The following is a 57,354-nucleotide window of genomic DNA, read 5'->3' as shown; positions in this document are numbered from 1 at the left end:
CGGGCAGTCTCCGGATGGGCCGCAGCCAGCAGCTCCCGTTGGCCCGGGAAATACCGGTACGCAGTACTCCGGGCGACACCGGCCACCAGCGCGGCCTCATCCACCGTGGGCGTTGCCCCGGACGCGACGAGTTGGCGTGCGGCAGCAACCAGGGCTTCAAGGGTGCGGTGCTTCTGACCGGTGCGCCCGACGTCTGCATAAGGTCTTGACATGTCCTTCATGGTACCCGAGTCTTGTTATGGGACAACAGTCCCATAAGTCTTCCGACCAGCATCGAGGCGACCACCATGGAGACGAAGAAAGTTGTATCAGCCGTAGTACTGCAACCCGGTGAGGGAGCCCGCCGCTGGTTCTTCGGCGGCGGGGTACAGACCTGGAAAGCCACGGAAGAAGACACAGCCGGCGCGTTCCTGCTCTTCGAGGATGAAATGGCCCTCAATAAGGTCACTCCGCTTCATACCCATCCCGACTCGGACGAGACCATGTACATCCTGGCCGGCGAAATCCTGATGAACATGGACGGCACTGAGCACCGGGTCGCCGCGGGCGGACTGGTCATCGCGCCGAGGGGTGTACCGCATGCGTTCAAAGTCACCCAGGCGGGGACCCGCGTGCTCTGCCTGCACACACCTGGCGGCGCGCAGGCCTTCTACTTTGGCGCCAGCGAGCCCGTCGACGCCGATGATGACGGTGCCCGGGTGGTGGACTTTGACCGGATCCGCGAATCCGGGCGTGTGAACGGCGGCATTGAGATCATCGGGCCGCCTCCGTTTGATTAGGTCCGCCGTTTGATGAGGTCTGTGACGCCAGGGCAGCCCCGGCGTCCGCAGCGGTCAGAGGCCGGCGAGGTAGAGGCCGCGCTCCACGATCAACCGTTCCAGGTACCGGTGCAGCACCAGCTTCTCCACGATCCGGCCCAGCAGACCGAACGGCGCCGTGAACTCGACCCGGTCCGTCATGACGCTTCCGCTGGCTGTGGCTTCGAACTCGTGGACGTGGCGGAAGGCCTTGAACGGCCCGCGGACCTGCTCGTCCACAAACCTCTCGGGGAACTCCATTGAGGTGATGCGGCTGGTCATGCGGATCGGCACGCCGAAGTGCCGCGCCCGCCACGTGACCTCCTGCCCGGCACCGATCAGGCCCATCGTCACGCCAGCCACTGCCTGCTCCCCCGTGTCGGCCTGGGAGTCGAGGTGCGCATCGATGCTCCGGGCGAGGTTGAACAGCCGGTCCGGGGGCAGTACGGATTCGGTGCGGCACACGAAGCTGACGGTCATGGCGCCAGTCTGCCAGACTCCGCCCCGCGCGGCCGGGGCACCTCATCCAGACAGAACGGCAGAGCCCGACGGCGGGACTCGCCGTCGGGCTCTGCTCTTTGGTTCTGCTCCTGGCCCGGAGGCCCTAGCGGGTGCTGCCGGCGAGGAGGCCGCGGCGGCGCAGGAGGCGCTTTTCAATCGGCGCGAAGACCAGCAGTTCGATCAGGATGCCTACGGCGAGGATCAGCAGGATGGCCGACATCACGATCGTCATGTCCGCCAAGTCGCGGCCCTGGTTCAGCATGGAACCGAGGCCGAAGCCGATGGTGCCGCCCACTGCGATGATTTCGGCGGCCATGAGCGACCGCCAGGAGAATGCCCAGCCCTGCTTCAGTCCGCTCAGGTAGCCCGGCAACGCCGCCGGAAGGACGATCTGGAGGGCCATCTGCACACGGTTGGCGCCCAGCACCGTTCCCACGCTGCGGTACTGCGGCGGGATCTGGTCCACGCCGGAGATCAGGCCGTTGATGATGGACGGGATGGCGCCCATGAACACCACGAAGTACACCGTGGCGTCCGTGAGGCCGAACCAGATGATGGCCGCAGGCACCCAGGCCACGGAGGGCAGCACCTGCAGGCCGGAGATGAGCGGGCCGAACGCGCGGCGCAGCGGGGCCACCTGGGCCAGCAGGAGTCCGATCGGCGTCGCAATGACCACGCTGATCAGGAACCCGACGATGCCGCGCTGCAACGAGGTCCAGACGGCTTCCTGCAGTGAACCGTCGGCCCACAGGGTGCCGAACTGGCCAAGCACGTCGAGCGGTCCGGGTACCAGGTCGCGCCGCTTGAAGCCAAGGGACACGTAGAACTGCCAGGCCAGGACCAGCACCACGAGCGCCGCCACCGGGAGCAGGATACGGCTCCAGTCGATGCGCGCCGCGCGGGCTGCGTCCGACTGCAGCGAGTCAAGGCCGGATTCGAGCTCGCGCAGGTCTTCGTTGCCGGTGGAGGACCGGGTCAGGGCCGCGTGGACCTTCCGGCTCTCGGGCTCAGCGGTGTTTGACCCTGCCTGGCCGGAGATTGAGCTTGTCGAAATCGGGCTCTCGACGGGCTCGGCCAAGGGCGTTGGGTTATTTGGCATGGCGGCGGATCTCCTCTCGCAGCCGGGCGGTGATGACCCCGGTCAGCTGTCCGGCAAGACCGGCGTCGGTTCGGTGTTCCTCGGTGACGTTCCATTCCTGGACCACGCGGCCGGGGCGTGAGGACAGCAACAGCACACGCTGGCCCAGCCGGACGGCTTCGCGGACGTTGTGCGTCACAAAAACGATGGTGCGGCCGGTTTCCTTCCAGATCCGTTCCAGCTCGTCGTGGAGGAGGTCGCGGGTGATGGCGTCCAGCGCGGCGAAGGGCTCGTCCATGAGCAGCAACTGCCGGTCCTGGGCCAGGGACCGGGCCAGCGAGACGCGCTGGCGCATGCCGCCGGAGAGCTCGTGCGGGCGCTTGTCCCCGGCGCCGCCAAGGTGGACCAGGTCCAGGAGTTCGTTGGCCTTCGTGCGCCGTTCGGACTTGCCCACGCCGCGCAGCTTGAGGGCGAGCTCGATGTTTTCCCGGGCCGTCAGCCACGGGAAAAGGGCGGCGTCCTGGAACATGAAGGCTGCGCCGTCGCTGGGGACTTCAAGGGCGCCCGACGTCGGGAGTTCCAGTCCCGCCATGATGTTCAGCAGGGTGGATTTGCCGCAGCCGGAAGCACCCAGGAGCGCGACGAACTCGCCTTGGGCGATGCTGGCGTTGACGTCGTCCAGCACCGGGGCGCCGTCGCCGAAGCGTTTACCCAGGTTTTCCAGTACGACTGGCATGGTCCTGTCCTTACGTTGTTGGGGCTGGAGTTGATGCTGTGGGGGTGGTTCTGCTGCGTGCCGCTTAATCGTTGCCGAGTCCGGCGGCGCTGACCTTGCTGCCGCCGGTTTCGGCGGTGACGCTGTTCAGTGCCGTGAGGTCGAAGATGCCGCTGATGTCGGCTTCCTTGGTGGTGCCGGCGTCCACGCCGTCCTCGAGCAGCTTCTTGTAGGCTCCGGCGAGCGGATCCACGGTGAACACGATGTTCTTCAGCGACCGCTCGATAACGTCGGCAGGGAGTTCGGCTCCGCCGGACTCCTTCAGCGCGGTGTTCAACACGCTCGCCTTTTCCGCACCGGGGGTGTCATTGAGCCATTGGACCGATTCGGCGTGGCCCTTGAGCAGTGCTTTGACGGTCTCGGGGTGGTCGGTGGCGAACTTCTTGTTCACGATCAGGATGGTGGTTGGGAACTCGCCCGGCTTCCCGGTCAGGGACCCGTCCCACAGGTCCTTTTCGTCCACCAGCACCTTGGCGCCGGCCTGCAGCACCAGCCGGGAGGCCCACGGCTCGGGCAGCCACGCGCCGTCGAGCTTGCCGTCCTGGAACAGCTTCAGGGTCTGGGCGTTCTCGGTTGGGTTGATGGCCACGTCGCCGCTGCCGTCGGTGTTGGTCTTGTAGCCCTGCGCGGCCAGCCAGGCCCGCAGCGCCACGTCCTGGGTCCCGCCCAGCTGCGGCGTGGACAGGGTCTTGCCCTTCAAATCCGCCGCGGCGGCAATCTCCGGTTTCACCACCAGCTGCGCGCCGCCCGCCGCGGCACCGGCGATGATGCTCACGGACTCGCCCTTGCTCTTCACGAACGAGTTGATCGCCGGGTTCGGGCCGATGTAGGTGGCATCGATCGCACCGGCGTTGAGGGCTTCGATCGCGGCCGGACCGGCGTTGAACACCTGCGTGCTGAGCTTGGTCTCGCCCAGGCTCCTGGCAAGGAAGCCCTGCTTGACGCCCACCAGCGCCGGGGCGTGGGTGACGTTGCCGAAATAGCCCAGCTTCAATTCAGCGGCGGGCGTCGGAACGGGGGCCGCTGCCTGGGCTGAGGAATCACGGGAAAGGGTTGACGCCACCACGGCACCGGCGGCAATGAGCAGCACCAGGCCGAGGGCAACCAGGACCTCCACGGCGCGCTTGCGCTTCGGGTTGTTGCTCTCTCCTGCCACGATGCGGATCATTCCGGGCTGGGGACTTGTCATTGTTTCACCATAGGGAGTGACATAAACCCGTTCAATGAAGCGGAAACGGGGGGTCACGCGGGTTCATCTAGCGTCACATTCGGACGCCCGCCGGCAGCATCCCTAGGCGACGTAGGCGTCGGCTGCGGCTAGGGCGTCATCAAGAATGGCAAGGCCGGCGGCGGCGTCGGAGCGGTCCACGTTGAGCGGAGGGGCCACGTGGACACGGTTGCCCAGGACCAGCGGCAAAAGGCCCCGTTCCCGGCAGGCCTTGACGACGGAGACCATCGGTGCGTTCGCCGTACCCGTGGCTCCGGCCGGCACCAGGGGCTCCTTGCTCTGCCGGTCGCGGACCAGTTCGAGGGACCAGAGACCGCCGATGCCGCGAACGTCCCCGACGGACGCGTGCTTGTCGGCGAGCGCTCTGAGCCCGGGCCCCAGGACATCCGCGCCGAGGCGGGCAGCTGCCGCGACCGTGCCTTCCTCGTGCATGGCATTGATGGCGCCGACGGCGGCGGCGCAGGCGAGCGGGTGGCCGCTGTAGGTCAGGCCCGCCGGGTAGGGCCGTTTGGTGAACATCTCATAGATCGCCTCCCCCACGAGCACACCGCCCAGCGGCACATACCCGGAGTTCACGCCCTTCGCGAACGCCATCAGGTCTGGTGCCACGCCGTCGTGGTCAACACCGAACCAGGCTCCCGTGCGGCCGAAGCCGACCATCACCTCGTCCGCGATATAGACGATGCCGTGGCGGTCACACAGTTCGCGGACTCCTCGCAGGTAGCCGGCGGGCGGCACGATGACGCCCGAGCTGCCGATCACAGATTCCAGGACCAGGCCGGCGATCGTCGACGGGCCTTCCAGGAGGATGACCTGTTCAAGGTGGGCGAGTGCCCGCTCCGACTCCTCCTCCGGGGTGCTCGACCCGAACGCCGACCGGTACAGGAAGGGTCCGAAGAAGTGGACGGCGCCCTGCGAGCCCGTGTCCGAGGCCCAGCGGCGCGGGTCGCCGGTGAGGTGGATGGAGGCCGCCGTCGAGCCGTGGTACGAGCGGTAGGCGGCGAGGACCTTGGGCCGTCCGGTGTACAGCCGCGCCATCCTGACCGCATGCTCGATGGCTTCTGTCCCGCCGGTGGTGAACAGCACATGCCCGAGGCCCTTCGGTGCCACCTCCACAATCAGCCGCGCCGCCTCGCCCCGGACATCGGACGCGTGGCCGGGTGCGAGCGTGCACAGGCGGTCGGCCTGCTCCTTGATCGCAGCCACGATGCGCGGATGCTGGTGGCCGAGGTTGGTGAACACCAGCTGCGAGCCGAAGTCCAGGTAGCGCCGTCCGGCGTCGTCGACCACGTAGCTCCCGGAACCGCCGACCAGGGTGGGCACGTCGCGCGGCCCCTGCACGGCCCAGGGGTGGAAGACCAGGTCGTCGAGATTCATGACATCCTCCGTTTCATTTCTGTGGGCTGCCCGGGTTCAGTCGCCCTTGACGTTGACGAGCTGCCGGAGCCGGTGGCCGATCCTCACCAGGTCCTCCGCATCGCGCATTACGACGTCGATGGGTTTGTACGCCGCCGGAATCTCGTCGATGAAGGCTTCGGTGACACGGAATTCAATCCCCTGCATGGCCTTTTTCAGCTCGGCCAGGGAGAACGCCTTGCGCGCCGCCGTCCGCGAGTACTCGCGGCCCGCACCGTGCGGCGAGGAATTCAGGGCCACGCGGTTCCCGAGCCCGGCCACCACGTACGACGCCGTTCCCATGGACCCCGGAATGAGTCCGGGATCGCCGCGCTCGGCTTTGATGGCCCCCTTCCGGGACACCCACACGGATTTGCCGTAGTGCGTCTCCTGCCGGGTGAAGTTGTGGTGGCAGTTGATCCGTTCCCGTTCCAGTACTTTTCCGCCCGTCCAGTTGCCGAACTGGCTGATCACGCGGTCCATCATTTCCTCACGGTTCAGCAGGGCGAACTGCTGGGCCCAGTGCAGCTCCTCGATGTACCGCCTGAACTCTGCCGTGCCCTCTTCCAGGTAGGCGAGGTCGGCGTCGGGAAGCGCGATCCGTTTCTCCCGCGTCACGCGCCGGGCGACGCTGATGTGGTGCTGCGCGATCTTGTTGCCGACACCGCGGGAACCGGAATGCAGGAACAGCCAGATGGCATCCCTCTCGTCGGCGCAGACCTCGATGAAATGGTTGCCTGATCCCAGCGAGCCAAGCTGGAGCTCCCACTTCGGGACGTACTGGCCGGGATCAAACCTGGCCTTGGCAGCCCGCCGCCTCAGCTCGGCGATGCGCGGTTCGGCCGTGGCCAGGACCCTGCGGTTGTTGTGTCCGGCCGAAAGCGGGATGACGTGCTCGATGGACTCCCGCAGCCGTTTCCGGTCCGGCGGGAGGTCCTTGAGGAAGTACTGCGTCCGGACGGCAATCATGCCGCAGCCGATGTCCACTCCCACGGCCGCCGGAATCACGGCGCCCAGGGTGGGAATCACGGAGCCCACCGTGGCGCCCTTGCCCAGGTGGGCGTCCGGCATCAGCGCCAGATGCGGATAGATGAAGGGCAGCCGGGACGTTCTCACTGCCTGCTCCCGCGTCTGTGCGTCCAGGATGGAAGCCCAGTTGATGAGCCGGCTGTTGATGCGTTCCACGATCTTCCCTCCCGGCGGGATAGGGCGAAAGTAAGGCCGCGGCCCGGCAGTGTCAACACCCCGCGGCTCTAGTCCTGCATGCGCTCCAGCCGGTACGTCAGCTTCGCTTCCCGTTTGGGGTCGTCCCCCACGGATTTGGTGCGGGCAATGTAGTCCACGCCCCAGGTCTTCAGCAGGAAGTCGTCGGCAATCCGCACATGGCCGGCGGGGAACTTGTAGTCCATTCTCTTGGCCACACCGGACCAGTCTGCGGCACCGAAGAGCTCCTCGGCGTCGGCCACCGTCCGCACGCCGTTGGCGGCCAGCAGGTCCCCCAGCCAGCCGTACTGCCGGGCCTGGCTCCTGGGGTGTTCGGAGAGCAAGCGGCCCAGCATGTCCTGGAGGATGTCCCCGGTGAGCTCGGTAGCGGCGGGGTTGGCGGCGAACTCGGCCGTACTTTCGGCCTGACGGCGTTTGACGATGTCGTTGATCGCCGAGAACTGGGCGTCCGCGAGTTCGATGAGGGTTGACGCCATTGTGAACGCGCGGTCCACTTCCGCGTTGGCCTCCGCGAGGCTCTTGTAGCGGATGTCATGCTCGAAGGCGGCCCACGCATGCTGCAGCACGGTGCGGATCTGGACTTCGAAGCGCTCCCCGATGAACGGCTGGCAGCCCACGGGAACGTTTTCGTCGGGGACTTCCAGGATCAGGTGCCGGCCGGCGTAGCCGATCTGGCCGTTGCGCCGCTGGGAGCTTGTCTTGTCATCGTCCTCGCGGCAGTTGAATTGCCCCTTGAGTGCCGTTGCAACGTCGGCAATGTCGGGTTCGAGGAACATGATCACCCGGACCCCGATGAGGTCGTCGAGCTGCTCGAGCCCGTGTTCATACTTGAATCTGCCGTCCGCAGTGAGCCGGTCCAGCTTTCCCTTCACCGAACCGGGGTCCTTTACCCGCGCCTGCACGGTGTGGTGGTTGAGGCCGTCGTCGCGGAGCCGGGCGCGGATCGCATGCCCGATGGCATCCGACGCCGCATTCAGCCGGGGCAGCAGCGCACTGTAATGCTCCAGGGAGCTGGCAACAACCGAATCATGATCTTCCAACCGGTCCCCCTCAGATCAGCGCGCAGCGCATCTACCAAGCAGGGTATCCAAGGCCGCGGGTTTCAGCTACTGCCGGGCTTCCAGGTCCCCCGGAAAAACAGCGGCTTGTTCGCAGAACCCGTCCTTGAAGATCAGGTTTTGCGAACAAGCCGCTGTTCAGCGATATCAGATCGAGTAGCGCTCGTCCTCGTGGTCACCCGGGTGGTCGTTGACCAGGCCGGCGGCCAGGGTGTTGCCGTCCAGCGGATCAATCACCAGGAAGGCGCCGGTGCGGCGGTGGTGCAGGTAGTTTTCCAGCGGCAGCGGGGCGGCGAGCCGGAGCTGCGCGTGGCCGATGTCGTTGAGTTCGAGGCTGGACGCGCCCTCGAGCTTGAACGTGGCGAGGTCCAGTTTGCCGCTGACACTCCGGACCAGGGCCTGCACCGTGCGGGTGCCGTGCTTGACCAGCACCTTGGCGCCCTCGCGGAGCGGCTTCGGGGACAGCCAGCACAGCGCGGCGTACAGGTCGGCGGAGGCTTCGCGGACGGTGCCGGCAGCGGCAATCGTGTCACCGCGGGCGACGTCGAACTCGTCTGCAAGGCGGATCGCCACGGACTGCGGTGCAACAGCTTCGGTGAGCGAGGCGCCCGCGAAGTCGATGCCCGTCACCGCGGTGGTGCGCGGGGCCTGGCCGGGGGTCAGCACGCTGACCTTGTCCCCCACCTTCACCGAGCCTTCGGTGATCTGCCCTGCGTACGCACGGTAGTCGCGGTATGCCTCGACGTCCAGTCCGCCGGCGACAGCGTCGGGAGCCAGCGCGCCCTGCGGCCGGATGACCAGCTGCACGGGGAAGCGGAAGCTTTCGAGGTGGCTTTCCAGTTCGTCTGCGGCGGGCAGGGTCTCAAGCACCTCGAGCAGCGCGGGTCCGGTGTACCAGGGGGTGCGCTCCGAGCGCTCCACCACGTTGTCGCCGTCGAGGGCGGATACCGGAACCACCAGCAGGTCGGTTATCCCATCGGAACCAAGGCCGAGCTCGCGGCCCACCTGCTGCACGTCGGCTTCGATCTCGCGGAACACGGACTCGCTGAAGTCCACGAGGTCGATCTTGTTCACGGCCACGATCACGTGGGCCACGCGCAGCAGCTGCAGCACGGACAGGTGCCGGCGGGTCTGCTCCAGGACGCCCTTGCGGGCATCAATGAGTACGACGACGGCATCCGCGGTGGACGCGCCGGTCACCGTGTTCTTGGTGTACTGCACGTGCCCGGGGCAGTCCGCCAGGATGAAGCTGCGGCGGTCGGTGGCGAAGTAGCGGTACGCGACGTCGATGGTGATGCCCTGCTCGCGCTCGGCACGCAGGCCGTCGGTCAGGAGGGCCAGGTCGATGCCGCCGGCCGAGCCGCCGAAGCCGCGGTCCGCGGAAGTGCGGGCAACGGCGTCCAGCTGGTCGGCAAGGATCGCCTTGGAGTCGTGCAGGAGCCGGCCCACCAGGGTGGACTTGCCGTCGTCGACCGATCCGGCGGTGGCGAAGCGGAACAGCGAGGCATGCGCCAGCGGTGCCTCGTCAAGAAGGGCAGCCGCGCGGGCTGTATCGATTTCGGTGCTCATTAGAAATAGCCATCCTTCTTGCGGTCTTCCATGGCGGCCTCGGAGATGCGGTCATCCGCACGGGTGGCGCCACGTTCAGTGATGGTGGAGGCGGCAACTTCAATGACGACGTCGCGCACCGTGGCGGCGGCTGACTCAACAGCGCCGGTGCAGGACATGTCGCCGACCGTCCGGTAGCGGACGGTCTTGGTGATGACTTCCTCATCCGGGCGCGGCTGCGAGACCTCGCCCACTGCGCGCCACATGCCGTCGCGGGCAAAGACTTCGCGGTCGTGGGCGTAGTACAGGCCGGGCAGCTCGATGTTTTCGCGCTCGATGTAGCGCCACACGTCCAGCTCGGTCCAGTTGCTGATGGGGAATGCGCGCACGTGCTGGCCCACGGTGTGGCGGCCGTTGTACAGGTTCCACAGCTCGGGGCGCTGGTTGCGCGGATCCCACTGGCCGAATTCGTCGCGGAGGCTCAGGATGCGCTCCTTGGCGCGGGCCTTGTCCTCGTCGCGGCGGCCGCCGCCGAAGACGGCGTCGAACTTGTTGCGCTGGATCGCGTCCAGCAGCGGGACGGTCTGCAGCGGGTTGCGGGTGCCGTCGGCACGCTCGGCCAGTTCGCCGGAATCGATGAACTCCTGCACGGAGCCGACAACCAGCTTCAGGCCCAGGCGCTCCACGGTGCGGTCGCGGAAGTCGATGACCTCCGGGAAGTTGTGGCCGGTGTCCACGTGCAGCACGGGGAAAGGAACCTTGCCCGGCCAGAACGCCTTGGTGGCGAGGTGCAGCATGACCACGGAGTCCTTGCCGCCGGAGAACAGCAGCGCAGGCTTCTCGAACTCGGCCACGACTTCGCGGATGATGTGGATGGCCTCTGACTCGAGGGTGTCCAGGCTGGAGAGGCGCGTGGAAACGGCAGCGTCAGTCACCTGGGTGGGCTCCTCAGTTAGGTAAGTGCTCATACGTGTAGTCCGCATTCTGTCTTGTCGGTTCCTGCCCAGCGGCCGGCGCGGGGGTCATCGCCGGGCGCTACCTTGCGGGTGCAGGGCTGGCAGCCAATGGACGGGTAGCCCTGTGAAAGCAGCGGGTTGACGGGAAGGAGGTTGTCGTCGGAGTACTGCACCAGCTGGTCGAAGCTCCACGCTGCCACCGGGTTGACCTTGACCAGGCCGTTGGTTTCGTCCCAGGTGATCAGCGGGGTGTTGGTGCGGGTGGGGGCTTCGTCGCGGCGCACACCGGTGAACCACAGTTCGTAACCGGCGAGGGTGCGGCGCAGCGGGGCCACCTTGCGGAGGGCGCAGCACTGGGCGGCGTCCCGTGCAAAGAGGTCCTTGCCGAGGAGCCGGTCCTGCTGCTCCACGGTGTTTTCCGGGAGCACATCCACCACGTTGACGCGGAGGTTTGCGGCCACCTCGTCGCGCGTGGCGTAGGTTTCCGGGAAGTGGTAGCCGGTCTCCAGGAACAGGACGTCGACGCCGGGAAGCTGGTCGGCAACGAGGGCCGGCAGGACGGCGTCGGCCATGGAGCAGGCCACGGCAACGGCGGGCAGGTCGAAGTTCCGGGCAACCCAGGCGATGACGTCGCGGGCCGGGGCGTCCCAGCCGAGCTCGGCAGCGCCGGCCTCGGCCAGGGCCTTGAGCTCGTCGTGCGAACGGAGTACGGGATCTACCCCCAGGGCGTGCTTGCTCACTGAAGTGCCTCCTCATCTGCTGCGTGGGCCCACTCGGCGAAGGTCTGGCCTTCGGCGTGCTCGGCCACGAACTTCCGGACGACGCGCTCGACGTAGTCGGGCAGGTCCTCGACGTAGACCTTCAGTCCGCGGACGGTGCGGCCGAGGCCGGCCTCTTCGCGGGTGGAGGAAGCCAGCCCGCCGCCCAGGTGGACCTGGAAGCCGGGGCTGGGATCGCCGTCGGGCGTTGGCAGCATCATGCCCTTGAGTCCGATATCCGCGGTCTGGATGCGGGCGCAGGAGTTGGGGCAGCCGTTGATGTGCAGGGACAGGGCGTGCGGCAGCTGGCCGCTCTCGGCGAGGTCGGCGAGGCGGCGTTCCAGCTCGGCCACGGCGGTTGCCGCAGTGACCTTGGTTTCCACGATGGCCAGCTTGCAGTATTCGATGCCGGTGCAGGCGATGGTGCCGCGGCGGAACACGGACGGCCGGGCGGAGAGGCCCAGGGCGTCGAGCTCGGCCACGAGCGGTTCAACCTCGTCCTTGGGCACATCCAGCACCACGAGCTTCTGGTGCGGGGTGGTGCGCAGGCGGTAGGAGCCGCGGGCCTCGAGGGTGTCCGCGAGCTTGACCAGCTGGGCGCCGGAGAGCCGGCCGGCAATGGGGGTGGCGCCGATGAAGAACTTGCCGTCCTTCTGTTCGTGCACGCCCACGTGGTCGCCCGGGGTCGAGGGCTTGGGTGCCGCGGGACCGTCAGCGAGCTTGTAGCCGAGGTATTCGTCCTCGAGGATCTGGCGGAACTTCTCCGGACCCCAGTCGGCCATCAGGAACTTCAGGCGTGCCTTGGTGCGCATGCGGCGGTAACCGTAGTCGCGGAAGATGCTGGTGACGCCGAGCCACACGTCGGCCGCCTGCTCGGGCGTGACGAAGGCGCCGAGGCGCTTGCCCAGCATGGGGTTGGTGGACAGCGCGCCGCCGGCCCAGAGGTCGTAGCCGATGCCGAGTTCGGGGTGCTTGACGCCGACGAGGGCGAAGTCGTTGATCTCGTGCACCACGTCCTGGCTGGGGTGGCCGGTGATGGCGGTCTTGTACTTGCGCGGCAGGTTGGACAGCAGCGGGTTGCCGATGAAGCGCTCCCCCAGCTCGTGGATGAGCGGGGTGGGGTCGATGATCTCGTCCTTGGCGATGCCGGCCACGGGCGAGCCCAGGATGACGCGGGGAACGTCGCCGCAGGCTTCGGTGGTGGACAGGCCGTTGCTTTCGAGGCGGCGCCAGATCTCGGGGATGTCCTCCACGCGGATCCAGTGCAGCTGGATGTTCTGGCGGTCGGTGAGGTCCGCGGAGTCCCGGGCGAAGTCGACGGAGATCTGGCCGATGACGCGCAGCTGCTCGGTGGTGAGCGCACCGCCGTCGATCCGGACGCGGAGCATGAAGTACTTGTCTTCGAGCTCGTGCGGCTCCAGCGTGGCGGTCTTGCCGCCGTCGATCCCGGGCTTGCGCTGCGTGTACAGGCCCCACCAGCGGAAGCGGCCGTGCAGGTCCTGGCCCGGAATGGAGTCGAAGCCGTCCTTGGAGTAGATGGACTCGATACGCTCGCGGACGTTGAGGCCGTCGTCCTCCTGCTTCCAGGTTTCGTTGGCGTTGAGCGGCGTGGTGCCGTCCACCTTCCACTGGCCGTGCGGCTTCGCTGCCGGTCGGTTGGCGCGTGCGGGTCGCTTTGCGGCAGCGGAGTCCGCGGACGCTCCGGCTAGAGCTGTATCAGTCATGCCTCGACTGTAGGTCCCACCGGAAAGCCGTCACAAAGGGTCAGAAACGCGAGGTCACCTAGGGAAACATTTCGTCATGAATCGCCGAAAAGCCTTGAAGAAGCCCGGTGCCTGTGCATGGTCCGGGGGGCTTTTAACCGCCCGCTGCGACGGCCGCGTCCGCAGCAGCGACGGCCGCGTCATAACGGTCCAGCGCAATCTGGGCCATGAGCTTGGAAGGCAGCAGCGGCTCCGTGACGATGTCCGCTTCAGCCTTGGCCAGCTGGTCGTGGAAGAAGCCGTGTGCCAACAGGTAGGAGGCGATGATGACCCGTCCCTGGCCCTCCCCGCCGGGGTATTCGGCACGGAGGGAGGCGACGGCGTCGGGCACCGACGGCTTGGCGGCCGCACCGTAGGCGGGAACAATCCTGTTGCCCCGCAGCGCCCGGAGGTGTTCGGCGAGCTCTTCGACGCTAACCGATGCTTTGGGGTTGGTGGATCCGGCGGCCGCCAGCACCACGGCGTCGTGCTCCGTGGCCCCGGCCTCCCGCAGCCGCTGGTCGAGGATCTCCGCCAGCCGCGGGTCCGGTCCCAGCGGCTCCGAGGCACTGGACCCTTCCCTGCTGCGCGCCGCCTTCGCGATGTCCACCTTGGTGTGGAAGCCCACGCTGAGCAGCAGCGGCACGATGACGGCTGCTTCCCCTTCCGGCAGCCCGGCCATGACGTCCACCAGGTCGGGGTCCTGGACATCCACATAGGCTTCCCGGACATCCAGGCCGGGGCGCAGCGAGCTGATGTCGACACGGAGGCCGTTGACCTCGGCGCCGCCCAGCGGGCTGGACGTTCCGTGGGCACAGGCGATCATGATGGGGCTATTCATAGGGGCTAGCGTAACGTTGGAGCAGCCCCATCCGCCCCTTCCACACTGACCGGGACGACCATTGACCATCTCATTCGACGCCGTTCAGGTCTGGCTGGATCTGGCCGGTGTCTTCTTCTTCGCGGTCTCCGGATCCCTGCTGGCGGCGCGGAAGCAGTTCGACATCCTCGGGTCCCTGCTGCTCGCCTCCCTGGTGTCCCTGGGCGGCGGCGTGATCCGCGACATTATCCTCAACAGCGGCCCTCCCGCGGCGTTCACCAACCCGGCCTACCTGGCTCCCCCGCTGCTGGCCACCGTGCTGGTGTACTTCCTGTTTTCCAGCGTCCAGCGCTACACGTCGCTGCTCATCTTGTTCGACGCCGGCGGGCTGGCACTGTTCTGCATCACCGGCACGCTGAAGGCGCTGTCCGCCGGGATGAACCCGGTAGCGGCCGTGCTGCTGGGGGTCACGACGGCGGTGGGCGGCGGCCTGCTGCGCGACATCACTGCCAATGAGGTGCCCCAGCTCTTCGACCCCAAGGACCTCTATGCGCTCCCCGCGTTCACCGGGGCTGCCCTCACCACCATCCTGTGGGTTTCGGGATCCTTCAACGCGCTCACGGCAGGCGCCGTTGCCGCCGTCGTATTCGCCTTCCGGGTGACGGCGTGGCGCCGTTCCTGGTACGTTCCGCTGGCCGTCCGGGGGTGGCACCGGCTGGGCCTGGGGGCGGCGGAAAAGGGCGGCCGCGATTAGCTAGGATAAGAACCATGACTGACATGTTCCTCGAGAAGTTCCGCGCGCTTGTTCCGAAGTATCTCGAAGACGAATGGCAGGAAGAGGACGGGCTGTCCCCCGAAGAACTCGACGAGGCCCTGTCCGAGCACCAGTTCCAGGTCCCCTTGGTCCTGCGGGAGTTCTACCTGGCAGTGGGCGGCTGCGAGGACCTCATGGAGGCGTATCACTACTTCTGGGACCCCGAGGAACTCGAAGTTGATGACGAAGGCTTCCTGATGTTCCTCGAGGATGAGGAAGAACAGTTCACCTGGGGCTTCCGTGTGGGCGACCTCGGCGTCCCGGACCCCATCGTGTACCGCCGCAACAACGCCCGCGGCCAGTGGAAGAGCGAAGAAGGCACGTTCTCCGAGTTCGTGTTCGACATGTTCGAGTGGGCGTTCGAGGGCGAAGAGGACTAGGGTCCGGCCGCCGCCTTCCGCGTTTCTCCTTCCGCCGTCGTGACCCTGTTTCAGCCCCAAGGCCCCGCGACACGCCCCTGCTCCGGCGTGTCTGGCCACGGCCCGGCCGAAAAGGGTCACGACGGCGACGCGAGGCACTGTGGCTGGCTCACCACGCGGGGGCGAACCTGCCTTCCCTGTAGAGCCGCAGTATGGCCAGAACCTCCTCCACCATGGCCTCGGGGTTGTGCACCACATCGCCGTAGTAGTAGCGAAGTGTCAGCCTTCCCCCGAGCATACTGACCCTGCTCCGGCGGTGGTCCTTCTTGATCTGCCGGGGTTCGAAATGGGTCGAGCCGTCCAATTCAACCACCAGGCATTCCTCCACCAGGCAGTCCACTTCGCCCACGCCCGGCAGTTCCACGTGCATTCGAACTCTGAGGCCTGCACGGACGAAATGAGTGTGGGCCAGTATCTCCAGCGGCGAGTCAGCACGTCGAATCAAGAGGTCCAATACGGAAAGGGCCCTGCCGTTCCGCCTCCCCGGCAGCTGCGTCCTGAGGAACTCGGGCGATATCAGCCCGCGGCCCACTGCTGACTGCACCATCACCAGCGCTTCGAGTTCGGGCAGGCACCTCAGTGCGTGGATCAGCACGTCAGCCAGGCCGGCCGCAGGCAGTGACGGATGCCCCGGGTGGGTGCAAGGTGCGTGGTCCACGACTCCCGGCCTCGGGATTCCGTTCCCGCAGCTCAAATGCACATTCCGCGGCTGGTGCAGAGCCCAGAGATGGTAGAGCGGGGCCGCGGAAATACACGTGAGCCTGCCGTTCGCCCGAAAGGCGGCCAGGACGGCGTCGTCCGCGGCTGCTGTCGCGTAGATGCCCCTCAACGGGCGGATCAGCAGGCCGCCTGCCACCGCGGCCTCAAGCTCCGCCCGCTGAAAGCCGCCGGCCAGCAACTGGCTTCGTTTTGCCGCTCCGCCCCGATGCCGGAGAAATCCAAGGAGGTCCATCCCGCCATGGTGCTTCCGCGATTCAGGCTGCAACAGCACGCGGCGAGGCTATGTGGACAAACTTCAGCCGCCGTGCCGACCCTGTTTCTAAGCCAACTACCTGCGACAAGCCGTGTCCGCCGCGATTTAGTGTATGCAGCCAGCAAAACAGGGTCACGACGGACGCGGCCGGCACCCCAAGAACTGTGACACGCTGATTAACATCATGGTTCGCATTTGTGACAAAGCTGTCATAGACTAATTCACGGATCCACTAAATGCCTCCGGTGGATCTGATGCGAACGGAGAAATGGCCCCGGTTCGACGCAGCGTATGACTCGTATTGCTGCAGAGAACCGGGGCCATACCGTTTAAGCCTGACATCGCCCCGCACGCGGCAGGGCCCGAGGGACACCAACCGGCGGACCAGGACCCGGCTACACGTCCCCGAGGTCTTGGCGGTCCAGGCGCTCTTCCATCCGCCGCAGGGCTGCCGCAGCAACGTCAGCTTCCCGGCCCCGTTCTCCGGCCAACGCAAGGAGCGGCGCCGCGGAGTCAGCCTCGCAGATGTCGCCGATTGCCTTGAGTGCCGCCAGTCGCACACGCTCGACAGGGTCTCCTGCCAGACGGACCAGCGCGGGCGCGGCCTCCGCGATTTCCCGCAGCCTGCACACCTTGGCGCACATCTCCCGGACACGCCAGTGCGGGTCGGCCAGTCCCGCGATCACAGGGAGTTCGGCCCGCGGGTCCCATACATAGAGAAAGGTCCGGGCACCCCACACCCTGAACCAGTAGGGCTCCCAGTCCGGATTGCCGCCGAGCAGCCTGACGTCAAGGCCGCCGGCAGGGCTGCCAGCAGGGCTGCCGCCGGCCAGGAGTTCCGCGGCCCATTCCACCACCTCGTCCATGCCGTAGAGGTCCACGGCCCGGCCGATAAGCACTGACGGATGCGGCCTCACGGCAGGCGGCTCCCCTTCACGCGGCTCCACGCGGCGTTGAGAAGACTAGCTCGCGCGGTCCACCACGGCCAGCGCGAAGCTGGTGAGCGATGACTTGACCACGCCTTCGGGCAGCGGCGCCAGCGCGGCGATGGCCTCATCGGCCCAGGCGCGCGCCACAACCCACGATTCCGCAGTAACCCGGTGCTCGCGCAGGCCCGCCACGGCGGCGGCGAGTGCCTCATCCGAGGAGAGGTCGCCGTCGATTAGTTTCAAAAGTTCGACGGCGGACTGGTCGCCTTCGGCGGCGGCGTTGCGCAGGAGCAGCACCGGCAGGGTGGGCACGCCTTCGCGCAGGTCCGTGCCCGGGGACTTGCCGGACTTGACCTTGACGCCGGTGACGTCGATGACGTCGTCGGCCAGCTGGAAGGCCACACCGATCTTCTCGCCGTACTCCACCAGCAGCGGCTCGTACGCTTCATCCGCACCGGAGAAGATGGCGCCAAGCTGGCCGGAAGCAGCCACCAGGGATCCGGTCTTGTCCGCGATGACGGACAGGTAGTGCTCCACCGGGTCCTCGTCGGGGCGGGGCCCCACGGTCTCGTGCAGCTGGCCGAGGCACAGCCGTTCGAAGGTGCGGGCCTGGATTCCCAGCGCGCGAGAGCCGAGCTCGGACACCAGGATGGACGCGCGGGCGAAGATCAAGTCTCCAGTGAGGACGGCCACGGAGTTGCCCCAGACCTCGTGGGCGGTGGGCGCGCCGCGGCGGAACGGGGCCGAGTCCATCACGTCGTCGTGGTACAGGGTGGCCAGGTGCGTCAGCTCAACCACCACGGCAGCCTGCACTACGGCCGGCCTCGAGGCGTCACCGAGGTGGGCGCAGAGAAGGGCCAGCAGCGGGCGGATCCGTTTGCCGCCGGCTTCCACCAGGTGGCGCGACGTTGCGTCAGCCAGCGGATCGGAGTTGGCGATGGCCTCGCGGAGCTTCTTTTCCACGCGGGCAAGGTTGGTGGTGATGGCGGGGCCCAGCTCCGGGTCTTCGGCGATGGCGGCAAAACCGGCCGGCAGTTGGAGCCCGGTGGCGATGGCGGTGGTGCTGGGCTCGGGCTCCCTGGCGTCCGGCAGGCCGTGTCCGGCGTGGGTCCAGCTGTGCTTGGCAGAGTTCGTCACGGGTTAACCCTAACTTTTTGTTGCGGAAACCGCGGAGGTGTAGCTGGACGGGGACAGGGAGGTGTTGGACGTGGCAGGCACCAGCGCCTCCAGGAGCCTGATCACCCGGTCCTCGAATCCCTTGGCTGATTCATCCGTGACGTTGGCCATCAGCCGGACTACGAACTTCATGAGGGCGGGCAGCGGCATGCCGGTCCGGAGCGCGAGCTTCATCACGGACGGCTTGCCGATCACCGAGGCGAACGCGCGGCCCAGGGTGAAGTGGCTCCCCCACTGGCCGCGCACATAGTCCGCGTACCCCTTGAAGTGGAGGTCAGCGTCGTCGTGCGTCCATTTGGCGTAACGGCTCTGCCAGGTGCTGGCGTCGATGACATATTCGGCCGCAAAGCGGGCGGATTCCATGGCGTAGGAAATGCCCTCGCCGTTGAACGGGGACACCATGCCGCCGGCGTCGCCCAGGAGCAGCAGGCCGGGATAGTAGTGCGGGGTGCGGTTGAAGCCCATGGGCAGGGCGGCGCCGCGGATCTCGCCCACCTGGTTTTCCGGGGTGAAGCCCCATTCGGCGGGCATGCCGGCGGTCCATTCGCGCAGGACCTGTTTGTAGTCGAGCTTGCCGAATTCCGCGGAGGAGTTCAGGATGCCCAGGCCCACGTTGGAGGTTCCGTCGCCCACGCCGAACACCCAGCCGTAGCCGGGGAGCAGCCCGCCGTCGCGGCCGGGGAGCTCCAGCCAGCCTTCCATCCAGTCGTCGTCGTGGCGCGGGCTGGTGAAGTAGGTGCGTACGGCGACGCCGAGCGGGCGGTCGTCGCGCTTCTGGATGCCCAGGGACACGGCGGTTCGGGATGAGTTTCCGTCTGCTGCCAGTACGACGTCGGCATGGAAGTCACGCGTCTCGCCCGTCTTGCGTCCGGACTCGTCAAGGAGCGCTGCGCGCGCGCCGATGACGCGGCCGTCCGGCGCGCGCAGGGCTTCGGTGACGCTGTGCCCTTCGAGGACGGTGGCCCCGGCGGCCTGGGCGTGCCGGGCCAGTTCCTCGTCGAAGCCCAGGCGCGTGCGGATCAGCCCGTACGTGGGGAAATCGGAAACTTCCGGCCAGGGCAGTTCGATGGTGCGGCCGCCGGCGATCAGCCGAAGGCCCTTGTTGCGGCGCCAGCCGGCCTCCTCGGAATGCGGGAGGCCGAGCTTCTGGATCTCGCGGACGGCGCGGGGAGTGAGCCCGTCACCGCAGACCTTCTCGCGCGGGAACCTGGTTTTTTCCAGCACCGTGACGGGGATGCCGGCCTTGGCGAGGTAGTAGGCGGCAGTGGACCCTGCGGGGCCGGCGCCGACGATCAGTACGTTCACGGCAGGTTCGGCTAGCCCGCGGGCCGGGTGATGTTGCGGCGGAGCTTGGCCACGGGGCCGGTGTGGTTGGCGATGGCCGAGGCACTGCCGTCCGGCGTTGAACCGGCGGGCTTGTGCGCGCGGTGCACGGCAACGATGCCGCCGCTGAGGTTGCGGTAGGTGACCTTTTCCCAGCCGGATTCCTGCAGCCAGCCGGCCAGGTGGTCCTGGTCCGGCCAGGCACGGATGGACTCGGCCAGGTACACGTACGCGTCCGGGTTGGAGGAGACCTTCACGGCGATGGCGGGCAGTGCGCGCATGAGGTATTCGGTGTACATGGTGCGCCACAGGGGAACCACGGGCTGGGAGAACTCGGCGATGACCAGCTTTCCGCCGGGCTTGGTGACGCGCAGCATTTCCGCCAGGGCCTTCTTGGGCTCGTTGACGTTGCGCAGGCCGAAGGAGATGGTGGTGGCGTCAAAGCTGTTGTCAGCGAACGGCAGGCGGGTGGCGTCACCGGCGATGAAGTCGATGTCGGGGCGGCGGCGTTTGCCCACTTTGAGCATTCCCAGGGAGAAGTCGCAGGCGATGACGTCGATCCCCGCGTCCGCGTAGGGCTCGCTGGAGGTGCCCGTTCCGGCGGCGAGGTCCAGCACCCGCTGGCCCGCCTTCACATCCATCGCTTCGACGACTACCCGGCGCCAGCGGCGCGTCTGTCCCATGGACAGGACATCGTTCACGACGTCGTATTTGGGGGCGACGTCGTCAAACATCGTGGCTACTTCGTCCGGACGCTTATCCAAGGATGCTCGGTTCACCATGACATTGTCTCAAATGTTGGGCGCACCCACGAACCGGCGCCCGGGCAGCGCGGCGGCGGAGGTTCCGCAGCGCGGCGGCGGAGCTCAACAGGGTGCCGGCCACACTCGGGAGTAGTGTTATCTCATCATGACGAGCACGCTCCGCACCGGCACTATTAAGACACTGACAGTCCCCCTGGATGGAAGATCATTCTCCGGGGGGCTGCCGTCATTTCTGGTACGGGACGATGTCCTTTGCTGGACCCGCCGCGAAGCCGGGCTGGTGGGCTTCGGCGAGATCGCCCGCTTCACCGCCACCGGGCCCGAGCGCTTCCTCGAGGCCGATATCTGGTGGCGGCACCTGGTTCTCGAGGCGGACGTCACCGACTCCGTGGACTGTCCCGGCACCGGTCCCGTGGCCTTTGGCTCCTTCGCGTTCTCCAAGGTGTCCACGCACCGCTCCCGGCTGATCGTCCCCGAAATCGTGGTGGGTGTCAGGGACGGCCGCGCCTGGCTCACCCAGTTAACATTCGACGACGGCGAACTCACCGAAGCGGGCGCCCTCGCCGCCCTGGACCGCTGGCTGGATGAGGACCCGCTTGACTCTGACCCGGGAGCCGACCCGATTGACGCCGAGGGCGACGGAGCCGGGAACCCGGCCGCCGCCGTCGTACTCGCCCAGGGCAACCGTCCCGGCGGCGGGAGTGCCGCGGACCTGGGCGCCGACGTCGTACCTAAACTTGAAACCGGATCGCTCAGCGAGCATGACTGGATGGCGGCGGTAACTGCAGGCGTCGCCGAGATCCGCACCGGCAAGCTGGAGAAGCTGGTGCTGGCGCGGGACATTGTGGCCACGATTCCCGAAGGCGTGAATGCCGCCGAGATCCTCCGCCAGCTGGCCGTCCGGTACCGCGAATGCTGGACCTACGGGGTGGACGGCCTGGTGGGTTCAACCCCGGAAATGCTGATCCAGGTGGAGGGACGCACGGCGCAGGCCCGGGTTCTTGCCGGCACCCTGGACCGGCGCGACGCCGAAGGGATGGACGGCTCCCCGCTGGAGTTTGCCGAGCGCGTGCTGGCCGGGTCCGAGAAGCAGCGGCACGAACACGAGATCGCGATCCAGTCGCTCACCACCCAGCTGGCGCCGTTTTCCGAGGCGATGAACGCGCACAGCGAACCGTTCATCCTGGAGCTGCCCAACGTGTGGCACCTGGCTTCGGACGTGAAGGCCGAGCTGACCGAGGTGGAGGGACACGTGCCCACCTGCCTCGCCCTCATCAACGCGCTGCACCCCACGGCTGCGGTCTGCGGAACCCCCACCACTGTGGCCGGCGCGCTGATCCGCAAGCTGGAGCACATGGACCGCGGACCGTACGCCGGTCCGGTGGGCTGGCTGGACGCGGCGGGGAACGGCGAGTGGGGAATCGCGCTGCGCGGCGCCGTTGTCGAGGCACCGGACACCGTGCGGCTCTACGCCGGCTGCGGCATCGTGGAGGGCTCCCATCCCGAGGCTGAACTCGCGGAGACCTGGGCCAAGTTCCGGCCGATGCTCGAGTCGCTGGGCATCAAGAGCTAGAGTCGCTGGGAGGCCCGCGCCCTGAGTCCGGGATTCCAGACAATGCTGCCGCGTGGGGTCTTGCGCTAGCCTCGGTATTAGTTATCCAATAGTGAAACTAAGTTTTCTGTGATGCACATCTCTTATTCGGCGATACACTATAAGCCGTTTTAGTCACGCATACCCCTGCAACAAAAGGTAAGAAACTATGCAGCCCATGTCCTCCGCCACGGCAAAGCTGGCCGCCAAAGCAGCCGCAATCCTCGCCGTCGGCGCCCTCTCCCTCACGGCCTGCGGCGGCAGCTCCACCCCTGCTGCGTCCTCCGCGGGCGGCGTCCAGCTCATCAACGCCGGCAAGCTGACCGTTTGCTCCGACGTTCCCTACGAGCCGTTCGAATTCCAGAAGGACGGCAAGATCGTCGGCTTCGATATGGACATCGCCGCCGAGGTTGCCAAGGACCTCAAGGCCGAGCTCAGCGTAGTGGACAGCTCCTTCGAGGCCATCGAGACCGGCACCGCACTCACCGGCTGCGACGTCTCCATCTCCTCGGTCTCCATCACGGACACCCGCAAGGCCGTGATGGACTTCTCCAACCCGTACATGGACGATGACCTGACCCTCGTGGCCAGCGAAGCCTCCGGCATCAAGGACATTGACAGCGCCAAGGGCAAGAAGGTGGGCGTGCAGCAGGCCACCACCGGCGCCAAGTACGCCCAGGAAAAGGGCATCGACGCGCAGCAGTTCGAAGATTCCGGGCTCCTGGTCCAGGCCCTCCAGGCGGGCACCATCGACGCCGCCCTGGGCAACCAGTCCGTCCTGGCCTACGCCATCAAGGACGACGCCAAGTACAAGCGCGTGGAGAACTACGCCACGGGCGAGAAGCTGGGCATCTCCATCAAAAAGGGCAACACCGCCATGGCTGACCAGGTCAACTCCACGCTCAAGCGCCTGACCGATGACGGCTCCCTGAAGAAGTACGAGACCACCTGGTTCGGCGAAGCCGCCAAGTAGCACCCCGGCCTGAGACCGACTCAGTTGAGGCCCCGTACCGCTGGACGACAGTCCGTACGGGGCCTCATCTGCGCAAAACGAATGTGAGAACACCATGGCAATGACCGCACGTCAACGAGCCAAAGTCAGCCTGTACGTCCAGGCCGGAATCTTCGTTGTGGCTGTGGCCGCGCTGATTCTGGCCACGGACTGGAAGACCATCGGCACCAGCGTCTTCAACTTCGGCAAGATCGGCCCGATGTTTCCGGACATCTTCCTGTCGGGCCTCAAGAACACCCTGATCTACACGGCCCTGGGCTTCATCGTGGGCCTGTCCGGCGGACTGCTGCTGGCGCTCATGAAGCTCTCCAGCTTCCCGCTCTACCGCTGGATCGCCACCGGCTACATCGAGTTCTTCCGCGGCATCCCCGCCCTGCTCGTGTTCATCGCCTTCGGCTACGGTGTTCCGCTCGCGTTCGGCGTGCAGTGGAACGTGACCGTCGTGGTGATGATTTCGCTGGGCATGGTGGCCGCGGCCTACATCGCAGAAACGCTCCGCGCCGGCCTGCAGGCCGTGCCCAAGGGTCAGCTCGAAGCCGCCCGCTCGCTGGGCATGCCGCAGTGGCGGGCCATGGTATCCATCGTGATCCCGCAGGCATTCCGAATCGTGCTGCCGCCGCTAACCAACGAGGTCATCCTCCTGACCAAGGACTCCTCGCTGATCTACGTACTGGGCCTCACCGCTTCCCAGTACGAGCTCACCAAGTTCGGCCGCGACGGCATCTCCAGCCTGGGCGCAGGGCTCACCCCGCTCCTCGTGGCCGGCGCCTTCTACCTGGTGATCACCATCCCGCTGAGCCTCTTGGCCCGGAAGTTCGAAAGCCGCTCCGCGCGGACGAAGCGATAGGCAGGACAGTCATGAACGACGTCGTACATCCCTCAGACACAGCCGGCACCCGCGGTTCCGCCGTGCATGCCGCCGGAGTTTCCCTCAAGGACCTCCGCAAGTCCTACGGCACCAACGAAGTCCTCAAGGGCATCAGCCTGGACGTTGCCCCCGGCGAGGTTGTCTGCCTGATCGGCCCGTCCGGCTCCGGCAAGTCCACCCTCCTGCGCTGCGTCAACCTCCTCGAGAAGCCCAACGAGGGCACCATCCACGTCGGCGGTTTCGAGGCCACCGACCCGGACGTGGACATCGACAAGATGCGCCGCAAGGTGGGCATGGTGTTCCAGCAGTTCAACCTGTTCCCGCACCTGAACGCACTGCAGAACTGCACCATCGCCCAGACGAAGGTGCTCAAGCGCGGTCAGGCGGAAGCGGACAAGGTGGCCCAGGCCAACCTGGAACGCGTTGGCCTGGGACACCTGGCCGACCGCTTCCCGGACCAGCTCTCCGGCGGCCAGCAGCAGCGTGTGGCCATTGCCCGCGCGCTCAGCATGGACCCCGAGCTCATGCTGTTCGATGAGCCCACCTCGGCCCTGGACCCGGAGACGGTGGGCGACGTCCTGTCCGTCATGCGGAACCTGGCCAAGGAGGGCATGACCATGCTGGTGGTGACCCACGAGATGGGCTTCGCCCGCGAAGTGGCCGACCGCGTGGTGTTCATGGACGGCGGCGTTGTGGTGGAGGAAGGCGTGGCCGAGCAGGTCATCAGCGCCCCCACGCAGTCCCGCACCAAGGAATTCCTGAAGCGCGTGCTGGACCCGACGCACATCGACATCTCGAAGTAGGGGTCCGGCCCGCGCATTTCGACGCGCAAATGCCTTGGCGCACCTGGTATTCCGGGTGCGCCAAGGCATTTGCGCGTCACGGGACATTTTGCGCGTCGAGAATGGCAGAACGCGCACGACGGCGGGGCACCCCGCCCGCCGCCAGCTTCCGTTCCAGCCGGCCCGGCTGCATCAGGTCGGCCCACACCCACCGGACCACCGTGAACCCGAGGGCCCGGATCCGGTCCTCGCGGTATTTTTCTTCGACGACGGCCTGGGACGGTGTGCGCCCCTTGAGGTACTCCGGTTTGAGGTACTTCTCCTCGCCGTCAAACTCACCAACCACCCTGGCCCGCTTCCAGCAGAAGTCGGAGTAGCCAATCAAACCCTGGCCATCCCTGAATGCCTGCTGGAGGACCGGAGCATCGAACCCTGCAACGTGAAGGAGCGAGCGGCTGTAGGACTCCCCTGCGGAACCGGAGAGGGCATTTGCGAAGTCGAGCGCGGCGTGGATCTTGCGCTGTCTGGCCGCGCTATAGATTGATCCGATGCCCGCCCTGAGGTCGTCCTTACTCAAGGCGGACGGCTGCGCGGCAGTCCCCGGCCGAAGTACAGCGCCCGGCCCCAGTACATGGTCCAGCGGGACAACAGCCTCCGCGAACGGCGTGAACGCAGCCAGGTCCAGCACGGTGCGGACCCGGGACGTGACCAGCAACCCGTCGCGCCGGACTACTTCCAAACCTGACGGGGCCGCGAAGTGGCGCCTGACCCCCGCCCGCGACCTCCCGCCGTCGTTCGTCAGGGCCAGGGCTTGAACCGGATGGCGGACGCCGATGGTAGGTACTCCCCACACGTTTGCCGCCGAATGCCTGGCAAAGATGGTTGGCTTCTGGAACATTTCCGCGGCAGCTTGGATCTGCAGCCGGTACTTTTGCCAGTCCTTCAGTTCCCGCCAGGCCGGCCCGTCCGCGTACACACCGTGCCGGATCCTCACCAGGGCACCGGAGTTCACCTGCTTCGAGAGGTCCTTGGCAGTGAGCGCATGCAGCCCGCAGTCTCGGGCAAGGAGGAGGTTTGGGAGATCCGGCATGCATTCAAGCTGTCAGGACCAAGCCGCAGAAACGAGGAGACTGGGCTCGTATGTGGACAACGCCCGCAGCCTTTTTTCGACGCGCAAATGTCCCTGCGCACGGGTTATTCGGGGTGCGCCGGGACATCTGCGCGTCATGAGACCTTTTGCGTATCGCGGACTACGGCGCCAGCACGCCCCGGACCGCGTCTCCCACTGCCGCCTTGATCCGGCCGTGCAGCTCCCGAAGGCCCGTGCGGTCCGTGCGGACCTCAATGATGCTGCGGCCCTGCCGCGGTGCGGAAAGCGCCTCGGCGAGTGCCGCCGTCGTACTTACCGAGCAATGTTCGACGCCGTACGCTGCGGCGAGTGCCGCGATGTTCACGCTGTGCGGGGTGCCGAAGAGCCGTTCGACGGCGTTCCCGTACGTTCCGGACTCCTGCACGGCGCCGTGTTCCAGGAGATTGAAGATGGCCCCGCCCGCGTCGTTGAGGACCACGATGCGCAGCAGGGGATCGTTCTCGGCGAAGCCCAGGAGGAGCCCGCCGGCGTCGTGCAGGAAGGTGACGTCGCCTACGAGCAGGGTGGTTTCCTGCCGGCCGCCCCACGCGATGCCCGTGGCGGTGGAGATGGTGCCGTCGATCCCTGCGAGGCCGCGGTTGGCGAAGACGGTGGCCTGCGGTCCGGGCGCGGGCTGGCCGGCGAGGTCCACGTCGCGGATGCCGTTGGAGGAGCCCAGCATGAGCTGCCCGCGCGCGTGCTGCCACACCAGGGCGCCCACCGAGGGGCCGGACGCTGCGGTTTCCCCGGACAGCACCTGGTCGAGCGCATGCTGGGCGGCAGCACCGGCCAGGAGCCACGCGTCCAGCCACGCCGCTGAGCCCCGGCCGGAGAAATCGGCGAGGTCGCTGAGATTGTCCAGGGGCAGCTCGGTGCGGCGGCCCGGCTCGTACCAGGCCACGGGAACGGGCTGGTAGAGGGCCGAGGGGACGTCGGCACGGGCCAGCAACTGCGCCACGGGCCGCGACAAGGTGGGCCGGCCGAACAGGACGACGCGCTCGATCGGCTGCGCGGAGTCCGGGCCGAAGTGCTCCAGCAGGAGCCGGTAGGGGCCCACGGCGTTGGGGCCGAAGCGCGAGTTGGAGGACGGTTCGGCGAGCAGCGGCAGGCCGTGCGCGCGGGCGAAGGCTTCGGCGACCGGCCCGGCGTCGTGCCCTGCGAGCACCACGGTGCGCCGTTCCTGCAGCCCGGCGGGGGCGGGCGTGAGGGTGAGCGGCTCCGGGCCGCGGCCGATCTGCCAGATTCCCGGCCCGGCTGCCTCCGGCAGGTGGTCGCCGGCGGCCGGGACCAGCGGATCGCGGAAGGCCAGGTTCAGCTGCACGGGCCCGGGCGGCGTGTCCTCGAAGGCTCCCGTGGCCGCGCTGAGGGCGGTCTCCACCGCGCGCTGCGGGTCGGTGCCGGCGGGGACGTCGACGGCGAACCGGACGTGTTCGCCGAAGAGGTCGAGCTGGTCAGTGGTCTGGTTGGCGCCGGTCCCCCGCAGTTCGTCGGGCCGGTCGGCGGAGAGCACCACCAGCGGAACGGCGGCGTGGTTGGCTTCCATCACGGCCGGCATGAGATTCCCGACGGCGGTGCCCGACGTCGTGAGCACGGCAACCGGCGCTCCCGTGGACAGGGCCAGGCCCAGTCCGGTGAACCCGGCCGAACGTTCGTCGATCCGGACCAGGAGTTCCACCCGGCCGGCGGCGTCGGCCTCGGCGAGCGCGTAGGCCATGGGTGCCGACCGCGATCCGGGCGAGACCACCACGTACCGCACGCCGCCGTCGAGCAGGGTTTTGACGGCGATCCGGGCTGATTTGACGGCAGTCAGGATGCCTGCTGATGATTCGGCGGGGGTGCCGGTAGCTTCGGGATCTGTGGCGGCGCCGGTGGGATCACCTTCGGAAAGGGGGGCATCCTCGGCGGCGGCGTAGGTGTTGAGCGGGTCCAGCGGGTTCTCGGAAGTCACCAATCCAGTCTGCCACCAACCCCGCACCCTCTCTCACTTCCTGCCGCCCCACCCCGCACCCTCTCTCACTTCCTTCAACCCAGTGAGAGAGCGTTGCCCCAGACCCCGCAGGAAGTGAGAGAGGATCCCAAGCCGCACATCAGCTCACACGAGTTAGGTAAACTGCAGCAAAGCAGTGTTTCCCACCCGGAGGATCAGCCCATGAACCGCAAGGCCACCGCGCTGGACGTCGCCAAGCTGGCGGGTGTCTCGCGCAGCGCTGTGTCGCTCGTGCTCAACGGCCGCGGCGACGGCAACGTTGCCCTCGAAAGCCAGCAGCGCATCCGGGAAGCGGCCGCCGCCCTCAACTACTCGCCGAACAAAATCGCCTTGAGCCTGCGCAACCAGCAGTCGCGCATCATCGGCATCGTGTCGGACCAGGTGGTCACCAGCCCGTTCGACGGCAACATCATCGCCGGTGCGGACGCGGTGGCACGGTCGCACGGCTTTGTCACCGTGGTGATGGACACGGAACTGGACGAGTCCCGGGACGAAAGCGCTGTGGAAACCCTGCTGGACCGGCAGGTGGACGGGTTGATGTATGTGACGGTGGGCCTGCGTCCGCTGCACGTGCCCCCGAACATGGCCCGGGTCCCGTCCATCCTGGCCAACTGCTTCGACGACCGCCCCGAGGCCGGGCTTCCGTCCGTGATTCCCGACGAGGTCCGCGGCGGACGCGAAGCCGCCGAGCATGTCATGTCGCTCGGCCACCGGGACATCGCCTTCCTCGCCGGCGACTCCCTGACTCCTGCGGCGCCGCGGCGGATCGACGGCTACCGCGATGCTTTCAAGCTCGCGGGCATGCCCGTCAATGAGGACCGGGTCATCCAGGTGGGCTGGGATATCGACGCCGGATTCCACGGCGCCATGAAGCTCCTCGACGGGGTGGAACCACTCGCGCGTCCCACCGCGATCCTCTGTGCCAACGACCGCCTTGCCATCGGCGTCGTGCTGGCCTGCTACCGGCTGGGGCTCAACGTTCCGGAGGACGTGTCCGTTATGGGCTACGACGACGAATTCCGCGTCGCCAAGGCGATGGTCCCGGCGCTCAGCACCATGGCCCTTCCGCTGCGGGAAATGGGTGAGGCTGCCATGACGGCGCTGCTCGCCGAGGTGGAAGCGGTTCCGAACGGAAAGAACGACGACGGCGGCACGGGCGCCAGCGCCGGCGGCGGTTCCGCTACCGGCACTGAGCCCGCGTCAAGCTCCGAGACTATGGTCCCCTGCCGCCTTGTGGTCCGGGATTCCACCGGCCCCGTCCCGGCCGGGCGCTGAGTCCCGGCCGGTTTAGCCGGCCGGGCCGCAACACCAGTCGCTACGAGGGCTGCTTCAGTTCCCAGACGTCCGCCGTGGCCCCGGACGGAAGCTGCAGCTGCCACTGCTCCCCCGCAGCCGGGTAGGCCCGCAGCGTCGTGGCCACGGAACCGGCCCGGTAGACCTCCACCAGGGAGGCATCCACGAAGACCCGCAGTTGCTCCCCCGGAGCGATGGTTCCGCTGAACACTGTCTGCCGGCTGGAGTCCCCCACGAGCAGCAGTTCGACGGCGGAGTCCCCGCTGCCGCCGGAAGCGTCCCCGCTGCCCGGACGAGCCCCGCCGGTCACCAGGGCCTCGGCAAAAGCAGGCAGCACAACGGACCCTGCAGCCTGGCTGGCCGTCAGCGTTCCGCGGTAGGCATCGATCTCCGGGGCGGGGCCCACGGCCAGGGTGCCATCCACCACGGAGAGCTCACGCGGGAAAGTCAGGACTCCGGCCCAGCCGGCGGCGTCGATTTCGTCCTGGCTGCGGCCACGGCGGCCGTCGCGGCCAGGTCCCTCGTTGGCCCAGCCCCACAGGAGCGCCCGGTCTTCGAGCGCCACGATCTGGGGTGCGTAGAAGTCGCGCCCGAGGTCGGACTTTCCGCCGCCGCGCGGCGTGAACACCGGCAATCCGGTCGCCGGGTCCTCGGTCAGCGAACCGACCAGGTGGCCCACACCGTTGGCGTGTTCGTGCGCGTCCCCCGAAAGCCAGAGCGAGAACATCATCAGCCAGGTTCCGGAATCGCCGGAGTCCCCTGCGCCGCCGGAAGAGGCGCCGGACGCATCCGGAACCCGCACCAGCTGCGGGCATTCCCAGATTTCGGCAGGCGTGGATTCGGCGGCCACCGGGTTCTCCGAGGTCAGCCAGATGCCCTGGTACTTCCAGTCGGACATGTCGTCCACCGTGTACAGGAGCAGTGCGGCGTGCCCGTTGGCGAGGCCGGCGCCCTGCATGGCGTAGCGCTTGCCGTTGAACCGGAAGATGAACGGGTCGCGGACAGCGGTGACCTGTCCGTCGGCGGGCATCGAGGCGGCAACATGGCAGGTCTGCTCCCAATGGACCAGATCCTCCGAGCCGCGGGCAATGACCACCTGCGAGTGGCCGCCGTCGCCGCGGACGCCCGAGTAAGCGGCGGTGGGGACACCGCCGTCGTCCGTCACCACACCGGTCCAGCAGCCGTACTCATCCGGCCCGCCGTGCTGCGGGCGCAGTGCCACCGGGTGTTCCTCCCAGCGCACCAGGTCGGCGGAGCTCACGTGGCCCCAGGCGATCTTGTGGTGCCGGGCGGAGTCCGGGTTGTACTGGAAGAACACGTGGTAGCGGCCGTTGAGGTAGCTGATGCCGTTGGGATCGTTGATCCAGCCCTGTGCGGGACGCGGGTGGAACCGCGGGAAGGCGGGGTCTGGGTGGGCGGCGGCGACGTCGTCGAAGCGCATGGCGGCGAGGTCCGGGGAGGGCATGGCGGGGCCTTTCGGTGGGGAGGTTATTTTCCGGTGCCGGCCGTGAGGCCGTCCTGGAGTGCGCGCTGGCCGAACATAAAGACCACCAGCGCCGGAATCATGGACAGGACCACGCCTGCAAGAACTACTGAGATGCTGCCGGTTCCCAGGTTGCCCTGAAGCGAGACGAGTCCCAGTGGAAGTGTGAAGTTTTGTTCGGAGATGGTCAGGATGAGCGGGCGGAAGAACTCGTTCCAATGGAAGTTGAAGGCGAGGATTCCCACGATCGCCATGCCGGGCATCGCCAGCGGTGCATATACGGAACGGAACGTCCGCCAGGGCGAGGCGCCGTCGATCGAGGCGGCCTCGGCCAGTTCGGCGGGGAGCCCCATGAAGTACTGGCGCATCAGGAAGGTGCCGAACGCCGTCGGAATGGCCGGGAGGATCAGCGCCAGCAGCGTGTCCGAGAGGCCCATGCCGCGGATCAGCATGAACACGGGCACGATCGTGACCTGGACCGGCACCATCATGGTGGCCAGCACGATCGAGAAGAGTGCGCCGCGGCCGCGGAACTTCAGGTGCGCGAACGCATAGCCCGCCATCGCCGCGGACACCATCTGGCCAACCGCGATCAGCCCGGTCACCAGGGCGCTGTTGAGGACGAGGAGGAAGATATTCAGCTGCTGGAATACTTCACCGTAGGACGTGAAGTCCGGGTTCCACGGGAAGAACGACGGCGGCAGCTTGAAGGATTCCGACGGCGACCGCAGCGAGGTGGACAGGGTCCAGAGCACCGGGCCCAGCGTCAGGGCTGCCGCGATCAGCAGAAGGCCCACGCGGAGGGCGAAGGTCCAGCTGAACCTGCGCCGCCTGGGAGTCGTTACGGGGAGGCCTTCGGAGAGCCGGGGGGAATGCCCAGCCAGGCCGTGGTCTGTTGTGGTTGTCATGGCTGGCCTTACTGGTAGAAGACGAATCGTTTGCTGAGCCGGAACTGCGCGGCCGTGATGGCCATGATGATCAGGGTGAGAAGCACGCCGATGGCGGACGCCTGACCAAACTCGAGTCGCTGGAAGGCCGATTCAAAGATGACCATCACGGCGGTGCGCGTGGAGTCGCCGGGGCCGCCGCGGGTCAGCACGTAGGGCTGGTCGAACACCTGCAGCGCGCTGATGATCGCCATCACCGAGGCCACGAGGGTGGTGGGGCTCAGCAGGGGAAGCGTGACGTGGAGGTGCTTGCGCCAGCCGGTGGCGCCGTCGATCGATGCCGCTTCGTATGTCTCCACGGGAATGGAGGCCAGACCGCCGATGAACAGCAGGAAGGAGAACCCGAAGTTCTGCCACACGTAGACAAGGATCACGACGGCGGCAGATCCGCCGGGGGTGGTCAGCCAGGGCACCGCGGGGATGCCCGCCAGCGACAGGAACCAGTTGACCACGCCGAACTGTTCGTTGAAGAGGTAGCGCATGAAGATGGATACCGAGGCCGCGGACAGGATCAGCGGGAAGAAGAAGGCCGAGCGGAAGAACACCCGCAGCCAGGCCGGCATCTTCTCCTGCACCATGATGGCCAGCGCCAGGGCGAGCCCCAGCTGGAATGCCACCGCCACCACCACGAACACGATGGTGTTCAGGAAGGAGACCCGGACGGTGGGGTCCTGGACCACTTCGGAGAAGTTGTCGAAGCCCACGAACGTCGGCGCGGAAATGATGTCCCAGCGGAAGAAAGCAAGGACCACGGAGGCCACGATCGGGATCAGGGTGAACAGGCCCATGCCGAGGATGGTGGGGGCCAGGAAAATCCAGGCCAGCCAGCGCTGGCTGTGCCGTGACTTGGCGGTGGGTTGGTGCTGGGCCGGCTCGGCCTGCCCGGCCGCCTGCCTCGGCCGCTCCCGCGGCGGGGTGGTGGTGCTCATGACTGCCTCCTCAGGGCCAGTTCAAGGTCGCGCTGCATGGAGGCGAGGGCCTGCTTGAGCTGGCGCTCGTCGCCGCTGACAGCCAGCGAAACGTTCTTCATCAGGGCCGTTTCGACGGCGGCCTGCTGCGGTGGGGCCGGGATGGGCCCGGTGGTGGGGAACCTGTCCAGGGTGTCGTAGAAGACCTTCCAGTTGGCGGGTCCCTTGCCGGCGTAGAGCTTCTCGTTGACCATGGAGCGGCGCGCCGGCGTCGTAATCGGGTTGGGGAAGATCAGTTCCATGGCCTCGCGGCTGGAGCTGAACTTGATCCATTCCCAGGCGGCGTCCTTGTCCTTGGCGGTCTTCATGATCGCGTAGCCGGCGGTGCCGAACTGGTGGCGCTGGGTCTTCCAGCGCGGGAAGAACTGGACGTCGAAATCGTTTTCGCCCATGCCGGCTTCGTGGAGGCCCTGCACCCAATAGCCGCCGGCCGGCGTCGTACCGATGCGGTTGGAGGCGAACAGCCCGACCAGGGAGCTGCCGCCGCCTTCCTCCGGGCGGACGCCGAGCCCGTCCTTGACCAGGCCGCGGAGGTAGTCGAAGGACTCGAAGACGCGGTCGTCGTTGGCGTTCGGCTCCAGCCACTGGTAGCCGCCGGAACGGAGGCTGCGGGAGGGATCGTTGGCGTAGAAGCCGTCCCAAAGCCATTCCCCGCCGGAGGACCGGGTTTCCTTCAGGAAGCTGGTGTCGTTGGCGTAAAGCCAGGGCACCACACCGCCGAAGAGCCGGTTGGTCCAGTAGTACGGGGTGAAGTCCGAGGGGCGGGCCTTGCGCATGGCGGCCAGGCTGTTGCGGAAGTCCAGGTGGGTCCAGTCATCCGCCGGGCGGTCCAGACCGGCCTGCGCGAATGCGGTGGTGTTGTAGTACATGTTGGCGGCGTTCCAGTCCATGGGGAGCTGGTACAGGCTGCCCTTGTACATGAAGGCCTCCACCAGGCTGGGGTGGACGTCCTCGAAGAACTCCCGCATGTCCGCGGCGTCGCGGCGCACGTATTCGTCGAGCGGGTGGGCGAGCTTTTCCGCGAACAGCTGGGCGCCTTCGGTGGCCACGTAGACCACGTCCGGCGGTGTGCCTGCGGCCACCATGGTGAGGATCTTGGTGAAGAAGTCCTTCCAGTCGACGGCCTGGATGGCCTGGACCTTGACCTTGATCTCCGGGTGGAGTCGGGTGAAGGCGTCGATGGCGCGCTGGCGGGCGGCGGCGTCCGCGGCGGTGCCCATGATGGCGATGCTGAGGCTGTTGTCCCCGCGGCCCGGAATGTCGGTCCCGGAGAGCCGCGGCCACGACGCCACGGTTGCTCCGATGATTCCCGCGCCGAGGGCACCAAGGGCGGTACGGCGGGTGATTTCCCGCAGGTGCCCGTTTGTGGCTCCGGTCATGTCAATTTCCTTCCTAACACGTGTTAGGAACTGTAGATCAAGGACCTAACACGTGTCAAGCGTCACAACTGTGCCCCCTTCCCAAACGCTCTCTCACCTCCCGGCACCCCTCCCCAAACGCTCTCTCACCTCCCGGCACCCCTCCCCAAACGCTCTCTCACCTCCCGGCGCTCCTCCCCGAACGCGCTCTCACCTCCCGCACCTCGAAGACCCCAATGCCCCGCCCGGCACGTTCTGACCTCCTCCACGCCCTGGCGGGCCGCGGCGTCGACGTCGGGGACACAGGGAGCGAGCGTTTCCCCAAAACCCGCAAGAAGGGAGAGAGCGTTCCCCAAAAGCAGGCAGGACCTGAGAGGGCGTTGGAACCGCCATGCACTCCACAGGGGAATGCTAAGCGCATAGACTCGTGGGAGAAGGAGGCCGACAATGGCAAAAGGTCCCACGGTTTATCACGTCGCAGAGCGGGCGGGCGTCTCCATCGCGACCGTTTCGTTCACCTTCCGGCAGCCCGACAAAGTGAAGGCGTCCACGCGCGAACTTGTCCTCGCTGCCGCGGAAGAACTGGGTTACGTCCCCAGCGCCAGCGCGCGCGGCCTGGCAAGGGGCCGTACGGGCGCCCTGGGTCTATTTGCCTACGACTACCTGCTGGACCCGGCCGACGGCATCCGCGGCGACGGCCCGGCCCCCGAAAACACCGAAAACCCCGAGAACCCCGCGGCCGCCGACCTTGAGCGCCGGAACGAGGATCTCCGGCTGTTTCCGCTGTACGTGGACGAGGTCCAGCGTGGCGTTGAGCTCGAGTGCTGGCGCCGGGGGCAGGCGCTGCTCGTTGGCGGCGGAAACCCGGAAAACAACGAGGCCGTGCTGTCGGACATTGCCGGCCGCGTCGACGGGCTGGCCGTGTTTCCGCGTTCCGTCCCGAGCGAAGCCCTTGCCCGGATCGCCCGCCGCATCCCCGTGGTGGAAGTGTCCGAGAACGTGAACAACCGCGCGTTGGACCACGTCACCGTGGACAACATTTCCGGCGTGCGGGCCATCACCGAACACCTCATCTCCGCGCACGGACTCTCGGATCTGCTGTTCCTTGGCGGCATGCCGTCCTCGGACAATGAGCAACGGCTCGAAGGTTTCCGGGCGGCACTTCACGATGCGGGACTGCCGGCAACGCGCGAGCCGAAATACCCGTGCGGCAGCGAACAATCCCTGACGGAAGTCGTCGCCGACATCCTTCGGCAGGGCTCATTGCCCGAGGCCTTTGTATGCGCCACCGATCAGGACGCGCTGGTGGTGATGGACGCCCTGACCGCCGCCGGTGTCGGGATTCCCCAGGACGTTGCCGTGACGGGCTTCGACGGAATCGCTGCCGGGCGGGTCATCAAGCCGTCGCTTACCACCGTGCGCCAGCCCATGGAACAAATGGGACGCACTATGGTGGAACTGCTCCTGGACCGGCTGGACCATCCCGACAAGCCTGCCGTGAACCTCCGGCTTCCCGTGCGCGTCGTGCTACGTGAAAGCTGCGGCTGCCAGCCGGGCTAAGCCCGCCGCCGCAAACAACAGAAGCGCCCGACGACGGCGGGACTGCCCGCGCGGCACTCCTCGCCTTCGCGCTCCCCCACTTGAGCTTCGAAGCGCACCGTGCGCCAGGACCCACACAGCCCGAACCCGCGCACCCCGTCGGCAGCCACTCCGGAACCCCTCCGCCGCTCCTCCGTCGCGCCTCCCTCGCGCCGCCGGAGCACCCCGCCGCGCCCGCGCACCCACTCCCCGCGCAACAACTTTCTTCCGGCTACCTGTTGCCAAGATCACATTCAATGCGCTTAGATTGGTTCGAGCGATAAATCAAAGCGCTTAGATACTTTTGCAGAACGGTGCCCTCACCGGCCCCGCCCCGCTACGCACCAGCCGAAGCACCGGCCCAGGCATGAGCCCGAAGCCAAGCCGAAGCCGGCCGCGCCTGCGGGACCGATGAAAGGAACAATGATGATCCATCCGAACGCCAAGAAGGCAGCCGCCGTCGGCCTCGCTGCCGCACTGCTGCTCACCGGCTGCGGCCGGGACTCCGCAGGTTCGTCCGCCGCGTCGTCGGCCAAGCCCGTTGCCTCGGGCCCGGCATCCGGCACCATCACGCTGTGGGCCCAGGGCAGCGAAGGCGAAGCCCTTCCGGCGCTGCTCAAGGAATTCGAAGCCGAAAACCCCGGCGTCAAGGTCAACGTCACGGCCATCCCGTGGGACGCCGCGCTCAGCAAGTACCAGACCGCCATCGCCGGCGGCACCACCCCGGACGTCGCCCAGATGGGCACCACCTGGATGGGCGATTTCGCCAATTCCTTCGATGCCACGCCCCAGGAGATCAGCACCAGCGACTTCTTCCCCGGCTCGGTGAAGTCAACCGAAGTCGAAGGCACCACCTACGGCGTCCCGTGGTACGTCGACACCCGTGTGGTCTACTACCGCAGCGACCTCGCGGAGAAGGCCGGCATCACCAAGGCGCCCGAAACCTGGGATGACTTCAAAGCCCTCGCCAAGGGTCTCCAGGAGAAGGCCGGGGCAAAATACGGGGTCCAGCTGCCCGCCGGCGTCGCCGGTTCGTACCTGGACACCCTCCCCTTCCAGTGGTCCAACGGCGCGAAGCTGATGAACGACGACGGCACCAAGTGGACCCTCGACACCCCGGAAGCGGCAGAGGCGCTGAAGTACTACTCCAGCTTCTTCGCCGACGGGCTCGCGTCCAAGGCCGTGTCCACCGGCACCACTGCCGAAGCATCCTTCGTGGACGGTTCCGCCCCCATGATGATCAGCGGCCCGTGGCACGTCGGCCTGCTCAACAAGGCCGGCGGCGCAGGTTTTGAGGACAAGTACAAGGTTGCCCCCATGCCCAAGGAGAAGACCTCAACGTCCTTCGTCGGCGGTTCCAACATGGTGGTGTTCAAGAAGTCCCAGAACCGCGACGCTTCCTGGAAGCTCCTGCAGTGGCTGTCCAAGCCCGAGGTCCAGCTCAAGTGGTACAAGGCCACCGGCGACCTCCCCTCGCAGCAGAGTGCCTGGAAGGACCAGTCCCTGGCGGGAGACAGCAAGCTCTCCGTCTTCGGCGACCAGCTCAAGACCACCAACAACCCGCCGGCCGTCACCACCTGGACCCAGGTTGCCGCGGCCGCTGACAGCGAAATCGAACAGATCGTCAAGGCCGGCAAGGACCCCGCTGAGGCGCTGAAGTCCCTGCAGCAGGCCGCAGATTCGATCGGCACCGGGAAGTAACAGTGGCCACCACCAACGCGCCGCCTGCCGGCACCAAACCGCCTGCCGGCACCAAAAGTGCCGGCAGGCCTCCGGCCCGCGCCAACGTGCGCGCAGGGCAGACGCGGCGGCGCAGGAACGCGCTGACGGCGTGGCTGTTCGCGCTGCCTTTCGTCCTCATCTTCTCCGTGTTCATGCTGGGACCGCTGGTGTCGTCGTTCCTGATGTCATTCACCGACTTCACCAGCCGCGACATCGAGAACCCCCTGGCGGTCGGATTCGTCGGGATTGACCAGTACGCCGCGCTTTTCCGGAACCCGCAGTTCCTCCACTCCGTGTTGAACACGGCCTATTTCGTAGTGGTCGGCATCCCGCTCACCACGGTCCTTGCCCTCGCGCTTGCGGTAGCCCTCAACAACGGCATCACGCGTTTCCGCACCGCCTTCCGCGTGGGTTTTTACACCCCTGTGGTCACCAGCATCGTGGCCGTGGCCGTGGTGTGGCGGTTCATCCTGCAGCCTGACGGGCTCCTGAACGTCATCCTCGGCTGGGTGGGAATCGCCGGCCCGGACTGGCTCAACAGCACCACCTGGTCCATGCCGGCCCTGATCCTGCTGGCCGTCTGGCGGAACCTGGGCACGCTCATGATCATCTTCCTGGCCGGGCTGCAGGCTGTTCCGGGCGACATCCTCGAGGCCGCCGAAGTGGACGGCGCCAACGCCTGGCAGCGGTTCATGCGGATCACCCTGCCCATGCTGCGCCCCACGCTCCTGCTGGGAACTGTGCTGCTCTCGGTCGGCTTCCTGCAGTTCTTCGAAGAACCGTTCGTCATGACCAAGGGCGGCCCGCTGGATTCGACCCTGTCAGTCAGCTACTTCACGTACAACCAGTTCGGGTTCGGCAAATACGGCCTGGCCTCCGCGGCCAGCTATGTGCTCTTCGTGGCCATCGCCCTGTTGAGCCTGCTCCAATTCCGAGCCCTGCGATCCAAGGACTGAGGACCGATCCCCATGACGATCCCCGAAACTTCAGCGCCGCTTCCGGCGGCTCCGGCACCCGCCGCAGCGTCCAACGGAGCGGAACCCGCCGCCGTCGTACGCGGAGCGGTCCCGGCCGGAACCACCGGTGGTTCCCCTCAACAGCGCAACGCACGACGGCGGTCCAGCCGCCGCGCGCCGGCGCGCCGCACGCTGACCTACGCTGTCCTGGTGGTGGCCGTTTCCGCGACTCTCCTGCCGTTTGCCTGGATGTTCCTCGGCGCGTTCAAGACCCAGGGCGAGCTCCTCCGCCGGCCCATCACCTGGTGGCCGGAGCAGCCCACGCTGGACAACTTCCTGGTCTGGTTCAACGAGCTGCACATCGGCACGTTTTTCCTGAACAGCGTGGTGGTGGCCGTGTTCACTGTCCTCGGCAACCTGCTGTTCTGCTCCATGGTGGGCTACGCGCTGGCCAAGATGGATTTCCCGGGCAAGCGCTTCCTCTTCCTGCTGGTCATGGTCATGCTGATGGTCCCGGGTGTGGTCACGTTCGTGCCGCTGTTCGTGATGGTGAGCAAGCTGGGCCTGGTCAGCACCTACCCGGCCCTGATCCTGCCGTTCCTGGCCGCCCCGATGGGCGTGTTCCTGATGCGCCAGTTCATCATGGGCATCCCGGACTCCCTGATCGAAGCGGCCCGGATCGACGGCGCCGGCGAACTCCGCACGTTCCTGCGGATCGTTATGCCTCTGTGCGGGCCGCCGCTGGCCACCCTCGGCATCCTGACCTTCCTCGGGTCATGGAACAACTTCCTGTGGCCGCTGGTGGTGGCGCAGACCGAGGACATGTACACCCTGCCGGTGGCCCTGTCCCTGTATTCCACCGGCCAGAACGCCACCGACTACGGCCTGCTCCTCGCCGGATCGGTCCTGGTGATCACGCCCATCATCCTGCTGTTCGTCTCCCTGCAGCGCTACTTCATCCAGGGCGTCGCAGCCACCGGCATCAAATAGAGCCGCCTTCTCCCCTGCCCTTCCAGACTTCACCTGACGCAAGAGAGCACCCATGACTTCACACACCCATACCAGCCCGCGCCCCGTCACCTCCGTGGCTGACGGCGGCACCCCCTACCGGGACCTCAACGGCAACGGGATCATGGATCCCTTCGAAAACCCGGACCTCAGCCCGCACGAACGCGCCGCCGACCTCGTGGGCCGCCTCAGCCTCGAGGAAAAGGCCGGGCTGATGTTCCACACGGTCATCGAAACCGGCCCGGACGGCACCCTGCTCGAGACACCCGGCAACATCAGCAAGTCGCCCACCAGCACCGTGATCCTGGGCAAGTTCATGAACCACTTCAACATCCACGCGCTGGGCACCGCCCGCGAGGCGGCCCGCTGGAGCAACGCCCTGCAGGCCCTTGCCGAGCAGACCCCGCACGGCATCCCGGTGACCATCTCCACCGACCCCCGCCACGCCTTCATCGAGAACTCCGGCGTCTCGTTCACTGCGGCCCATTTTTCGCAGTGGCCCGAGCCGATCGGACTGGCCGCCGTCGGCAGTGCGGACCTGATCCGCCGCTTCGCCGAGATCGCCCGCAAGGAGTACACCGCCGTCGGGATCCGCGCGGCGCTGCACCCCACCGTTGACCTGGCCACCGAACCGCGCTGGTGCCGGCAGGCGGGTACCTTCGGGCAGGACTCGGATCTCAGCTCGAAGTATGTCGTTGAATACCTCCAGGGCTTCCAGGGCGACGAGCTGGGGCCGGACAGCGTCGCGTGCACCACCAAGCACTTCCCGGGCGGCGGGCCGCAGCGCGACGGCGAGGACGCCCACTTTCCCTACGGCCGCGAACAGGTCTACCCCGGCGGCCGCTTCGACGAACACCTGGCACCGTTCCGCGCCGCCATCGCGGAGAAGACCAGCGCCATGATGCCGTACTACGGCATGCCGATCGGCGTCGAGCTGGACGGCGAACCGGTGGAGGAAGTCGGCTTCGGCTACAACAAACAGATCATCACCGGCCTGCTCCGCGAGAAGCTCGGCTACGACGGCGTGGTGCTCAGCGACTGGGAGCTGGTCAACGACAACATCGTCGGAGACCAGGTGCTGCCGGCCCGGGCCTGGGGCGTCGAAGAGCTCACCGCACCCCAGCGGATGCTGAAGATCCTGAACGCAGGCGTGGACCAGTTCGGCGGCGAGGAATGCACCGAACTGCTCCTCGGCCTGGTCCGGGACGGGCTGGTCAGCGAGGAGCGCCTGGACGAATCCGCGCGCCGCCTGCTGCTGGTCAAGTTCCAGCTCGGCCTGTTCGACAACCCCTTCGTGGACGAGGACGCCGCGGCCGAAACCGTGGGCAACGCCGAGTTCCGGCGTGAAGGCCACCGCGCCCAGGCACAGTCCGTCACGGTGCTGGCCAACGGAACGCACGACGGCGGGACCGCACTGCCGCTGACCGGCTCACCCGCCGTCTACGTGGAGGGCATGGACCCGCTGAGTTTCGACGGTTTCGGCACTGTAGTTCAGGACCCGGACCAGGCGGATGTTGCCGTGATCCGGCTGCACTCCCCCTGGGACCACCGCGACGACCTGTTCCTGGAGCAGCACTTCCACGCCGGGAGCCTGGACTTCCCGCCGGGGCTGGTTTCCCGGCTCCGCACCCTGGCCGCGAAGGTTCCGCTGATCATCGACGTGCGGCTGGACCGGCCTGCCATCCTCACGCCCCTGGCGGAGTTCGCCTCGGCCCTGGTGGGTACCTTCGGCGTCTCGGACACGGCACTCCTCGACGCCCTGTTCGGACGCATCGAGCCGCAGGGCAGCCTTCCCTTCGATATCCCGCGGTCCATGGACGCCGTGCGTGCTTCGCGCTCGGATGTCCCCGGAGACACCGCCGATCCCCTGTTCCCGTTCGGGCACGGCCTGCGCCTGCCGCACGTCCTGGCCGCCCACGCGCCGCGGTCCGGAACCGCCACCGCCGCCACCCAGTCAGGACTGAGCTCATGAACCAGCGCTTCGATGCCACCCCGGGATTCTCCACCGCCAGCCGCCGCCAGCTCCTCGCCGGCGCGGCCGCCTTTGCCGTCACCGGACTCGCCGCCGCCACAGCGAAACCCGGCTTCGCAGCGGCAGGTGCGGAACCGGCGTCGTACTTTGCCCGCGCACGGAACCTGGGCGGGGTGGACCGCAACGTCATCACGCGCTGGGCCCAGGACACCTGGAAATCGCTGGTTGCCATGACCGATTCCACAACCGGCCTGCCTGCCGACTACATCGGCGAGTCCATCACCGCGCCGAAGCGCAGCGGCTTCACCTCGCCCACCAACATCGGCGGCTACATGTGGAGCACCGTGGTGGCCCGGGAGCTGAACATCATCAGCGCCAGCGAGTGCCGGGAACGGCTCACCCGCACCCTCACCACCCTGGCCGGCCTCAAGCACCACGAGCCCAGCGGCATGCTCTACAACTGGTACGACGAAGCCACCGGCGAAGTCATCACCGTCTGGCCCGAGAACGGGAACCCCGTGGCGCCGTTCATGTCCAGCGTGGACAACGGCTGGTTCGCTGCCGCCCTGATGGTGGTCCGCAACGCAGAGCCGAAGGTGGCCGGGCTGGCCAACACCATTCTGGGCAGGATGGACTTCGGCATCTTCTACAACAAGGACGCCCGGCCCGGCATTGCCGCCGGCCTGCTGCGCGGCGGCTTCTACGACGTCAAACCGCCGGTGGAAACGGTCCAGGGCAACTACCTCGGCCGCGGCCCGGACGTCTACTACACGATGAACCACTACGACGTCACCAACTCCGAGCCGCGGATCGCCACCTACATCGGCATTGCCCTGGGCCAGCTGCCGCCGGCGCACTACTTCGCCACCATGCGGGTCTTCCCGGACAGCTGCGACTGGTCGTGGCAGGAGCAGAAGCCGGCGGGCCAGACCCGGACGTACCAGGGCATCGACGTCTTCGAGGGCGCCTACACGTACCGCGGCATGCGGATCGTGCCGAGCTGGGGCGGGGACATGTTCGAGTCCCTCATGCCGGACCTGTTCGTTCCGGAGTCCAGCTGGGCGCCGAAGGCCTGGGGCATCAACCATCCGCTGACCGTCCGTGCCCAGCGCGAGTTCGGCCTGGACGACGCCAAGTACGGGTACTGGGGCTTCTCGCCGGCCAGCCACCCGAACGGCGGCTACTCCGAGTGGGGCGTCGATGCGCTGGGCATGAGCAGCGACGGCTACCCGTCCGACGTCGAACGCACCAGCGTGGACACCGGCTTCGACGGGTGCCGCCCGGCCGGCAATCCGACCCCGGCCTGGGGCGACGGCGTGGTGACTCCGCACGCCGCGTTCCTCGCGATGGAATACGAGCCCCGCGAAGCGTACGACAACCTGGTCAAGATCGAACGCGACCTCGGCGCATACGGCGCCGGCGGCTTCTTCGATGCCGTGGCCGTCAAGTCCGGAACCATCGCCCGGCGCTACCTCTCGCTGGACCAGGCCATGGTCCTGGGCGCGATCGGGAACGTCTTCGGCAACAACGTGATCCGCCGCAACTTCGTCCAGGGCGAGGTGGAAGCGGTCATCAAACCGCTGATCGAGGTCGAGGAGTTCGGCGCGGGCCTGGCCGGCTAGGACGCTCTCTCACTTCCCGCCGCCCCAACCCAAACGCTCTCTCACTTCCCGGCGCAAGGACAACCGCGGGTGAGAGAGCGTCGCCGGCGCCGGGCGGCGGCGGGAATGGGGCCAGTGCCGGCAACCTACCGCTACATGTTTTCGGGCGCCTCGATGCCTAGCAGGTCCAGACCCTCGGTGAGCCTGTGGAGGACCAGTGTGCACAGGGCGAGCCGCGACTCGCGGACGGACTCGTCCGCTTTCAGGACGGGGCACTGGTCGTAGAACGAGGTGAAGAGCTGCGAGAGTTCGAACAGGTACGCACACAGCCGGTGCGGCTCCAGCAACTCGCCGACCCTCCGCAGCGTGGCGCCGTACTCCAGCAGGTGGAGCGCCAGGGCGCGCTCGGCGGGTTCGACGACGGCGATCCTTGCTCCCGCCGTCGTCTCCCCTTCGAGGGGCCCGGCCACCGCCGTCCCCGGCTCAGCTCCCGACGGAGCCCCGCCAACGGACACAGCCTCCCCCGCCTTCCGCAGGATGGAGCGGATCCTGGCGGCGGCGTACTGCACATACGGGCCGGTGTTCCCGCTCAGTGCCAGCATCCGGTCGAAGTCGAATACATACTCGGTATCATGCCCCACGGAGAGGTCTGCGTACTTCACGGCACCGATCCCCACCTGCCGGGCGGTCACGGCGCGTTCGTCCTCCGAGAGGTCGGGGCGGCTCGCATCCACCACGGCGCGGGCGCGTTCCACGGCTTCGTCCAGCAGCGCCATGAGCTTCACCGGAGTGCCCGAGCGGGACTTCAGGATCTTGCCGTCTTCGCCGAGTACGTTGCCGATCTGCACATGAGTGGCCTCGACGGTGTCCGGCAGCCATCCGGCCTCGCGGGCGGTTTCAATGACCATCCGCAGGTGGACGTTCTGCGGCGCGCCAACGACGTACAGGATGCGGTCGGCATGGAGTTCGTGCACGCGGTACCGGATGGTGGCGAGGTCGGTCGTCGCGTACCCGTAGCCGCCGTCGGATTTGCGGATGATGAGCGGCAGCGGCTCGCCATCCCTGCCGGTGAATCCCGCGGGGAACGTGCACAGCGCACCCTCGCTGACGCGGGCCAGGCCGCGCTCCTCCAGTTCCTGGCACAGCTGTGCTAAATGGGGATCGTACGAGCTTTCGCCGGCGATGTGCTCGTCCTCAAGGCTCACCCCCAGCGTGGCGTAGATGGCATTGAAGTAGACCTTCGAATGGTCCACCAGACGCTGCCAGACCTCCAGCGTCTCCTCGTGGGCCGACTGCAGCGACACCACGCGAAGGCGGGCCCGCGTCGCAAAGCTGTCCGGACCGGAATCGGAGTTGTCGAACTTCGCCCGTGCTGCCTGGTAGAACGCGCTGGGGTCCTCCACGAGCAGGGCTGCCTCGGGCGAATCCTCGCCGATCTCCAGCCAGTGCTCTATCAGCATGCCAAAGGGAGTTCCCCAGTCGCCGATATGGTTCTGCCGCATCACCGTGTGGCCCAGCGCCTCAAGCACCCGGACCAGGCTGTCCCCCACCACGGTGGTGCGGAGGTGGCCAACGTGCATTTCCTTCGCAACGTTTGGGGAGGAATAGTCGACGACGACGCGACGGGCTTGCGTCTCCGGCCCGCCTTGCGGCTGGGGCGCCTGAGCTGTGTCAGCCTGGGCGTTGAGGAGCTCTTCGATCCACGTGCCGTCGAACGTGAGGTTGATGAAGCCGGGCCCGGAGATTTCCACGCCGGTGCAGAGTCCGTCGAGTTCCAGCGCCTCGACGATCCGGGCAGCGGCATCGCGTGGCGGGAGGCCCACCTTCTTGGCAAGGGCCATGGCGGCGTTGATCTGGATGTCCGCGAACTGCGAGGGCCGGACCACCGGATCGGTGTCGCGGAATTCTTCGCCGAACGCTTGGGCAATAGCTGCCTGGACTCTGGGGACAACCATCTCGGCCGGATTATTCACAAACTCAAAATTATCAGCCCAACCCCCTTCCGACGCTCTCTCACTTCCTGCGGCTAAAGCCAAAACCCTCTCGCACTTCCTGCCGCCCAAAAAGAAACGTTCTCTCACCTCCCTGCCGTGCGGCAGCGGAGGTGAGAGAACGTTCAGAAAAAACCCGCCAAAGGTGAGAGAGCGTCCCGAAAAAACCGGCAGGAAGTGAGAGAGCGTCGGTAGGAGTCGGGACTGGCGGGTGTGCAGGCCGGGAAGGGCCGCTGAGGCCGGTAGGGGCTAGGCGTCCGTGCGGAAGACCTGGACCACGGACGGGCGCGGGGCGCGCGCCTGGCCGCGTGCCGGCGTCGTGCCTGCCGGAACGTAGTCCGGGAAGTACGAGTTGGGCGCGTCGAACGTGCCTTCCTCACCCGGGTGCTGCACGGAGACGAAAACGGTGCGCTCGTCGTCGTGGATGATCGGTCCGCAGGTCTCGCCGTCGCGGGGCACGGCCAGGAACTGCTCCACCTTGCCGCGTTCGGCGCCGTCGAGCGTGACCTTGAACAGGCCGTCCGCGCGGCCGATGCCGGAGGGGGCGCCGTCTGTGGAGATCCAGAGGTTGCCCACGGAGTCGAACGCGAGGTTGTCCGGGCAGGAGATCGGCGAGACCTGGTCCACCGGGAAGCCGGAGAAGTAGGTGACGTCGCCCTGGGCCGGATCGCCGCAGACCATCAGCAGGTTCCACGTGAACTTGGTGGACGTCTGGTCGCCGGTTTCGGTGATCTCCACGATGTGGCCGTCGCGGTTGGCGTTGCGCGGGTTGATCTCGGTGGCGCCTTCCTTGCCCACCTTGCCGCGGTCGGAGTTGTTGGTGCAGGCCACGTAGACCTTGCCGGTGTGCAGGCTGGGCTGCACGTCCTCACAGCGGTCCATCTTGGTGGGGCCCACCTTATCGGCCGCGAGGCGGGTGTACACCAGGACTTCCTCGACGGTCATCCCAGGCACGGCCGAGGCGCCGTCAACCACCAGCGGCAGCCACTCGCCGGTGCCGTCGAACGAACCGTCGGACGGAACAGCGCCGGTGCCGGTGATCTCGGCCGCCGGCGAACTGCCGGTGAACTTGGCCACGTACAGGTTGCCCGCGGACAGCAGCGTCATGTTGTGCTTGCGGTCGCCCTCGCGGTACTTGTCCTTGGAGACGAACTTGTAGAGGTAGTCGAAGCGCTCGTCGTCGCCCGAGTAGGCCACTACATGGCCGGACTCGGCCACGATCACGTTGGCGCCTTCGTGCTTGAAGCGGCCCAGCGAGGAGTGCTTCTTCGGTGTGGAGGTGGGGTCGAACGGGTCGACTTCCACGATCCAGCCGAAGCGGTTGGCCTCGTTCCCGTAGTCGGTGTTGCGGGTGTCAAAGCGGGGATCGTCCAGTTCCCACTGGCGGGCCGTGGGCTTGTTCGTCAGGCCGTAGCGCTTGTCGTAGTCGGACGTGCCCGGGGAGACGAAGTAGCCGTTGAAGTTCTCTTCGCCGGAAAGGATGGTGCCCCAGGGGGTGGTGCCGCCTGAGCAGTTTCCGAGGGTTCCCTTGATCCAGCGGCCCGCATAATCGTCCTTGGTCTTAACCAGGGAGGAGCCCGCAACGGGACCCGTGAGTTCGTAGACGGTGCTGTTCAGGTAGCGGCGGTTAAGCCCGGCACCCTTGACGTAGCTCCACGGCTTGTTCTTGTTCTTCCGCTCCAGTTCCACCACCGTGAGGCCGTGCGCGGCGGCGCCGACTTTCCGGACATCCGCTGCCGGCATGCTGGCCGGGAACATGATGGCGTCGTTGGTGTACTCGTGGTTCGCGAACAGCAGGGCGCGGTGGCCCTTGCTGCCCGGGATCTCCAGGATGTCGGAGTAGTCGTTGTTGTAGCCGAACTGCTGTTCCTGGGCGGCGGCCGTCTGGTTGTTGAGGTCGAAGTCCGGCGCGGTGTTGAAAATCGGGTCACCCCAGCGGATGACCGGCTGCCAGGTGAACCCTGCGGGCACGGTCATTTTGTCCACGTCCGCGGCGATGGACGGGATCGCGGTGAACTGCAGCTTGGACTTGCCGAAGCCGTCCTTTGCAGCGGCGGCGAGGCCGGTCCCGCCGTCGGCCACTGCCGTCCCGGCAGACGTTACTGCACTGCCGAGCACGACGGCGAGCGCGCCGGCGGCGCCGAAGCCGAGGGCGGCGCGGCGGGACATCGTGGCAGAGGCGATGTCGCGGAAGTAGCTGTTGGAGCTGGTGTTGCAGACCTCGCCCGAGCAGGCGTTGTCGCACTTCAGCGCACAGGTGACGGGGCTGCGCTTGCCTTTGGTGTGGCCGAGCATGGGTAGCAGGGCAAACTTACGTCCGGTCGTATCAGACATGGGGGCCTTCCAAGGGATGTGATGCGGTCCCGCCCACCCTTCCAGCGGATCCCTACCGGCAGTTGTCAGACAGGTGAAGATCCGGTGAACAGGCGGCGTGGACGCGGCGGAGGCGGTCCAGCCACCAGTCCCGGCGGTCGGGGGCAGCCGCGTAGCGCTCCAGCAGCCCGGCGTCGGCGGCGACGTCGCGGAGGCGGATAGCGCCGTCGTCGGCCACCAGCGGATCCAGCGTGATGTCCTGCTCAAAGAGGGAGACCGTTCCCAGCCCGCACGCATAGGGCAGTTCGGGGAGCGCCGCCGCCAGGGCCAGCCCGGCCCGGATCCCCACAGACGTGTCCAGGGCGGAACTGACGACGGCGGGCAGCCCCGCTTGGGCGACGATGTCCAGGGCGCGCCGCACTCCCCCGAGCGGCGCCACCTTCACCACGATGAGGTCGGCCGCGCCCGCCCGCGCCACACGGAGGGGGTCGGATTCCTTGCGGACGCTTTCGTCGGCGGCGATCAGCACGGGGATGCCGGCAGCCCGCAGCCGGCGGCGCACTTCGGCCAGCCCTTCGATGTCCGGCACCGGCTGCTCGGCGTATTCAAGCCCGACGGCGGACAACCGGGTCAGTGCCTCCACAGCCCCGGGCACATCCCAGCCGCCGTTCGCGTCCACCCGGATGGCTGCGTCCGGGAGGGCGCTACGGACGGCGGCAACCCGGGCGGCGTCGTCGTCGAGCGTTTGCCCGCGTTCGGCAACCTTGATCTTGACGGCGTCCACCCGGCCGAAACGGGCCAGGACGTCCGGAACGCGGTCCGCGGCAACAGCGGGAACCGTGGCGTTGACGGGGATCACCGAACGGACCGGCGGCGGAAATCCCTGCCAGCCGGCTTCGATGGCGGAGGCGAGCCAGCGGGAGGCTTCGGCGTCGTCGTATTCGGGGAAGGGGCAGAATTCCCCCCAGCCGAGCGGGCCGTCCAGCAGCAGTGCCTCGCGCCGGGTGATGCCCCGGAACTTCACGCGCATGGGCAGGCTCACCACATGGGCGGACGCCGCAAGCTGCTCCAGCGAAGGCAAAGCCGGGAACGAGTCAGGGTGCTGGCGTACTGCGTCGGCGGGCATGATTTCACTCTACCGGCCGCGTCTGACGGTCACGGCTGAGGTTTACGGCTGAGGTCACGGGCCCGCTCTTTCAGCATCTGGGCCGGCAAATCCTGGGCTGGCAAATCCAAGGCCAGCAAATCCTTGGTAGGGCCGGCGGCGACTGGGGGCGAGCTTCACGTTTTATGAGACTCGTCGCCGCCGGCCCAGCTCAAGGAGCCCCGGGCACGCATTCCCTGCGGTTAACCGCCTGGTCTGTTGCGGGGCGGCCGGTGTAAAACCCGGCCGGTAATAAAATCCTAGGGATTGGACTCCGGGCCCGCATGAGTGGGTGCTACTCGTTTTTACCGCCGGAAGGTACTCAAGGAAACGGCCATCACGCGCCGCCAACAGCGCATGATGGCCGCCTCCGGTAAGCGGGCATTCAGTGGGCGTTTGACCCGGGGCTACCGGTGCCCGTGGTCGTCATCCTTGGCGCGGTCCAGGAGCTTGCAGATGTCCTTGGCGTTACGGATGCTGTTGTGCGTAATCTCGCCGGAAACTACTTCCTTCTGGTCGGTCGATGAGTAGACAACCTTGCCGGACAGCCGCCCTTCCTTGAAGTAGAACGCCTTGGGCAGTCCCTCATCCTCAAAGGCCTTCTCCTCGGCCGGACTCATGGCATACACGAGGCCGGGACCGCGGCCGGAAAGGTAGGCGCTCAGGCCATCCGCAGCCAGCTTCATGGTGAAGGGCCCGGAGATGTCCAGCTCGTCGATGGTGGCCTTGTCCGAGTCGCGGGTCAGGTCCACGGTGATGTCGCCCCGATATTTGATCACCAGGGTTCCGTCGTCCTTCTTCTCGCCCTTGTACTTCAGCTCGCGCTCGTCCCCGTATGACACCTTGATGGTGGTGTCGCAGGCCTCGAACTCGTAGTCCGCGTAGTACGCATCGGGAACGGAGACGTACTTCCCGTCGGTGTCCTGCGGGGGCCACGGACCCGCGGCACCTCCTCCGCCGTCGGATCCGGCAAACGCGGGGGCCGAAACCCCCGATAGCAGCGCCAGCGACAGGGTGGCGGGCAGGCACAAAATCCTCATTGTTCGGTTCATGGCAGCACTCCTGAAATGTGGCAGGAGGGGATGCCCAGTAGCCTGTCCTGCCGATGTATCAACATCAAATGCCATCAAGGCGGCGAGACCAGTTGTGATGCGGTGATCTTGCGGCCGCTGTGTTCAGGCCTGCAATACGTTCAAGCTAGCGCCGCCGTCTCCGGGGTGTCAACGGGCATGGTTTTGCGGACGCCAATGCCCGGCGTGTCACCGTCCCGGGTCATTGGCATCCGCTACGGCCGCCGGCTTAGTGCTGATCGGCTGACGCCCGCTACGTCCCAGCGTAGGAAAAACTGCCACCGCCCGGCACGAGTATTTGCTACCTGTTTTGGCGCAGGATTGTTGCCAGTGTCGGCGGCGGATACGGTGCTCCCCTCCCCCGATCCAGCACCGGCCTCCGGCCTGTTCCCAGCTTTCTGTGGGACGCTGATGGTGATGAGCTCCCACCTTAGAGATTCCCGACGACGGCGGCCCGCCGGGCAGGTGCGCGGCGACGCGGCGCTGGGTGTGCTGTGCATCCTCGCGACGCTGGCCTGTGCGGCCGGCCTGATCGCGACATACTATTTCTTCGTCCGGACCACCACGGGCCAGTACATTGACGAATCCGCACTGGTGGAGGCCGTGGCCATCCACGGGCCGGCCGGGAAGGCCGCCACCCGGTTCCTGGACTGGCTGCCCACGGTGTCACTCGTGGTGGGCGCCGTCGTCGTCCTCTTCGTCACGGTGATCCGGAAGCGCTGGCGTGCCGCCGGCATTGCCGTTGGCGCGTGCGTCGGCGCGAACATCGCCACGCAGGTCCTGAAGGCCCTGTTGCCGGACCGGCCGTTTCGCGGCGTGGAAACCCTGGAGCTGAACTCGCTGCCGTCCGGCCACACCACGCTCGCTGCCTCCGCCGCGGCCGCGGTCTTCCTGATGGCGTCACCACGGTGGCGGCCGTTCGCAGGTTTTGCGGGTGGCAGCTTCGCGATCATTTCAGGGGTGTCCACCGTGGTGAACCAGTGGCACCGCCCGGCCGACGTGATTGCGGCCTTCCTGCTGGTGGGTGCTTTCGTCATCCCGGCCGGCTGGCTCATCATCCGCACCGGGAATGCCTGGAACGTGTGGGACGGCTTCGGCGGGCACTGGGCGTCGTCGCGCTGGTGGCTGCGGCTGCCGGGCCTGATCTGCCTGGTATTTGCCGCGGCCGCTGCGTTCCTGCTCACCCGCTACGTGCCCGGCGAGGGCGGCAGCGGCACGAGCTACTTCTGGGGCGGCATCTCGCTGATCGTGGTGGCCGGATACCTCGCCGCGGTGGCAACTACCGCCCTGTTCGCGTTTGCCGCACGACGGCGGGCGGCTGACAGGCCGGCTATTTCAGGAACGAGGCGTTGAAGGAGTTCAGGTCCACCGGTACGCCGTTGAGGCTGTGCTCGAACTTCTGCTGAATGCCGATCCGCATGGTGCTGGCGGTGTTCCAGCCGCCGTACTGCACGGGGGCGGGCGCGAGGTAGTCGGCCGTCCAGGTGGAGTAGTTGAGGTTGGTGGCGGTGTTGGTGTCCCAGAGCGGCACATCGGCGAAGGCCGTGCTGTTGCCCATGAGGTCCGGCCACATGCCGCTGCCGCTGTAGATGACCGGCCGCACGCCCATGCTGCGGACGCCGTCCACCATCTCGCGGGTCACCGGAGGGCTGCCCGGCTCAACGTCCAGGGCGAAGAACTGAAGCTGGGCCGCATACGGTCCCGCGGCGCTGATGCCGCCCCGCCAGCAGGTGGCGTCCCGCGTGTAGACGGCGATCTTCAGGCCTGCGTCCAGCGCCATCTTCAGCTGGGCCTGGGTCCGGTACCACGGGTCGCAAGTACCCCAGGCGGTGGAGTGCATCACGTAAAGCCGGATACCGGCGTCGTAGGCTTTTTTGAACCAGGCGGGATCAGAGATCGCGGCCGTGGTGTCCACTACCTTGACCGACGTGGCGGTGGCGGGCGGACGGACCTTGGCGGGCTGCATCTTTGCCTCCTGGACTGAGTCAGTACGCGCTGCGCCTTGACGCGCTGACGCCGGCTGCAGCGCTGCCGCCTGGACGTCCGACTGGACGCCCGCCGTCGGCGCGGTCGCGGCGGGCGCCGAAACCGGTGCCGCGGCGGGGGCCGTGCCGAGGCCCAGCAGGAGGGGCAGTGCCGCGAAGGCGGCAACAAGGTTGATCTGAAGCAAAACGATACTCCTGGGTCTGGCCGGCCCGGTTGGATCGGGGGCAGGCATGGCGCAGCGAAGGCCGCATTCGGGTGGGATGCGCAGTTGATCGAGCCCAGCTCCCGGTCAACTTTTGGGACCGCGCACAAGGAGCGCCGAGGTCCGCCCCCTACTTTACGGAAGTTGAGGCAGGTAGCGAAAAGCGGAAAAACGAGTGTTGACCTGCCGGGTGCCTGATTGGTATGGCGCGGCGGAGTTCTGTCCCATTTACATTGCCGCCGGCGGGGGCCAGAATAAATCGCACAACAGCCTCCACTGGCTCAGCAGCGAGCTGCCTTCCGTACTGCTTATCCAGGGGGTTGCTTTCATGGCCGGCATCTACGATTCCAAGCTCTCCACCCGTGTGGATTTCCCGGCCCGGGCCAGGGCGGTTGCGTCGATTCCGTCACTGTTGAGGGTGCAGGGATTCCTTCGTACGCATGCCGGCCGCCAGCACAACCCCGGAATCTGCGACTTCACTTTGGGCAATCCGCACCAAATGCCGCAGGAGGCGTATGTCTCGGCACTGCGGGACCAGCTCGAACCCCGCAACGAAGGCTGGTTTGCGTACAAGACGAACGCCACCGAAGCCCAGGTTGCCGCGGCCCTGTCGCTGCAGCGCCTGCTCGAACTGCCCTTTGAGCCGGAGGACATCATGCTCACCACGGGCGGTTTCACGGCCATCGCCATGGCAATGAAGGCCGTGGCGGATCCTGGCGACGAGGTGCTTTACAGCCTGCCGCCATGGTTCCTGTACGAACCGATCATTGTTGAGGCCGGGCTGGTGCCGGTCAAAGTGCACATCAACCCCGAGACGTTCGACCTGGACCTGATGGCCATTGCCTCCGCCATTACGCCGCGGACCAGGGTGGTGATCGTCAATACGCCCAACAACCCCACGGGCCGGATCTACCCGGAGACACTGCTGGTGAAGCTGGCCGCGATGCTGGAACTCGCCTCGGAGAGGAACGGGCGTCGGATCTACCTGCTGTCCGATGAGGCCTATAACCGGATTGTGTATGACGGCGCCCGCTTCCACAGCCCTAGCGAGTTTTATCCGTACACGCTGTTGGCCTACTCCTACGGCAAGACGCACCTGGCTCCCGGCGAGCGCGTGGGGTACCTGGCGCTGCCACCCACCATGCCGGACCGGGACGGCCTGCGCGAAATCCTGAGCGCCCTGCAGGTTGCCATGGGCTGGATCTACCCCAACGCCCTGCTCCAGTACGCGCTGCCTGCGCTGGAGACGTTCACCATCGACGTCGGGCAGCTGCAGCGGAAGCGGGACCGCCTCTACGAGGAGCTGACCGGGATGGGCTACCAGCTGCACCGGCCGGAAGGCTCGTTCTACCTCTTTGTGCACTCGCCCGTGCCCGACGACGAAGCCTTCACCGAAACCCTGGCCACCCGGAACGTCTATGTGCTGCCGGGCGTCCTGTTTGAAACACCGGGGTTCTTCAGGATCTCGCTGACCGCCAACGAGGACATGGTGGAACGCAGCCTGCCCGTGTTCGCAGAGGCAATCCGGTTGGCTGAGGTTGGGTAGGGGCGGGGCGGGGCGGGCGATCTGCGCCGGCGATAAACAGGAGCCCTAACTGTTGCCCTGCCCGAGCCTGGCCACAATGGACGGGTGCACCAGCATGTTGCCTGTTTTCGCATGACGGAGGGTTTCCAGCACCAGCGCCAGGTGGCCGTCCTTCGGAAGGAAGGCGCACACTCCCAAGGCCGCGGCTTCACACAAAGCCGCTGGCGTGCATTCGGTGGTCAGCATTACGATCCTCGTCTCCGGCAGGGCCTGCAGGATCTGCCCGGCGGCGTCCAGCCCGGTACCGTCAGGCAGCCGATAGGCCATGATCACGGCATCGGGCTTCAGGGAACGCGCCATGGCCACTCCGGACTCAATGGACGTAGCGGCTCCCGCGCCGTGCAGGCCGGGTTCGCGCTCCAGGGCATCGCTGAGCTGTTCGACGAAAAGTGCGGAGTGCCCAATAGTCAGGACCGTCCGTTCGGACTCCCCTGGTTCCGGCCGCCCGGGTTCGGGACGCGCGTGTCCGGCGCCTCCAGCGACTGGGGTGCCCGCGATCTCGAAGGCGGATTCCGGTTCGTCCGTGGCGGCTGTGCCTTGCAGGAGGCGGGCGTGCGCCGCCTGCAGGATCGGCCCCGGCGCACACCCCATTTCCTCGTCCATCACGTGGCGGCACCGGTCGAATGCCCGCAGCGCTGCGGTCAGCTGCCCGGACCGTTCCAGGCCCAGGACCAGCACAGTCCAGGCGCGTTCGGCCAGGGTGTCGTCCTCCAGCGCAGCGGTTGCCCACAGGATGGCCGTTTCTGACTCTCCCAGCGCGCACGCCGCCTGGGCCGCCTGGACTTTGGCTTCCACCACCCGCGCCGCGTGCAGGGTTCTTTCTTCCTCCGCCCAGGCTGGCAGGAGTTCCCCGCCGAGCAATGGCGCTGAGGCCAGGGCGAGTGCCTCTGTCAGGAAGCTGAGTGCCCGCCGCGGTTCAGCCTGCGCGGCCAGGCGGAACAGGACATCGAACCGGTCCAGGTCAAGGTCCACCAACGCCCGGTCCATCAGGTAGCCGCCGGTCACTGTCTTCAGCGGTCCTGCCCTGCCGGATCCGGGCTGCAGGTGGCGGCGCAGGACGCTGACGTGGCTTTCCAGCGTCGGGTGCGCCAGGACGGGGGCGTGCCCCTCCCACAGCAGGTCGATCAGGCGGCCTTTGGACACCGGGGCACCCAAGTGGAGCAGCAGGATTTCCAGGATCTGGCGCGGCTTGGGTCCGCCCAGATCATGCGCGCCCAGCGTCAAAGTCCCCCGCCGGATGGTCAGCGGACCCAGGATATTGACGTCCAGCTTGGCGGACGGAACTCTGGCTTCCGAAGCCGACACCGCTGTGTGCGGTCCTGAATCCACATCCACTTCCAGCATGCGGGCAACCCCCAAATTCACACCGACGGCAATTAGGGACCATCCTTACTCAGCAAGCTGATCACTTACCTGAGTACCCGCTACTTGTTAATCGGCCCCGGCTCCCCCACAAACCGCCGTCGGCTACCCAGAGTGCCCGCCGTTCGGTCGAACACGCCGGGCCGCGTGTTGACTCGCAGCTGGTCGCGGAGGAATATCGCAGGTGTCCGCACCGGCGCTGTCAGGGCTCCCGCCGCCGTGCAGCGCGGGTGGCCCCAGCCGGAAGAAGGATCGCCCATGTCCATATTCGCCACCACTCCCGAAAGCCAGGCGTTCGGCCAAAAGGCGAAGATTTACGACGACGAGCTCCGGTCCCGCGGTTACGTCGCCAAGCACGCCAAGGATCTGGCGGTGAACCCGGAAGCGTATCTGGCGTTCGAGGCGCTCATCAGCGCCATCACCCAGAACATGGATCTGCGGCGCTACGAGCTGGTCACGCTTGCCGCCGCCCAGGCGCTCGGATCCGCCCACTGCCGGCTAGCCCACGGGCTGAAGGCACTGCGTGCCATTGACGAGGAAGAGCTGATTCAGATCGCCCGGGACTACCACAACGCGGGGCTGTCACCGGCGGAGGTGGCCATGATGGAGTACGCCGAACGGATCAGCACCGACGCCGTGAACATGACGGACTCGGACACGCTGGAGCTCAGGGACCACGGCTTCACCGACCGGGAAATCCTGGACATCACCCTCGCGGCCGGCGCCCGCAATTACCTGAGCCGCGTGCTGCAGGCCATCGCGGCCGAGGTGGACGTTCCCACCAAGCTCTCCCCGCAGCTCCGCAGCGCCCTGCTGGCGCCGCTGGCAAAGTACGGAGCCGCCGCGAAGCCCCGCCACCGGGACGACTGAACCGGCCGCCGTCGCCCGTTCCGTAGGGCACCGTCGCCCGTCCCTTATGCCACAGGGGCCTACGCCAAAGCAGCTGCGAGCGCCCTGAGGATCCACTCCCGGTATGCCTCCGGCGTCCAGCCGGCATCGTTCACCAGCGTGCGGTAGGCCTGCGGGTGCCCCAGCGACCAGATGGCGGCGGCAGCGTCCTCGTCTGACATGCCCGAGGTCAGGCCGCCCAGCTCCCGGACAGCTGCGGCAGCCTCGTGATACCGGGTCAGCCGTTGCAGCGCCCGCGCCTTTTCCAGCTTCTCCACGTCCGTATCCACTGCTGCCGCCTGGGCAATGACACCCAGCACCGCCCCGGTCCGCTGATGGACTTCCACGAACCAGTCCGCCAGCACGGCCAGCATCGCGTCAAGATCCGGAGCCTGTCGGGTCCGTTCCCGCATGAACTCCAGCACCTGGGCCGGCGCGTTGGGGCCCGATGCTGCGGCATCCAGCACTGCGGAGAGGAGCGCCGCCTTGTTCCCCACGGAGTTGTAGACCGTCTGCACCGCCACCCCGCTCTCCACAGCGATGCCTTCGATGGTGGTGCGCACGTAGCCGTTCGCCAGGAACAGCTGGCGGGCGGTGGCCACAATGTGCAGCCGGGTGTCGGCCGCCTGGGCCGTCCTGCGGGTGGCCCGCGGCGCTGAAGAGGTGGTCTTTTCTGGCATGAACTTAGACTATCCCTCCACTCACTGGAATGGTATTCTAACGACATCGGAACACACGGATTGTTCGGTCGAGGGAGCCAGTCATGGACCAGGACGTGCAGCAGTTTGATGTAGTGGTGCTCGGCGCCGGGCAGGCTGGTCTTGCCGCGGGTTATCACCTGTCCAGAGCGGGGCTGCGGTTCGTCATTCTGGAGCAGGCGCCCCGGATCGGGGATGGCTGGCGGGCCAGGTGGGACACCCTGCGGCTCTTCACTCCGGCCCAGCACGACGGCCTTCCCGGCCTTGCCTTCCCGGCGGCCCGCAACACGTACCCTTCCAAGAACGAGTTCGCCGACTACCTTGAGGCCTACGCCCGGGAGTTCAGCCTGCCGGTCCGGACCGGGGTGCACGTGGCGGGTGTCCGCGCAACGGGCACCGGCTTTGCCGTCACCACAAGCGACGGCGTGCTTCAGGCGCACAACGTCATTGCCGCCGTCGGCGCCAACGCGCTCCCCCGCATCCCGGCGGCGGCCGCGGGGCTGGATGCCGGGATCCTGCAACTCCACAGCTCGCAATACCGGCGCCCGTCGGACATTCCGGACGGCGACGTCCTGGTGGTCGGCGCCGGGACCTCCGGTGCTGAGATCGCCCTGGAGCTCGCCGCCACCCGCCGGACCTTCATCGCCGGCCGCCCCACGCCGCAGATTCCCGACCCCGTGCTGCGCTGGGCCGGGCCCCTTTACTGGCGCTTCATCCATCGTGTCCTGACGACGGACAACCCGCTGGGCCGGAAAGTGCGCGCCAACTTCCACCGGCACGGGGCCCCGCTGATCCGGATCTCGGTCCAGGACCTGGACAGGGCCGGTATGGTCCGGCTGCCGCGGTTCAGCGCCGGTGCCGGCGGTCAGCCAGCATTCGACGACGGCACGTCCCGCAGCGTACGGACCGTCATCTGGGCGACGGGCTACAAGCCGTCGCTCGACTGGATCGAAGGCCTGAGCCTGACGGACTGGGGCTGGCCGGAAACCCGCCGTGGCGCCGTGCCGGAACTGCCCGGACTGTATTTCGTCGGCATGCCGTTCCAGTACTCGCTCACGTCGGGCCTGATCGGCGGAGCGGGCCGGGACGCGGGCTACGTTGTGGACGGCATCCAGGCGCGAACCAGGGAAGGCGTCCCCGCCCCGGTTAAGTAGCCAGGTCCCCAACTAGGTAGCAGTAGATGTCGTTATGAGGGCTCAAAACGACATCTGCTGCGACCTAGTTTGGGCCGCGGGGTGAGTTCCAAGATCCCGCAGCCTAAGCCGCCGGTCACGACGGCGTGCCCGGGAGTGCGTGGTGCGCGGCGGGGTCGAACGTGTCGAATGACGCGGTGCCCATCATGAAGATCCCGCGTTGGGGAATCCAGAAGTCGCCCAGCCGGGTCTGCACCGGGAGGGGCTTCAGGCTGCCCAGGTCCTCGCCCCGGAGTGTGGCGGTGCTGCCGGAGATGAACCACACCCGCATGGGGCTGGCCCGGAAGCCCTGCCCGTTGGGGACCCGGCCGAGCAGTCCCATCTTTCCGGCCTGCAGCACCGGCCCGGCCACGGCTCCCATCACCCGCAGGAACGCCGTGTTCCGCCAC

The 57,354-nt window shown here is 67.1% G+C and carries 48 protein-coding genes and 2 pseudogenes (2 of these 50 only partly in view); 18 read left to right on the top strand and 32 right to left on the bottom strand.

The genetic code is table 11. The annotated features are described in order from the left end of the window. On the bottom strand, positions 1-212 hold the 5' portion of the coding sequence (locus tag AC6JAC_RS06190; RefSeq protein WP_028272782.1) for a TetR/AcrR family transcriptional regulator. 403 nt of this gene lie to the left of the window's left edge; only the first 212 of its 615 coding nucleotides appear in the window; its start codon is at positions 210-212; its stop codon lies off the left edge, out of view. A 75-nt stretch (positions 213-287) separates the two neighbouring features. On the opposite strand from AC6JAC_RS06190, the gene AC6JAC_RS06185 reads away from it, so the two are divergent. Continuing rightward, complete coding sequence (locus AC6JAC_RS06185) at positions 288-779, top strand: cupin domain-containing protein (protein ID WP_497963949.1); 492 nt, start codon at positions 288-290, stop codon at positions 777-779. 54 nt (positions 780-833) lie between these two features. On the opposite strand, the gene AC6JAC_RS06180 is transcribed toward AC6JAC_RS06185, so the two are convergent. From AC6JAC_RS06180 to AC6JAC_RS06125, 12 genes and pseudogenes are all read right to left on the bottom strand, one after another. Next, positions 834-1,277, bottom strand: coding sequence for an SRPBCC family protein (locus AC6JAC_RS06180; protein WP_497963947.1), 444 nt, complete (start codon positions 1,275-1,277; stop codon positions 834-836). Between the two features lie 124 nt (positions 1,278-1,401). After that, positions 1,402-2,397: an ABC transporter permease gene (locus AC6JAC_RS06175; RefSeq protein WP_497963945.1), complete on the bottom strand. Its 996-nt coding sequence runs from the start codon at positions 2,395-2,397 to the stop codon at positions 1,402-1,404. Then, complete coding sequence (locus AC6JAC_RS06170) at positions 2,387-3,112, bottom strand: ABC transporter ATP-binding protein (RefSeq protein ID WP_028272786.1); 726 nt, start codon at positions 3,110-3,112, stop codon at positions 2,387-2,389. Before AC6JAC_RS06170 ends, AC6JAC_RS06175 begins: the two co-directional genes overlap by 11 nt. A 64-nt stretch (positions 3,113-3,176) precedes the next feature. Further along, positions 3,177-4,340, bottom strand: a complete 1,164-nt coding sequence (locus tag AC6JAC_RS06165; protein WP_497963942.1) for an ABC transporter substrate-binding protein — start codon at positions 4,338-4,340, stop codon at positions 3,177-3,179. Between the two features lie 102 nt (positions 4,341-4,442). Beyond that, positions 4,443-5,768: pseudogene (locus AC6JAC_RS06160) on the bottom strand (aspartate aminotransferase family protein); the annotation flags it as partial. 24 nt (positions 5,769-5,792) lie between these two features. Further along, on the bottom strand, positions 5,793-6,959 hold the full coding sequence (locus tag AC6JAC_RS06155) for an RtcB family protein (protein ID WP_497963940.1): 1,167 nt from the start codon (positions 6,957-6,959) through the stop codon (positions 5,793-5,795). A gap of 68 nt (positions 6,960-7,027) precedes the next feature. Beyond that, the gene (locus AC6JAC_RS06150) at positions 7,028-8,038 is read right to left on the bottom strand and encodes a GTP pyrophosphokinase (protein ID WP_497963938.1); all 1,011 of its coding nucleotides are present in this window, start codon (positions 8,036-8,038) and stop codon (positions 7,028-7,030) included. Positions 8,039-8,203: 165 nt separating this feature from the next. After that, a complete protein-coding gene (locus AC6JAC_RS06145; RefSeq protein WP_497963936.1) occupies positions 8,204-9,625 on the bottom strand; it encodes a sulfate adenylyltransferase subunit 1 in 1,422 nt (473 codons plus the stop codon). Continuing rightward, positions 9,625-10,572 carry a sulfate adenylyltransferase subunit CysD gene (gene cysD / locus AC6JAC_RS06140; protein ID WP_028271589.1) on the bottom strand — a complete coding sequence of 316 codons (948 nt, stop codon included), beginning with the start codon at positions 10,570-10,572 and terminating at the stop codon, positions 9,625-9,627. The genes AC6JAC_RS06145 and cysD overlap by 1 nt, the downstream gene beginning before the upstream one ends. Continuing rightward, positions 10,569-11,300, bottom strand: coding sequence for a phosphoadenylyl-sulfate reductase (locus tag AC6JAC_RS06135; RefSeq protein ID WP_028271588.1), 732 nt, complete (start codon positions 11,298-11,300; stop codon positions 10,569-10,571). The genes cysD and AC6JAC_RS06135 overlap by 4 nt, the downstream gene beginning before the upstream one ends. After that, positions 11,297-13,042, bottom strand: coding sequence for a nitrite/sulfite reductase (locus AC6JAC_RS06130; RefSeq protein ID WP_028271587.1), 1,746 nt, complete (start codon positions 13,040-13,042; stop codon positions 11,297-11,299). The genes AC6JAC_RS06135 and AC6JAC_RS06130 overlap by 4 nt, the downstream gene beginning before the upstream one ends. 54 nt (positions 13,043-13,096) lie before the next feature. Then, positions 13,097-13,901, bottom strand: a pseudogene (locus AC6JAC_RS06125) (sirohydrochlorin chelatase). A gap of 61 nt (positions 13,902-13,962) precedes the next feature. Between AC6JAC_RS06125 and AC6JAC_RS06120 the strand changes: the two are divergent. Together AC6JAC_RS06120 and AC6JAC_RS06115 are read left to right on the top strand one after the other, a co-directional pair. Continuing rightward, positions 13,963-14,634, top strand: coding sequence for a trimeric intracellular cation channel family protein (locus tag AC6JAC_RS06120; RefSeq protein WP_028271586.1), 672 nt, complete (start codon positions 13,963-13,965; stop codon positions 14,632-14,634). A 14-nt stretch (positions 14,635-14,648) separates the two neighbouring features. Next, positions 14,649-15,074: a hypothetical protein gene (locus AC6JAC_RS06115; protein ID WP_028271585.1), complete on the top strand. Its 426-nt coding sequence runs from the start codon at positions 14,649-14,651 to the stop codon at positions 15,072-15,074. A 148-nt stretch (positions 15,075-15,222) separates the two neighbouring features. Here the strand turns inward: AC6JAC_RS06115 and AC6JAC_RS06110 are convergent, their stop codons facing one another. From AC6JAC_RS06110 to AC6JAC_RS06090, 5 genes are all read right to left on the bottom strand, one after another. Next, positions 15,223-16,104: an endonuclease domain-containing protein gene (locus AC6JAC_RS06110; protein ID WP_497963933.1), complete on the bottom strand. Its 882-nt coding sequence runs from the start codon at positions 16,102-16,104 to the stop codon at positions 15,223-15,225. A gap of 377 nt (positions 16,105-16,481) precedes the next feature. Continuing rightward, the gene (locus AC6JAC_RS06105) at positions 16,482-17,003 is read right to left on the bottom strand and encodes a HEAT repeat domain-containing protein (RefSeq protein ID WP_051628948.1); all 522 of its coding nucleotides are present in this window, start codon (positions 17,001-17,003) and stop codon (positions 16,482-16,484) included. A gap of 45 nt (positions 17,004-17,048) precedes the next feature. Next, entirely contained in the window at positions 17,049-18,152 is a 1,104-nt protein-coding gene (locus AC6JAC_RS06100; RefSeq protein ID WP_028271583.1) for a polyprenyl synthetase family protein, read from the bottom strand. 9 nt (positions 18,153-18,161) lie between these two features. Beyond that, positions 18,162-19,496: a geranylgeranyl reductase family protein gene (locus tag AC6JAC_RS06095; RefSeq protein ID WP_028271582.1), complete on the bottom strand. Its 1,335-nt coding sequence runs from the start codon at positions 19,494-19,496 to the stop codon at positions 18,162-18,164. Positions 19,497-19,507: 11 nt separating this feature from the next. Continuing rightward, on the bottom strand, positions 19,508-20,293 hold the full coding sequence (locus AC6JAC_RS06090) for a demethylmenaquinone methyltransferase (protein WP_497966769.1): 786 nt from the start codon (positions 20,291-20,293) through the stop codon (positions 19,508-19,510). A gap of 130 nt (positions 20,294-20,423) precedes the next feature. Between AC6JAC_RS06090 and AC6JAC_RS06085 the strand changes: the two genes are divergently transcribed. From AC6JAC_RS06085 to AC6JAC_RS06070, 4 genes are all read left to right on the top strand, one after another. Continuing rightward, the gene (locus AC6JAC_RS06085) at positions 20,424-21,851 is read left to right on the top strand and encodes an isochorismate synthase (RefSeq protein WP_497963930.1); all 1,428 of its coding nucleotides are present in this window, start codon (positions 20,424-20,426) and stop codon (positions 21,849-21,851) included. 187 nt (positions 21,852-22,038) lie between these two features. Then, positions 22,039-22,842 carry an ABC transporter substrate-binding protein gene (locus AC6JAC_RS06080; protein ID WP_454699136.1) on the top strand — a complete coding sequence of 268 codons (804 nt, stop codon included), beginning with the start codon at positions 22,039-22,041 and terminating at the stop codon, positions 22,840-22,842. A 94-nt stretch (positions 22,843-22,936) separates the two neighbouring features. Continuing rightward, positions 22,937-23,728, top strand: a complete 792-nt coding sequence (locus AC6JAC_RS06075) for an amino acid ABC transporter permease (protein WP_347897052.1) — start codon at positions 22,937-22,939, stop codon at positions 23,726-23,728. Between the two features lie 11 nt (positions 23,729-23,739). Beyond that, positions 23,740-24,552, top strand: a complete 813-nt coding sequence (locus AC6JAC_RS06070; RefSeq protein WP_454699137.1) for an amino acid ABC transporter ATP-binding protein — start codon at positions 23,740-23,742, stop codon at positions 24,550-24,552. 76 nt (positions 24,553-24,628) lie between these two features. Here AC6JAC_RS06070 and AC6JAC_RS06065 read toward each other — a convergent pair whose 3' ends face one another. Beyond that, on the bottom strand, positions 24,629-25,621 hold the full coding sequence (locus AC6JAC_RS06065; protein ID WP_497963927.1) for a hypothetical protein: 993 nt from the start codon (positions 25,619-25,621) through the stop codon (positions 24,629-24,631). Positions 25,622-25,781: 160 nt separating this feature from the next. After that, a complete protein-coding gene (gene menD / locus AC6JAC_RS06060; protein WP_497963925.1) occupies positions 25,782-27,608 on the bottom strand; it encodes a 2-succinyl-5-enolpyruvyl-6-hydroxy-3-cyclohexene-1-carboxylic-acid synthase in 1,827 nt (608 codons plus the stop codon). Between the two features lie 201 nt (positions 27,609-27,809). On the opposite strand from menD, the gene AC6JAC_RS06055 reads away from it, so the two are divergent. Beyond that, the gene (locus AC6JAC_RS06055) at positions 27,810-28,922 is read left to right on the top strand and encodes a LacI family DNA-binding transcriptional regulator (protein ID WP_497963923.1); all 1,113 of its coding nucleotides are present in this window, start codon (positions 27,810-27,812) and stop codon (positions 28,920-28,922) included. A gap of 40 nt (positions 28,923-28,962) precedes the next feature. On the opposite strand, the gene AC6JAC_RS06050 is transcribed toward AC6JAC_RS06055, so the two are convergent. From AC6JAC_RS06050 to AC6JAC_RS06035, 4 genes are read right to left on the bottom strand one after another with little or no spacing between them, the layout of a single operon-like run. After that, the gene (locus tag AC6JAC_RS06050) at positions 28,963-30,405 is read right to left on the bottom strand and encodes a glycoside hydrolase family 32 protein (protein WP_497963921.1); all 1,443 of its coding nucleotides are present in this window, start codon (positions 30,403-30,405) and stop codon (positions 28,963-28,965) included. 23 nt (positions 30,406-30,428) lie between these two features. After that, complete coding sequence (locus tag AC6JAC_RS06045) at positions 30,429-31,331, bottom strand: carbohydrate ABC transporter permease (RefSeq protein ID WP_028271572.1); 903 nt, start codon at positions 31,329-31,331, stop codon at positions 30,429-30,431. Between the two features lie 8 nt (positions 31,332-31,339). Then, the gene (locus AC6JAC_RS06040; RefSeq protein WP_454699143.1) at positions 31,340-32,299 is read right to left on the bottom strand and encodes a carbohydrate ABC transporter permease; all 960 of its coding nucleotides are present in this window, start codon (positions 32,297-32,299) and stop codon (positions 31,340-31,342) included. Then, the gene (locus tag AC6JAC_RS06035) at positions 32,296-33,717 is read right to left on the bottom strand and encodes an extracellular solute-binding protein (protein ID WP_028271570.1); all 1,422 of its coding nucleotides are present in this window, start codon (positions 33,715-33,717) and stop codon (positions 32,296-32,298) included. The genes AC6JAC_RS06040 and AC6JAC_RS06035 overlap by 4 nt, the downstream gene beginning before the upstream one ends. Positions 33,718-34,143: 426 nt before the next feature. Between AC6JAC_RS06035 and AC6JAC_RS06030 the strand changes: the two genes are divergently transcribed. From AC6JAC_RS06030 to AC6JAC_RS06005, 6 genes are all read left to right on the top strand, one after another. Further along, the gene (locus AC6JAC_RS06030; RefSeq protein ID WP_497963918.1) at positions 34,144-35,256 is read left to right on the top strand and encodes a LacI family DNA-binding transcriptional regulator; all 1,113 of its coding nucleotides are present in this window, start codon (positions 34,144-34,146) and stop codon (positions 35,254-35,256) included. A 444-nt stretch (positions 35,257-35,700) separates the two neighbouring features. Continuing rightward, positions 35,701-36,975 (top strand): sugar ABC transporter substrate-binding protein, encoded by a 1,275-nt coding sequence (locus tag AC6JAC_RS06025; RefSeq protein WP_028271568.1) that lies wholly within the window; start codon positions 35,701-35,703, stop codon positions 36,973-36,975. An 86-nt stretch (positions 36,976-37,061) separates the two neighbouring features. Next, positions 37,062-37,952, top strand: coding sequence for a carbohydrate ABC transporter permease (locus tag AC6JAC_RS06020; RefSeq protein ID WP_454699965.1), 891 nt, complete (start codon positions 37,062-37,064; stop codon positions 37,950-37,952). A 12-nt stretch (positions 37,953-37,964) separates the two neighbouring features. Then, positions 37,965-38,942, top strand: a complete 978-nt coding sequence (locus AC6JAC_RS06015; RefSeq protein WP_497963916.1) for a carbohydrate ABC transporter permease — start codon at positions 37,965-37,967, stop codon at positions 38,940-38,942. A 52-nt stretch (positions 38,943-38,994) separates the two neighbouring features. Next, positions 38,995-40,932, top strand: coding sequence for a glycoside hydrolase family 3 protein (locus tag AC6JAC_RS06010; protein WP_497963914.1), 1,938 nt, complete (start codon positions 38,995-38,997; stop codon positions 40,930-40,932). Beyond that, positions 40,929-42,554 (top strand): glucoamylase family protein, encoded by a 1,626-nt coding sequence (locus AC6JAC_RS06005; RefSeq protein ID WP_497963912.1) that lies wholly within the window; start codon positions 40,929-40,931, stop codon positions 42,552-42,554. Before AC6JAC_RS06010 ends, AC6JAC_RS06005 begins: the two co-directional genes overlap by 4 nt. A 131-nt stretch (positions 42,555-42,685) precedes the next feature. On the opposite strand, the gene argS is transcribed toward AC6JAC_RS06005, so the two are convergent. The 4 genes from argS to AC6JAC_RS05985 form a co-directional block, all read right to left on the bottom strand. Next, positions 42,686-44,488, bottom strand: coding sequence for an arginine--tRNA ligase (gene argS, locus AC6JAC_RS06000; RefSeq protein WP_497963910.1), 1,803 nt, complete (start codon positions 44,486-44,488; stop codon positions 42,686-42,688). Between the two features lie 285 nt (positions 44,489-44,773). Further along, a complete protein-coding gene (locus AC6JAC_RS05995; RefSeq protein WP_028271563.1) occupies positions 44,774-46,858 on the bottom strand; it encodes a PhoX family protein in 2,085 nt (694 codons plus the stop codon). A 52-nt stretch (positions 46,859-46,910) separates the two neighbouring features. After that, positions 46,911-47,963, bottom strand: a complete 1,053-nt coding sequence (locus AC6JAC_RS05990) for an o-succinylbenzoate synthase (protein ID WP_497963908.1) — start codon at positions 47,961-47,963, stop codon at positions 46,911-46,913. Between the two features lie 425 nt (positions 47,964-48,388). Beyond that, positions 48,389-49,033 carry a hypothetical protein gene (locus AC6JAC_RS05985; protein WP_156037140.1) on the bottom strand — a complete coding sequence of 215 codons (645 nt, stop codon included), beginning with the start codon at positions 49,031-49,033 and terminating at the stop codon, positions 48,389-48,391. A gap of 429 nt (positions 49,034-49,462) precedes the next feature. Between AC6JAC_RS05985 and AC6JAC_RS05980 the strand changes: the two genes are divergently transcribed. Next, positions 49,463-50,404 (top strand): phosphatase PAP2 family protein, encoded by a 942-nt coding sequence (locus tag AC6JAC_RS05980; protein WP_497963906.1) that lies wholly within the window; start codon positions 49,463-49,465, stop codon positions 50,402-50,404. Here AC6JAC_RS05980 and AC6JAC_RS05975 read toward each other — a convergent pair. Next, a complete protein-coding gene (locus tag AC6JAC_RS05975) occupies positions 50,382-51,221 on the bottom strand; it encodes a glycoside hydrolase family 25 domain-containing protein (RefSeq protein ID WP_497963904.1) in 840 nt (279 codons plus the stop codon). The genes AC6JAC_RS05980 and AC6JAC_RS05975 overlap by 23 nt on opposite strands. 346 nt (positions 51,222-51,567) lie before the next feature. On the opposite strand from AC6JAC_RS05975, the gene AC6JAC_RS05970 reads away from it, so the two are divergent. Further along, positions 51,568-52,785, top strand: a complete 1,218-nt coding sequence (locus tag AC6JAC_RS05970) for an aminotransferase class I/II-fold pyridoxal phosphate-dependent enzyme (protein WP_497963902.1) — start codon at positions 51,568-51,570, stop codon at positions 52,783-52,785. A 45-nt stretch (positions 52,786-52,830) separates the two neighbouring features. Here AC6JAC_RS05970 and AC6JAC_RS05965 read toward each other — a convergent pair whose 3' ends face one another. Further along, positions 52,831-54,168 carry a BTAD domain-containing putative transcriptional regulator gene (locus tag AC6JAC_RS05965; RefSeq protein ID WP_497963900.1) on the bottom strand — a complete coding sequence of 446 codons (1,338 nt, stop codon included), beginning with the start codon at positions 54,166-54,168 and terminating at the stop codon, positions 52,831-52,833. Between the two features lie 276 nt (positions 54,169-54,444). Between AC6JAC_RS05965 and AC6JAC_RS05960 the strand changes: the two genes are divergently transcribed. After that, positions 54,445-55,056: a carboxymuconolactone decarboxylase family protein gene (locus AC6JAC_RS05960; protein ID WP_028271557.1), complete on the top strand. Its 612-nt coding sequence runs from the start codon at positions 54,445-54,447 to the stop codon at positions 55,054-55,056. 59 nt (positions 55,057-55,115) lie between these two features. Here AC6JAC_RS05960 and AC6JAC_RS05955 read toward each other — a convergent pair whose 3' ends face one another. After that, a complete protein-coding gene (locus AC6JAC_RS05955; protein WP_497963898.1) occupies positions 55,116-55,754 on the bottom strand; it encodes a TetR/AcrR family transcriptional regulator in 639 nt (212 codons plus the stop codon). Positions 55,755-55,837: 83 nt separating this feature from the next. Here AC6JAC_RS05955 and AC6JAC_RS05950 point away from each other — a divergent pair, with 83 nt between their 5' ends. Further along, positions 55,838-56,926 (top strand): flavin-containing monooxygenase, encoded by a 1,089-nt coding sequence (locus AC6JAC_RS05950; protein ID WP_497963896.1) that lies wholly within the window; start codon positions 55,838-55,840, stop codon positions 56,924-56,926. A 115-nt stretch (positions 56,927-57,041) separates the two neighbouring features. Here the strand turns inward: AC6JAC_RS05950 and AC6JAC_RS05945 are convergent, their stop codons facing one another. After that, positions 57,042-57,354, bottom strand: the final stretch of a protein-coding gene (locus tag AC6JAC_RS05945; protein ID WP_497963894.1) for a hypothetical protein. It continues 422 nt past the right edge of the window; 313 of the gene's 735 nt are visible here — the last part of the coding sequence; its start codon lies off the right edge, out of view; it ends in the stop codon at positions 57,042-57,044.

This window comes from Arthrobacter sp. KUASC02 (assembly GCF_059739395.1).
The sequence above is the reverse complement of the archived record's forward strand: the minus strand, read 5'-3'. Positions and strand labels throughout refer to the sequence as shown.

Bases quoted from the DNA above. Each gene is read 5' to 3' on its own strand.
- AC6JAC_RS06185 (WP_497963949.1), top strand. From the start codon at position 288: ATGGAGACGAAGAAAGTTGTATCAGCCGTAGTACTGCAACCCGGTGAG.
- AC6JAC_RS06180 (WP_497963947.1), bottom strand. From the start codon at position 1,277: ATGACCGTCAGCTTCGTGTGCCGCACCGAATCCGTACTGCCCCCGGAC.
- AC6JAC_RS06175 (WP_497963945.1), bottom strand. From the start codon at position 2,397: ATGCCAAATAACCCAACGCCCTTGGCCGAGCCCGTCGAGAGCCCGATT.
- AC6JAC_RS06170 (WP_028272786.1), bottom strand. From the start codon at position 3,112: ATGCCAGTCGTACTGGAAAACCTGGGTAAACGCTTCGGCGACGGCGCC.
- AC6JAC_RS06165 (WP_497963942.1), bottom strand. From the start codon at position 4,340: ATGACAAGTCCCCAGCCCGGAATGATCCGCATCGTGGCAGGAGAGAGC.
- AC6JAC_RS06145 (WP_497963936.1), bottom strand. From the start codon at position 9,625: ATGAGCACCGAAATCGATACAGCCCGCGCGGCTGCCCTTCTTGACGAG.
- cysD (WP_028271589.1), bottom strand. From the start codon at position 10,572: ATGAGCACTTACCTAACTGAGGAGCCCACCCAGGTGACTGACGCTGCC.
- AC6JAC_RS06130 (WP_028271587.1), bottom strand. From the start codon at position 13,042: ATGACTGATACAGCTCTAGCCGGAGCGTCCGCGGACTCCGCTGCCGCA.
- AC6JAC_RS06115 (WP_028271585.1), top strand. From the start codon at position 14,649: ATGACTGACATGTTCCTCGAGAAGTTCCGCGCGCTTGTTCCGAAGTAT.
- AC6JAC_RS06085 (WP_497963930.1), top strand. From the start codon at position 20,424: ATGACGAGCACGCTCCGCACCGGCACTATTAAGACACTGACAGTCCCC.
- AC6JAC_RS06080 (WP_454699136.1), top strand. From the start codon at position 22,039: ATGCAGCCCATGTCCTCCGCCACGGCAAAGCTGGCCGCCAAAGCAGCC.
- AC6JAC_RS06075 (WP_347897052.1), top strand. From the start codon at position 22,937: ATGGCAATGACCGCACGTCAACGAGCCAAAGTCAGCCTGTACGTCCAG.
- AC6JAC_RS06070 (WP_454699137.1), top strand. From the start codon at position 23,740: ATGAACGACGTCGTACATCCCTCAGACACAGCCGGCACCCGCGGTTCC.
- AC6JAC_RS06065 (WP_497963927.1), bottom strand. From the start codon at position 25,621: ATGCCGGATCTCCCAAACCTCCTCCTTGCCCGAGACTGCGGGCTGCAT.
- AC6JAC_RS06055 (WP_497963923.1), top strand. From the start codon at position 27,810: ATGAACCGCAAGGCCACCGCGCTGGACGTCGCCAAGCTGGCGGGTGTC.
- AC6JAC_RS06050 (WP_497963921.1), bottom strand. From the start codon at position 30,405: ATGCCCTCCCCGGACCTCGCCGCCATGCGCTTCGACGACGTCGCCGCC.
- AC6JAC_RS06045 (WP_028271572.1), bottom strand. From the start codon at position 31,331: ATGACAACCACAACAGACCACGGCCTGGCTGGGCATTCCCCCCGGCTC.
- AC6JAC_RS06040 (WP_454699143.1), bottom strand. From the start codon at position 32,299: ATGAGCACCACCACCCCGCCGCGGGAGCGGCCGAGGCAGGCGGCCGGG.
- AC6JAC_RS06035 (WP_028271570.1), bottom strand. From the start codon at position 33,717: ATGACCGGAGCCACAAACGGGCACCTGCGGGAAATCACCCGCCGTACC.
- AC6JAC_RS06030 (WP_497963918.1), top strand. From the start codon at position 34,144: ATGGCAAAAGGTCCCACGGTTTATCACGTCGCAGAGCGGGCGGGCGTC.
- AC6JAC_RS06025 (WP_028271568.1), top strand. From the start codon at position 35,701: ATGATCCATCCGAACGCCAAGAAGGCAGCCGCCGTCGGCCTCGCTGCC.
- AC6JAC_RS06015 (WP_497963916.1), top strand. From the start codon at position 37,965: ATGACGATCCCCGAAACTTCAGCGCCGCTTCCGGCGGCTCCGGCACCC.
- AC6JAC_RS06010 (WP_497963914.1), top strand. From the start codon at position 38,995: ATGACTTCACACACCCATACCAGCCCGCGCCCCGTCACCTCCGTGGCT.
- AC6JAC_RS06005 (WP_497963912.1), top strand. From the start codon at position 40,929: ATGAACCAGCGCTTCGATGCCACCCCGGGATTCTCCACCGCCAGCCGC.
- argS (WP_497963910.1), bottom strand. From the start codon at position 44,488: ATGGTTGTCCCCAGAGTCCAGGCAGCTATTGCCCAAGCGTTCGGCGAA.
- AC6JAC_RS05995 (WP_028271563.1), bottom strand. From the start codon at position 46,858: ATGTCTGATACGACCGGACGTAAGTTTGCCCTGCTACCCATGCTCGGC.
- AC6JAC_RS05990 (WP_497963908.1), bottom strand. From the start codon at position 47,963: ATGCCCGCCGACGCAGTACGCCAGCACCCTGACTCGTTCCCGGCTTTG.
- AC6JAC_RS05985 (WP_156037140.1), bottom strand. From the start codon at position 49,033: ATGAACCGAACAATGAGGATTTTGTGCCTGCCCGCCACCCTGTCGCTG.
- AC6JAC_RS05980 (WP_497963906.1), top strand. From the start codon at position 49,463: ATGGTGATGAGCTCCCACCTTAGAGATTCCCGACGACGGCGGCCCGCC.
- AC6JAC_RS05970 (WP_497963902.1), top strand. From the start codon at position 51,568: ATGGCCGGCATCTACGATTCCAAGCTCTCCACCCGTGTGGATTTCCCG.
- AC6JAC_RS05965 (WP_497963900.1), bottom strand. From the start codon at position 54,168: ATGCTGGAAGTGGATGTGGATTCAGGACCGCACACAGCGGTGTCGGCT.
- AC6JAC_RS05960 (WP_028271557.1), top strand. From the start codon at position 54,445: ATGTCCATATTCGCCACCACTCCCGAAAGCCAGGCGTTCGGCCAAAAG.
- AC6JAC_RS05955 (WP_497963898.1), bottom strand. From the start codon at position 55,754: ATGCCAGAAAAGACCACCTCTTCAGCGCCGCGGGCCACCCGCAGGACG.
- AC6JAC_RS05950 (WP_497963896.1), top strand. From the start codon at position 55,838: ATGGACCAGGACGTGCAGCAGTTTGATGTAGTGGTGCTCGGCGCCGGG.